The 56,517-nt window shown below is 42.5% G+C and carries 62 protein-coding genes, 5 pseudogenes and 1 riboswitch (1 of these 68 only partly in view); of the genes and pseudogenes, 52 read left to right on the top strand and 15 right to left on the bottom strand.

The window, feature by feature from the left end:
• From PGRAN_RS04320 to tuf, 9 genes and pseudogenes are all read left to right on the top strand, one after another.
• Positions 1-1,246 (top strand): annotated as a pseudogene (locus PGRAN_RS04320) (DNA-directed RNA polymerase subunit beta'); the annotation flags it as partial.
• Between the two features lie 348 nt (positions 1,247-1,594).
• Positions 1,595-2,580, top strand: a pseudogene (locus PGRAN_RS04330) (aromatic acid exporter family protein).
• Between the two features lie 63 nt (positions 2,581-2,643).
• Positions 2,644-4,674, top strand: a complete 2,031-nt coding sequence (gene pbp4, locus PGRAN_RS04335; protein WP_036065475.1) for a penicillin-binding protein PBP4(5) — start codon at positions 2,644-2,646, stop codon at positions 4,672-4,674.
• Between the two features lie 138 nt (positions 4,675-4,812).
• Positions 4,813-5,595 carry a gamma-glutamyl-gamma-aminobutyrate hydrolase family protein gene (locus PGRAN_RS04340; RefSeq protein WP_051998415.1) on the top strand — a complete coding sequence of 261 codons (783 nt, stop codon included), beginning with the start codon at positions 4,813-4,815 and terminating at the stop codon, positions 5,593-5,595.
• 41 nt (positions 5,596-5,636) lie between these two features.
• Complete coding sequence (locus tag PGRAN_RS16725; RefSeq protein ID WP_159101109.1) at positions 5,637-5,774, top strand: hypothetical protein; 138 nt, start codon at positions 5,637-5,639, stop codon at positions 5,772-5,774.
• Positions 5,775-6,037: 263 nt separating this feature from the next.
• The gene (gene rpsL / locus PGRAN_RS04345) at positions 6,038-6,451 is read left to right on the top strand and encodes a 30S ribosomal protein S12 (RefSeq protein WP_036060238.1); all 414 of its coding nucleotides are present in this window, start codon (positions 6,038-6,040) and stop codon (positions 6,449-6,451) included.
• Between the two features lie 208 nt (positions 6,452-6,659).
• Positions 6,660-7,130: a 30S ribosomal protein S7 gene (gene rpsG, locus PGRAN_RS04350; RefSeq protein ID WP_036065477.1), complete on the top strand. Its 471-nt coding sequence runs from the start codon at positions 6,660-6,662 to the stop codon at positions 7,128-7,130.
• Between the two features lie 74 nt (positions 7,131-7,204).
• Complete coding sequence (gene fusA / locus PGRAN_RS04355; RefSeq protein ID WP_036065480.1) at positions 7,205-9,295, top strand: elongation factor G; 2,091 nt, start codon at positions 7,205-7,207, stop codon at positions 9,293-9,295.
• Between the two features lie 110 nt (positions 9,296-9,405).
• Positions 9,406-10,594 (top strand): annotated as a pseudogene (gene tuf, locus PGRAN_RS04360) (elongation factor Tu).
• Positions 10,595-10,684: 90 nt separating this feature from the next.
• Here tuf and PGRAN_RS04365 read toward each other — a convergent pair.
• From PGRAN_RS04365 to PGRAN_RS04380, 4 genes are all read right to left on the bottom strand, one after another.
• Positions 10,685-11,665 (bottom strand): polyprenyl synthetase family protein, encoded by a 981-nt coding sequence (locus PGRAN_RS04365; RefSeq protein WP_036065482.1) that lies wholly within the window; start codon positions 11,663-11,665, stop codon positions 10,685-10,687.
• An 18-nt stretch (positions 11,666-11,683) separates the two neighbouring features.
• Positions 11,684-12,220: a flavinylation system FAD exporter subunit EetB gene (gene eetB / locus PGRAN_RS04370; RefSeq protein ID WP_036065484.1), complete on the bottom strand. Its 537-nt coding sequence runs from the start codon at positions 12,218-12,220 to the stop codon at positions 11,684-11,686.
• Between the two features lie 30 nt (positions 12,221-12,250).
• Positions 12,251-12,688 carry a NusG domain II-containing protein gene (locus tag PGRAN_RS04375; protein ID WP_036065487.1) on the bottom strand — a complete coding sequence of 146 codons (438 nt, stop codon included), beginning with the start codon at positions 12,686-12,688 and terminating at the stop codon, positions 12,251-12,253.
• Between the two features lie 114 nt (positions 12,689-12,802).
• Positions 12,803-14,686 (bottom strand): FAD-dependent oxidoreductase, encoded by a 1,884-nt coding sequence (locus tag PGRAN_RS04380; RefSeq protein ID WP_036065489.1) that lies wholly within the window; start codon positions 14,684-14,686, stop codon positions 12,803-12,805.
• Between the two features lie 395 nt (positions 14,687-15,081).
• Here PGRAN_RS04380 and pplA point away from each other — a divergent pair, with 395 nt between their 5' ends.
• The 36 genes and pseudogenes from pplA to PGRAN_RS04560 all read left to right on the top strand — a co-directional run bounded on the left by pplA (position 15,082) and on the right by PGRAN_RS04560 (position 37,285).
• Positions 15,082-15,978 carry an extracellular electron transfer flavoprotein PplA gene (gene pplA / locus PGRAN_RS04385; RefSeq protein WP_036065491.1) on the top strand — a complete coding sequence of 299 codons (897 nt, stop codon included), beginning with the start codon at positions 15,082-15,084 and terminating at the stop codon, positions 15,976-15,978.
• A 182-nt stretch (positions 15,979-16,160) separates the two neighbouring features.
• A pseudogene (locus tag PGRAN_RS04390) lies at positions 16,161-17,238 on the top strand (FAD:protein FMN transferase).
• Positions 17,239-17,253: 15 nt separating this feature from the next.
• On the top strand, positions 17,254-18,210 hold the full coding sequence (menA, locus tag PGRAN_RS04395; protein ID WP_036065493.1) for a 1,4-dihydroxy-2-naphthoate polyprenyltransferase: 957 nt from the start codon (positions 17,254-17,256) through the stop codon (positions 18,208-18,210).
• 21 nt (positions 18,211-18,231) lie between these two features.
• Positions 18,232-19,032: an FAD export ECF transporter transmembrane subunit FmnA gene (fmnA, locus tag PGRAN_RS04400; protein ID WP_036065495.1), complete on the top strand. Its 801-nt coding sequence runs from the start codon at positions 18,232-18,234 to the stop codon at positions 19,030-19,032.
• Between the two features lie 316 nt (positions 19,033-19,348).
• Positions 19,349-19,657 (top strand): 30S ribosomal protein S10, encoded by a 309-nt coding sequence (gene rpsJ, locus PGRAN_RS04405; RefSeq protein ID WP_036065498.1) that lies wholly within the window; start codon positions 19,349-19,351, stop codon positions 19,655-19,657.
• 32 nt (positions 19,658-19,689) lie between these two features.
• A complete protein-coding gene (gene rplC / locus PGRAN_RS04410; RefSeq protein ID WP_036065499.1) occupies positions 19,690-20,319 on the top strand; it encodes a 50S ribosomal protein L3 in 630 nt (209 codons plus the stop codon).
• 24 nt (positions 20,320-20,343) lie between these two features.
• Positions 20,344-20,967 carry a 50S ribosomal protein L4 gene (gene rplD, locus PGRAN_RS04415; protein ID WP_036065500.1) on the top strand — a complete coding sequence of 208 codons (624 nt, stop codon included), beginning with the start codon at positions 20,344-20,346 and terminating at the stop codon, positions 20,965-20,967.
• Complete coding sequence (gene rplW / locus PGRAN_RS04420; RefSeq protein WP_036065501.1) at positions 20,967-21,251, top strand: 50S ribosomal protein L23; 285 nt, start codon at positions 20,967-20,969, stop codon at positions 21,249-21,251. The genes rplD and rplW overlap by 1 nt, the downstream gene beginning before the upstream one ends.
• A gap of 38 nt (positions 21,252-21,289) precedes the next feature.
• Positions 21,290-22,123, top strand: a complete 834-nt coding sequence (gene rplB / locus PGRAN_RS04425; protein ID WP_036060259.1) for a 50S ribosomal protein L2 — start codon at positions 21,290-21,292, stop codon at positions 22,121-22,123.
• Positions 22,124-22,213: 90 nt separating this feature from the next.
• A complete protein-coding gene (rpsS, locus tag PGRAN_RS04430; RefSeq protein ID WP_036065502.1) occupies positions 22,214-22,492 on the top strand; it encodes a 30S ribosomal protein S19 in 279 nt (92 codons plus the stop codon).
• Between the two features lie 19 nt (positions 22,493-22,511).
• Positions 22,512-22,856 carry a 50S ribosomal protein L22 gene (rplV, locus tag PGRAN_RS04435; protein ID WP_036065504.1) on the top strand — a complete coding sequence of 115 codons (345 nt, stop codon included), beginning with the start codon at positions 22,512-22,514 and terminating at the stop codon, positions 22,854-22,856.
• Positions 22,837-23,517, top strand: a complete 681-nt coding sequence (gene rpsC / locus PGRAN_RS04440) for a 30S ribosomal protein S3 (protein WP_277619706.1) — start codon at positions 22,837-22,839, stop codon at positions 23,515-23,517. The genes rplV and rpsC overlap by 20 nt, the downstream gene beginning before the upstream one ends.
• A gap of 2 nt (positions 23,518-23,519) precedes the next feature.
• Positions 23,520-23,957 (top strand): 50S ribosomal protein L16, encoded by a 438-nt coding sequence (gene rplP / locus PGRAN_RS04445; protein WP_036065506.1) that lies wholly within the window; start codon positions 23,520-23,522, stop codon positions 23,955-23,957.
• A complete protein-coding gene (gene rpmC / locus PGRAN_RS04450) occupies positions 23,944-24,135 on the top strand; it encodes a 50S ribosomal protein L29 (RefSeq protein ID WP_036060270.1) in 192 nt (63 codons plus the stop codon). The genes rplP and rpmC overlap by 14 nt, the downstream gene beginning before the upstream one ends.
• Positions 24,136-24,162: 27 nt before the next feature.
• Entirely contained in the window at positions 24,163-24,426 is a 264-nt protein-coding gene (gene rpsQ, locus PGRAN_RS04455) for a 30S ribosomal protein S17 (protein WP_036060273.1), read from the top strand.
• Positions 24,427-24,503: 77 nt separating this feature from the next.
• Positions 24,504-24,872 carry a 50S ribosomal protein L14 gene (rplN, locus tag PGRAN_RS04460; RefSeq protein ID WP_036060275.1) on the top strand — a complete coding sequence of 123 codons (369 nt, stop codon included), beginning with the start codon at positions 24,504-24,506 and terminating at the stop codon, positions 24,870-24,872.
• A 38-nt stretch (positions 24,873-24,910) separates the two neighbouring features.
• Positions 24,911-25,231 (top strand): 50S ribosomal protein L24, encoded by a 321-nt coding sequence (gene rplX / locus PGRAN_RS04465; RefSeq protein WP_036065507.1) that lies wholly within the window; start codon positions 24,911-24,913, stop codon positions 25,229-25,231.
• Positions 25,232-25,260: 29 nt separating this feature from the next.
• The gene (gene rplE, locus PGRAN_RS04470; RefSeq protein ID WP_036065509.1) at positions 25,261-25,800 is read left to right on the top strand and encodes a 50S ribosomal protein L5; all 540 of its coding nucleotides are present in this window, start codon (positions 25,261-25,263) and stop codon (positions 25,798-25,800) included.
• 39 nt (positions 25,801-25,839) lie between these two features.
• Complete coding sequence (locus PGRAN_RS04475) at positions 25,840-26,025, top strand: type Z 30S ribosomal protein S14 (protein WP_036065511.1); 186 nt, start codon at positions 25,840-25,842, stop codon at positions 26,023-26,025.
• A 32-nt stretch (positions 26,026-26,057) separates the two neighbouring features.
• Positions 26,058-26,456, top strand: a complete 399-nt coding sequence (gene rpsH, locus PGRAN_RS04480; RefSeq protein ID WP_036065514.1) for a 30S ribosomal protein S8 — start codon at positions 26,058-26,060, stop codon at positions 26,454-26,456.
• Positions 26,457-26,485: 29 nt separating this feature from the next.
• Positions 26,486-27,022: a 50S ribosomal protein L6 gene (gene rplF, locus PGRAN_RS04485; RefSeq protein ID WP_036065515.1), complete on the top strand. Its 537-nt coding sequence runs from the start codon at positions 26,486-26,488 to the stop codon at positions 27,020-27,022.
• A gap of 34 nt (positions 27,023-27,056) precedes the next feature.
• Positions 27,057-27,416, top strand: a complete 360-nt coding sequence (gene rplR, locus PGRAN_RS04490; protein ID WP_036065516.1) for a 50S ribosomal protein L18 — start codon at positions 27,057-27,059, stop codon at positions 27,414-27,416.
• Positions 27,417-27,437: 21 nt separating this feature from the next.
• Entirely contained in the window at positions 27,438-27,941 is a 504-nt protein-coding gene (gene rpsE, locus PGRAN_RS04495; protein ID WP_036060286.1) for a 30S ribosomal protein S5, read from the top strand.
• A gap of 16 nt (positions 27,942-27,957) precedes the next feature.
• Complete coding sequence (gene rpmD / locus PGRAN_RS04500) at positions 27,958-28,137, top strand: 50S ribosomal protein L30 (protein ID WP_003720933.1); 180 nt, start codon at positions 27,958-27,960, stop codon at positions 28,135-28,137.
• Between the two features lie 55 nt (positions 28,138-28,192).
• Entirely contained in the window at positions 28,193-28,633 is a 441-nt protein-coding gene (rplO, locus tag PGRAN_RS04505; protein ID WP_036065517.1) for a 50S ribosomal protein L15, read from the top strand.
• Positions 28,633-29,935 (top strand): annotated as a pseudogene (gene secY, locus PGRAN_RS04510) (preprotein translocase subunit SecY). Before rplO ends, secY begins: the two are co-directional and overlap by 1 nt.
• A 68-nt stretch (positions 29,936-30,003) precedes the next feature.
• Positions 30,004-30,651 carry an adenylate kinase gene (locus tag PGRAN_RS04515; protein WP_036065519.1) on the top strand — a complete coding sequence of 216 codons (648 nt, stop codon included), beginning with the start codon at positions 30,004-30,006 and terminating at the stop codon, positions 30,649-30,651.
• 381 nt (positions 30,652-31,032) lie between these two features.
• Positions 31,033-31,251 (top strand): translation initiation factor IF-1, encoded by a 219-nt coding sequence (infA, locus tag PGRAN_RS04520; RefSeq protein ID WP_036060296.1) that lies wholly within the window; start codon positions 31,033-31,035, stop codon positions 31,249-31,251.
• Between the two features lie 102 nt (positions 31,252-31,353).
• The gene (gene rpmJ, locus PGRAN_RS04525) at positions 31,354-31,467 is read left to right on the top strand and encodes a 50S ribosomal protein L36 (protein ID WP_003156543.1); all 114 of its coding nucleotides are present in this window, start codon (positions 31,354-31,356) and stop codon (positions 31,465-31,467) included.
• Between the two features lie 18 nt (positions 31,468-31,485).
• Positions 31,486-31,851, top strand: coding sequence for a 30S ribosomal protein S13 (gene rpsM / locus PGRAN_RS04530; protein ID WP_036060303.1), 366 nt, complete (start codon positions 31,486-31,488; stop codon positions 31,849-31,851).
• A gap of 30 nt (positions 31,852-31,881) precedes the next feature.
• Positions 31,882-32,271 carry a 30S ribosomal protein S11 gene (rpsK, locus tag PGRAN_RS04535; RefSeq protein WP_036065522.1) on the top strand — a complete coding sequence of 130 codons (390 nt, stop codon included), beginning with the start codon at positions 31,882-31,884 and terminating at the stop codon, positions 32,269-32,271.
• A 94-nt stretch (positions 32,272-32,365) separates the two neighbouring features.
• The gene (locus PGRAN_RS04540; RefSeq protein WP_036060308.1) at positions 32,366-33,310 is read left to right on the top strand and encodes a DNA-directed RNA polymerase subunit alpha; all 945 of its coding nucleotides are present in this window, start codon (positions 32,366-32,368) and stop codon (positions 33,308-33,310) included.
• A 27-nt stretch (positions 33,311-33,337) separates the two neighbouring features.
• Entirely contained in the window at positions 33,338-33,745 is a 408-nt protein-coding gene (rplQ, locus tag PGRAN_RS04545) for a 50S ribosomal protein L17 (protein ID WP_036065525.1), read from the top strand.
• Positions 33,746-34,188: 443 nt separating this feature from the next.
• Positions 34,189-35,058, top strand: a complete 870-nt coding sequence (locus PGRAN_RS04550) for a shikimate dehydrogenase (protein ID WP_036065527.1) — start codon at positions 34,189-34,191, stop codon at positions 35,056-35,058.
• A 36-nt stretch (positions 35,059-35,094) separates the two neighbouring features.
• Positions 35,095-35,862: a type I 3-dehydroquinate dehydratase gene (aroD, locus tag PGRAN_RS04555; RefSeq protein WP_036065529.1), complete on the top strand. Its 768-nt coding sequence runs from the start codon at positions 35,095-35,097 to the stop codon at positions 35,860-35,862.
• 106 nt (positions 35,863-35,968) lie between these two features.
• Positions 35,969-37,285, top strand: coding sequence for an MFS transporter (locus PGRAN_RS04560; RefSeq protein ID WP_241433275.1), 1,317 nt, complete (start codon positions 35,969-35,971; stop codon positions 37,283-37,285).
• A gap of 3 nt (positions 37,286-37,288) precedes the next feature.
• Here the strand turns inward: PGRAN_RS04560 and PGRAN_RS04565 are convergent, their stop codons facing one another.
• Genes PGRAN_RS04565 through mgtA form a run of 4 tightly spaced genes read right to left on the bottom strand, consistent with a single transcriptional unit; the run spans position 37,289 to position 42,140 of the window.
• Positions 37,289-38,401, bottom strand: a complete 1,113-nt coding sequence (locus PGRAN_RS04565) for an FtsW/RodA/SpoVE family cell cycle protein (RefSeq protein ID WP_036065531.1) — start codon at positions 38,399-38,401, stop codon at positions 37,289-37,291.
• Positions 38,385-38,933 (bottom strand): FtsW/RodA/SpoVE family cell cycle protein, encoded by a 549-nt coding sequence (locus PGRAN_RS17705; protein ID WP_420911966.1) that lies wholly within the window; start codon positions 38,931-38,933, stop codon positions 38,385-38,387. Before PGRAN_RS17705 ends, PGRAN_RS04565 begins: the two co-directional genes overlap by 17 nt.
• Before the next feature lie 14 nt (positions 38,934-38,947).
• On the bottom strand, positions 38,948-39,538 hold the full coding sequence (locus PGRAN_RS17710; protein WP_241433277.1) for an FtsW/RodA/SpoVE family cell cycle protein: 591 nt from the start codon (positions 39,536-39,538) through the stop codon (positions 38,948-38,950).
• A 4-nt stretch (positions 39,539-39,542) separates the two neighbouring features.
• Positions 39,543-42,140: a magnesium-translocating P-type ATPase gene (mgtA, locus tag PGRAN_RS04575; RefSeq protein WP_036065533.1), complete on the bottom strand. Its 2,598-nt coding sequence runs from the start codon at positions 42,138-42,140 to the stop codon at positions 39,543-39,545.
• A 275-nt stretch (positions 42,141-42,415) separates the two neighbouring features.
• Positions 42,416-42,587: riboswitch (M-box (ykoK) riboswitch) on the bottom strand.
• Between the two features lie 581 nt (positions 42,588-43,168).
• Here mgtA and PGRAN_RS04585 point away from each other — a divergent pair.
• Positions 43,169-43,573: a DUF3139 domain-containing protein gene (locus PGRAN_RS04585; RefSeq protein ID WP_036065537.1), complete on the top strand. Its 405-nt coding sequence runs from the start codon at positions 43,169-43,171 to the stop codon at positions 43,571-43,573.
• Positions 43,574-43,798: 225 nt separating this feature from the next.
• Positions 43,799-44,851, top strand: a complete 1,053-nt coding sequence (locus PGRAN_RS04590) for a hypothetical protein (RefSeq protein WP_036065539.1) — start codon at positions 43,799-43,801, stop codon at positions 44,849-44,851.
• Between the two features lie 235 nt (positions 44,852-45,086).
• Here PGRAN_RS04590 and PGRAN_RS04595 read toward each other — a convergent pair whose 3' ends face one another.
• Both PGRAN_RS04595 and PGRAN_RS04600 read right to left on the bottom strand, forming a co-directional pair.
• Positions 45,087-46,457 (bottom strand): M56 family metallopeptidase, encoded by a 1,371-nt coding sequence (locus PGRAN_RS04595; protein WP_051998416.1) that lies wholly within the window; start codon positions 46,455-46,457, stop codon positions 45,087-45,089.
• 2 nt (positions 46,458-46,459) lie between these two features.
• Positions 46,460-46,858 carry a BlaI/MecI/CopY family transcriptional regulator gene (locus PGRAN_RS04600; protein ID WP_036065543.1) on the bottom strand — a complete coding sequence of 133 codons (399 nt, stop codon included), beginning with the start codon at positions 46,856-46,858 and terminating at the stop codon, positions 46,460-46,462.
• Between the two features lie 178 nt (positions 46,859-47,036).
• Between PGRAN_RS04600 and PGRAN_RS04605 the strand changes: the two genes are divergently transcribed.
• From PGRAN_RS04605 to fdhD, 4 genes are all read left to right on the top strand, one after another.
• Positions 47,037-47,606 carry an NAD(P)H-dependent oxidoreductase gene (locus tag PGRAN_RS04605; protein WP_036065545.1) on the top strand — a complete coding sequence of 190 codons (570 nt, stop codon included), beginning with the start codon at positions 47,037-47,039 and terminating at the stop codon, positions 47,604-47,606.
• Between the two features lie 273 nt (positions 47,607-47,879).
• Positions 47,880-50,867: a formate dehydrogenase subunit alpha gene (gene fdhF / locus PGRAN_RS04610; RefSeq protein WP_036065547.1), complete on the top strand. Its 2,988-nt coding sequence runs from the start codon at positions 47,880-47,882 to the stop codon at positions 50,865-50,867.
• Positions 50,867-51,343 (top strand): helical membrane plugin domain-containing protein, encoded by a 477-nt coding sequence (locus PGRAN_RS04615; protein WP_036065549.1) that lies wholly within the window; start codon positions 50,867-50,869, stop codon positions 51,341-51,343. The genes fdhF and PGRAN_RS04615 overlap by 1 nt, the downstream gene beginning before the upstream one ends.
• A 63-nt stretch (positions 51,344-51,406) precedes the next feature.
• On the top strand, positions 51,407-52,198 hold the full coding sequence (gene fdhD, locus PGRAN_RS04620; RefSeq protein ID WP_036065550.1) for a formate dehydrogenase accessory sulfurtransferase FdhD: 792 nt from the start codon (positions 51,407-51,409) through the stop codon (positions 52,196-52,198).
• A gap of 40 nt (positions 52,199-52,238) precedes the next feature.
• Here fdhD and PGRAN_RS17185 read toward each other — a convergent pair whose 3' ends face one another.
• The 3 genes from PGRAN_RS17185 to PGRAN_RS04630 all read right to left on the bottom strand — a co-directional run bounded on the left by PGRAN_RS17185 (position 52,239) and on the right by PGRAN_RS04630 (position 53,520).
• Positions 52,239-52,475, bottom strand: a complete 237-nt coding sequence (locus PGRAN_RS17185; RefSeq protein WP_241433278.1) for a Rossmann-fold NAD(P)-binding domain-containing protein — start codon at positions 52,473-52,475, stop codon at positions 52,239-52,241.
• Between the two features lie 270 nt (positions 52,476-52,745).
• Complete coding sequence (locus tag PGRAN_RS17190) at positions 52,746-53,102, bottom strand: SDR family oxidoreductase (protein WP_241433279.1); 357 nt, start codon at positions 53,100-53,102, stop codon at positions 52,746-52,748.
• 1 nt (position 53,103) lies between these two features.
• Positions 53,104-53,520 (bottom strand): MarR family winged helix-turn-helix transcriptional regulator, encoded by a 417-nt coding sequence (locus tag PGRAN_RS04630; protein WP_036065551.1) that lies wholly within the window; start codon positions 53,518-53,520, stop codon positions 53,104-53,106.
• 121 nt (positions 53,521-53,641) lie between these two features.
• Between PGRAN_RS04630 and PGRAN_RS04635 the strand changes: the two genes are divergently transcribed.
• On the top strand, positions 53,642-54,145 hold the full coding sequence (locus tag PGRAN_RS04635) for a hypothetical protein (RefSeq protein ID WP_036065553.1): 504 nt from the start codon (positions 53,642-53,644) through the stop codon (positions 54,143-54,145).
• A 160-nt stretch (positions 54,146-54,305) separates the two neighbouring features.
• Here PGRAN_RS04635 and PGRAN_RS04640 read toward each other — a convergent pair whose 3' ends face one another.
• Both PGRAN_RS04640 and PGRAN_RS04645 read right to left on the bottom strand, forming a co-directional pair.
• Complete coding sequence (locus PGRAN_RS04640; RefSeq protein ID WP_036065555.1) at positions 54,306-55,799, bottom strand: IS1182 family transposase; 1,494 nt, start codon at positions 55,797-55,799, stop codon at positions 54,306-54,308.
• Positions 55,800-55,940: 141 nt separating this feature from the next.
• On the bottom strand, positions 55,941-56,517 hold the end of the coding sequence (locus PGRAN_RS04645; RefSeq protein ID WP_036065556.1) for an LPXTG cell wall anchor domain-containing protein. The gene runs 971 nt beyond the window's last position; the window shows 577 of its 1,548 coding nt (coding positions 972-1,548); its start codon lies off the right edge, out of view; it ends in the stop codon at positions 55,941-55,943.

Raw genomic sequence — 56,517 nt, forward strand, 5'->3', positions numbered from 1 at the left:
GCCCTTAAAAACTGCCGATTCAGGTTACCTTACTCGTCGTTTGGTTGACGTGGCGCAAGATGTTATCATTCGTGAATACGATTGTGGCACCGACCGTGGACTTGAAATCCAAGCTATCCGTGAAGGTACTGAAATCATCGAAGCACTGGAAGAACGTTTGGAAGGTCGCTATGCTCGTAAATCGATCAGACACCCAGAAACAGGCGAAGTTATCGTTGCTGAAAATGACCTGATTACGGAAGAGAAATCCCGTCGTGTCGTTGAAGCAGGTATCGAACAAGTAACGATCCGTTCTGCGTTTACATGTAACACGAAACATGGTGTATGTAAGAAATGTTACGGTAAAAACTTGGCAACAGGAACAGAAGTCGAAGTCGGAGAAGCCGTTGGCATTATCGCCGCGCAATCTATCGGGGAACCAGGTACACAGCTTACAATGCGTACGTTCCATACAGGTGGGGTAGCCGGAGACGATATCACGCAAGGTCTTCCACGTATTCAAGAGATTTTTGAAGCCCGTAATCCTAAGGGTCAAGCGATTATTACCGAAGTTGAAGGGGAAGTTGTTTCTATTGAAGAAGCGCGTGACCGTCAACAAGAAATCGTGATACAAGGTAAAGATGAAGACCGTCGTAGCTACAGTATTCCATATACTGCTCGCCTTCGCGTCAAAATCGGAGACATTGTTGATCGTGGAGAGGCACTGACAGAAGGTTCGATCGATCCGAAAGCATTGATCCGCGTTCGTGACGTCCTTTCCGTACAAGAATATCTACTTGCTGAGGTACAAAAAGTTTACCGGATGCAAGGGGTTGAAATCGGCGATAAACACGTTGAGGTTATGGTTCGTCAAATGTTGCGTAAAATCCGCGTAATGGACACTGGTGATACAAACATCTTGCCAGGAACATTAATGGACGTGCATACATTTACCGAGTCAAACCGTGACGCATTACTTGCCGGCAAACAACCAGCGACTGGACGCCCAGTATTGCTAGGTATTACAAAAGCATCCCTTGAAACAGATTCCTTCCTGTCCGCCGCATCATTCCAAGAAACAACACGTGTTCTTACAGATGCAGCAATCAAAGGTAAAACCGACGAATTGCTCGGCTTGAAAGAAAATGTTATCTTAGGTAAGCTGATTCCGGCCGGTACTGGTATTCACCATTATCGCAAGCTGAAATCTTCTGTGCTAGGCAAAGAACAAGAAGTAGCCGATGTGGAAGAAACGACGCATATCTAATTAGATGCTAAGCGCGCCCGTTCAGACCTGAAAGAATTTGTAGCACCCTCCGTAAAAGTCCGCTTTTGACTTTTGCGGAGGGTGTGAAAATTCCGAAGGTTTGGCGCGCGAAGCTCGATAGAAAGTAGATGCTGAACGCGCCCGTCAGGACTGAAAGAACTTGGAGCCGCCGCAGTAAAAATCCGCTTTTGATTTTTGCGAAGGGGGTGAAAACTTCGAAGGCCTGGCACGCGAAGCTCGATTAAAAACATGAAGAGTCACCTCCGAATCAATTTTTCGCAGGTGGCTTTTTTAATTGTAATGAATGGTGTAAAATAAAGAAGGATACGAAAAAAGAGGTGAAAGGCTTTGAAAATTGGATTGCGTACAGTGAAAACAGCTGTGGGCGCGACGCTCGCAATATTAATTGCCGAATGGTGGGGCTTAGAATACGCCGTTTCAGCAGGTTTGATAACTGTCTTAAGCATTCAAAATACGAAAAAAGGCTCGATACAACTCGCGATACAACGAGTATATTCGACGGTTATTGCGCTTACGATATCCGCGATTTTCTTCATGTTACTCGGATTTAACGCGATTGCATTCGGGTTTTATTTACTCGTCTTTATCCCGATTGCGGCTAGATTGAAAGTAACGGACGGGATTGTGGTTAGCTCGGTGCTTGTGACGCACATTTTGGTGGAGCAGTCGCTCACTTTATTTTGGTTTACGAACGAGATGCTACTCATGGCAGTTGGTGCCGGAATTGGCATTTTACTAAACCTATATATGCCAAAAATGGATACAGAACTAAAACAGCAGCGCCAAAAAATTGAATCCGTAATGCGTCAGATTTTCTTTTGTTTTGCGCAGGATTTGAAGCGGGAGCCGGTTTACTTAGATGAGAAGAAGTTGATTAAGCAGTTAGTGAGTATTTGACGGAGGCTAATGCGCAGTCGAAGCGCCATTTTGATAATCAGTTGTTTGCGGATTCGCGTTATTACATAAAGTATATCGATATGCGTACGGTGCAGTTACGGGTCATCAGGCAAATGAACTTGTCGGTGCGCCAAATTAGTATCTTGACGGAGCATGCAGGTAAAATGGCGGGCTTGGTGGAGAAGACCGCGTTATCGCTTTCGGAGCGAAATCCGGCCGAAGATTTGATTGCGGATGTGAACGAGATGCTTGCAGACTTTCGCCAAAGCGAGTTGCCAAAAACACGGGAAGAATTTGAGGGTCGTGCGTTACTTTTTCAATTTTTGGGTGATTTACGTTATTTATTGGAGCTAAAACGCGATTTTACGAAGCAGTTTGCAGATGATAAAGAATTGGTAAAGATTAATGCTAGTTAAGCATTCCTTTGCTATAATAAAGAAGCAATCAAAACGTGATTTTTAGAAAATGGAGGGAACAAAGTGCGCAGACAAAAGAAGAGTAACAAGAAATGGATTTGGATCAGCCTCATTGTTGTTTTAGTCCTTGCAGTTGGCGGAGGTGCAACCTATTATTTCATGAACAGTAGCGCTAAAAATGAAAAAATGGCCAACGAGGTTGCAGAGAATTTCACAACGAATGTTAAAAAGCAGAATTTCACGAAGCTATCGGACGATGTGACGAAAAAATCACTGAAGGATAGTGGTTTTACGGCTAAGGAAATGGAAGCGAAATATAAAACGGTTTATACAGGAATCGATGCGCGTGACATCAAGGTTTCTGACTTGAAAGTGACATATGACGATGCCAAGAAGAATTATAAATTGGCGTATAGCCTAGAAATGACGACGACGCTTGGTAAGATGGATAAGCAGAAATATAAGGCGACTATCTCAAGTGAAGATGATGATTGGAAAGTGGACTGGAAACCGAACTTAATTTTTCCAGGGATGGTGAAATCGGATAAGGTTCGCTTGACGACAGATGAAGCGAAACGTGGTCAGATTCAGGATCTGAACGGCAAAGGTCTCGCGATTAATAAGAACGTGAGTGAGGCGGGGATCGTTCCGAATGATCTTGGTGAAGGCGAAGCGAAGAAGAAGAATCTGGAGGCAATCAGCAAGCAGTTCGATATTCCTGTCGCTGATCTCGAGAAGAAGCTTTCGCAAAACTGGGTGCATCCGGATACGTTTGTGCCAATTAAGGTATTGACGACAGGCTCGCCGGTTCAGATGGCTGGTGTTACCTATGCGACGATTGAAACGCGCTATTATCCGCTCAGCCAAGCGGCAGCACATTTGATCGGCTACGTTGGCGAAGTTAGTGCAGAAGACATCGGGAAGAATAAATTGCTAAACTCCGGTGATTTGATCGGAAAAGCAGGTTTGGAACGCTATTATGACAAGGCGTTGCGCGGCGTGAACGGCGGTCGTATCTTGATTGTGAACGACGATACGAAAGAGGAAACCGTTCTACAACAAAACAAGAAAAAAGATGGCGATACAATCAAGCTCACTATTGATAGCAAGATCCAGCAGGACACGTTCAATGCGCTAAAAGGTGAGGTTGGTTCTGCGACGATTATCAACCCTACAAACGGTAATTTAGCGGCGCTAGTCAGCTCACCGTCCTACGATACAAACCAGATGGTAGCAGGCATTTCAAGCGAAGATTATAAGAAGTACACCGATGATAAAAAACTTCCTTTCTTAGCTCGCTATGCGACACGCTATGCACCAGGTTCTACTTTTAAAACAATCACGGCGGCAGTTGGCCTTGAAAATGGTACGACAAAACCAGATAAAGTCCGTGAAATCTCTGGTTTACAGTGGCAAAAAGATAAATCATGGGGCAAGTATTTTGTGACGCGCGTCCATGATATTCCGAAAGTAAATATGGTCGATGCACTTGTGAACTCGGATAATATTTACTTTGCACAAGAAGGACTAGCGATGGGGACGACCAAATTCCAAGATGGCCTGAAGAAATTTGATTTTGGTGAAGAATTTGATTTACCGTTCAACATGGAATCAGCGCAAATTTCCAACGACGGTATTAAATCAGATATTCTGCTTGCGGACACGGCCTATGGACAAGGTGAACTATTGATGTCACCAATCCAACAAGCCGTTGCCTATACACCGTTCGCGAACAACGGTAAGATGGTCTATCCGAAATTGACGGAAACGCAGGAGACGAAGGCAGCAAAAGATTCGATGAGTGCAGGGACAGCGAATACTGTCAAATCAGCGCTCGTTCAAGCGGTTTCCAAATCAGAAGGAACCGCGCATAAACTCCAAATCGCAGGGCACAACATCGCTGCGAAAACAGGGACTGCGGAACTGAAACAAAAACAAGGCGAAAGCGGTCTTGAAAATGGTTTCTTGTTAGCGTTTGACAGCGATAAACCAGATTACCTCGTTTTGGCCATGATTGAAGGCGTGAATGGCCGCGGTGGTAGTGGACTTGTGATTGATAAGATGAAACCAGTGATGGAGTCGTTCTATAAATAAGCAGAGAAGCTTGAGAGGTCTATGTGACTTTTCAGGCTTTTTTTGTGTAATTACTTTACTTTCCTTTTTAAGCGGGGTATAATGAGTAAAATATTAATTCCGAGTAAATAGATGCGAATTAAAAAGGAGGCGAAGCGGATGACTGCAATTATTGGTATTTCGGCAGCGGAACTGGCAGAACAAGTCCCAAATACGATTTCCCGCAATGGAACTTATGTTGGTGGAGATTACGTATCGGTTATTGCGAAAAGCGGAGCAGCACCATTTGTTATTCCGGTTACAGATACGGGACTTGCGGCGACTTTTGTGAATCAGATGGATGGGCTTATTTTATCCGGCGGTCAGGATGTTTCGCCAGCTCTTTACGGCGCGTTACCTCAAGCGAAACTCGGCGTCACCTCGATTGCTCGTGATATATTCGAACTGGCCCTTTTAAAAGAAACACTGGCGCAAAAGAAGCCAGTACTGGCAATTTGCCGCGGGGCTCAGCTACTGAACATCGCATTTGGAGGAACGCTTCATCAAGACACTAGTTACGTCAGAAATGCGAATTTAGAGCATATGCAACAAGACCAAGCGACAAGAGCGACGCATAGAATCCAGATTGAAAAAAATTCCCAACTTTACAGCATTCTTGGAAGCACAGCGCAAGTCAATTCATTCCATCATCAAGCTGTCGATATATTGGGTGCTGGCTTAAAAATCACTGCAACTGCCCCAGACGGCGTTGTGGAAGCCATTGAAAAGCCTGGCGTCCCATTCGTTATTGGCGTCCAGTGGCACCCAGAACTAATCGCTGAAAATGATATCGGGATGCAACGTATGTTCCAAGAATTCGTGAAAAGCGCCGAACGCGGTAGCATCAAGCAAATCTACAATGCACCACCCATACATTTGAAAAAGAGAGCTACATTACGTTAGCAAAAGAGAGGAAATGACATGAAAAAAGGATGCTTATTTCGATGATTGTGCTGCTAGGAGCTGTTATCGCACCATTCTATCAAGGCGCAACAGCCTACTTGTTAGCTCCTAGCGTGAAGGGCGTTCCAATCTATCCGTTTGGCAGAAATATCTCTTACCGGCTAGCCTTACGTCGATAAGTAAGAAAGATTGAAGAATAGTTACAATGGCCGTATCCAAACGACTGTTTTAGCTATTCTTTTCTATAATAACAAACCCAACCAAAACGCTTGACAATCCACTAATAAGAATGGTACTATATCCAAGGTGCCTCTTCCGTCGTGGCGAGGTATAGAAAATAGAAGCTGTTGTTAGGATTATCCTATCAGCAATTTTATTTTAAAGAAAAAATGAACCACCTGGATGTGTGGCTCTAGAAAAATCGGAAGGAGGAAACCAAAAAATGCCTACAATTAATCAATTAGTTCGCAAACCGCGTCAATCTAAAACTAAGAAATCAGATTCTCCAGCACTTAACAAAGGCCTAAATACTTTCAGAAGATCATTAACTGACGTATCATCTCCACAGAAACGTGGTGTATGTACTCGTGTTGGTACAATGACTCCGAAGAAACCTAACTCGGCGCTTCGTAAGTACGCTCGTGTACGTTTGACTAACGGACTTGAAGTAACTGCTTATATCCCAGGTATCGGACATAACCTACAAGAACATAGTGTTGTACTTATTCGTGGTGGACGTGTTAAAGATTTACCGGGGGTACGTTATCATATCGTACGTGGTGCTCTAGATACAGCTGGTGTTGAAAATAGAGGACAAAGCCGTTCTAAATACGGAACGAAAAAACCTAAAAAATAAACTAAACGAAATGCTGAAAAATATTCATTATCGTGACTTATCGCCAAACTTAGTGTGTTGACAAATGCTTAGTTTCTAGGCAAAGTCGAGCACGGAAGCGGAGCGTACTGGTGTACGTGAGCATCGGAGCGGAGATTTTAACGACGAAAATGAGTGTTTGTCAGCGCACCGAACAAAAAAATCTTACTCTTTGAAAGGAGGATATCCAATGCCTCGTAAAGGTCCTGTTGCTAAACGTGACGTATTACCAGATCCGATGTACAATTCGAAATTGGTAACTCGTCTAATCAATAAACTTATGATTGATGGTAAACGCGGAAAAGCGCAAACTATCATTTATTCTGCTTTTGATATCATCGCGCAAGAAAGTGGAAAAGACCCTATGGAAGTATTTGACGAAGCAATCAAAAACATCATGCCAGTTCTTGAAGTAAAAGCTCGCCGTGTTGGTGGTGCTAACTATCAAGTTCCGATTGAAGTTCGTGCTGATCGTCGTACAACGCTAGGTCTACGTTGGTTAGTTAACTATTCACGTCTACGTGGAGAGAAAACTATGGTAGAACGTCTTGCACACGAAATTCTTGATGCATCTAACAATGCCGGAGCTTCCGTTAAGAAACGTGAAGATACGCATAAAATGGCAGATGCAAACAGAGCATTCGCTCACTATCGCTGGTAAGATCTATCTTATCCGCACGACTAGGTCGACAATTGTCGCCTAACTAAATCGTAATAATGGAAGGAGAAATACCCATGGCTAGAGAGTTCTCCTTAGAAAAGACGCGTAATATTGGTATTATGGCTCATATTGATGCTGGTAAAACCACTACTACAGAGCGTATCCTTTTCTATACAGGGCGTATTCATAAAATTGGTGAAACACATGAAGGTGCATCCCAAATGGACTGGATGGAACAAGAACAAGAACGTGGTATCACGATCACATCTGCTGCGACAACTGCGCAATGGAAAGGTCACCGCGTAAACATTATCGATACACCAGGACACGTAGATTTCACTGTTGAAGTTGAACGTTCCCTTCGTGTATTAGATGGTGCTGTTGCCGTTCTAGATGCACAATCAGGTGTTGAGCCACAAACCGAAACAGTTTGGCGCCAAGCAACTACTTACGGGGTTCCTCGTGTAGTATTTGTTAACAAAATGGATAAAATCGGTGCTGACTTCTTGTATTCAGTAGGTACATTACATGACCGTCTGGATGCAAACGCACACCCAATCCAATTACCAATCGGTGCGGAAGATACTTTTGAAGGCATTATTGACTTAGTTGAGATGAACGCTTTGTATTATCTTGATGATGTAGGAAATGACCCTGAAATTCGTGAAATCCCAGCTGATTTAAAAGAGCTTGCTGACGAATATCGCGGCAAACTTGTTGAGGCTGTTGCTGATTTAGATGAAGATCTAATGATGAAATACCTTGAAGGTGAAGAGCCTACAAAAGAAGAATTGAAAGCGGCAATCCGTAAAGGAACGCTAGCTGTTGAATTCTACCCTGTTGTATGTGGTACAGCATTCAAAAACAAAGGTGTTCAACCGATGCTTGATGCCGTACTAGATTACCTTCCAGCGCCAACTGATGTTGCTGCTATTAAAGGTATTTTACCAGATACAGAAGAAGAAGCGGAACGTCATCCTGATGATAACGAACCATTCTCTTCTCTTGCGTTTAAAGTTATGACTGACCCTTACGTTGGTCGTCTTACTTTCTTCCGCGTTTACTCAGGTACTCTGAACTCAGGTTCTTACGTTCAAAACTCCTCTAAAGGTAAACGTGAACGTGTTGGACGTATCCTTCAAATGCACGCGAATCACCGTGAAGAGATTTCGATCGTTTACTGTGGCGATATCGCTGCTGCTGTTGGTTTGAAAGACACAACTACTGGGGACACGCTATGTGATGAAAAGCAACAAATCATCTTGGAGTCCATGGAATTCCCAGAACCAGTTATCTCGGTTGCTATTGAGCCTAAATCAAAAGCCGATCAAGATAAAATGGGTCAAGCTCTTGCAAAACTTGCAGAAGAAGATCCAACATTCCGTACAGAGACGGACCAAGAAACTGGTCAAACAATCATCTCTGGTATGGGTGAGCTTCACTTAGACATCCTTGTAGACCGTATGCGTCGTGAGTTCAAGGTAGAAGCTAACGTGGGTGATCCACAGGTTTCTTACCGTGAAACATTCCGCCAATCTGCCCAAGTCGAAGGTAAATTCGTTCGTCAATCCGGTGGTCGTGGACAATATGGTCACGTTTGGATCGAATTTGGTCCTAACGAAGAAGGAAAAGGCTTTGAGTTCGAGAACGCTATCGTTGGTGGTGTTGTTCCACGTGAATACATCCCAGCAGTTCAAGCAGGTCTTGAAGGCGCACTAGGAAATGGTGTACTTGCAGGATACCCGCTAATCGATATTAAAGCGAAATTATATGACGGATCTTACCATGATGTCGATTCCAATGAAATGGCCTTTAAAGTGGCTGCTTCTATGGCTCTTCGTAACGCGGCTAAGAAATGTAGTCCTGTCATCTTGGAACCAATGATGAATGTTGAAGTAATTGTACCTGAGGATTACCTTGGAGACATTATGGGTAACATCACATCTCGTCGTGGTCGCGTAGATGGTATGGAAGCACGCGGTAACGCTCAAGTTGTTCGTGCCTTCGTTCCACTTGCAAACATGTTTGGTTACGCTACGTACCTGCGTTCAAGTACGCAAGGTCGCGGAGTTTACACTATGCAGTTTGACCACTATGAAGAAGTTCCAAAATCCGTTGGTGAAGAGATTATCAAAGCCAATGGCGGCAATAATAAAGAGGATTAATTGCAATTCTGCTCTAAATCCTGTATAACTACAAGTAACGAGATTCGCGCAGATTCATATTCCGCGTGTTATCAATAATTTTTTTAAAACATTAAGGAGGAAATATTAAAATGGCTAAAGAAAAATTTGACCGCTCAAAACCCCATGTTAACGTTGGTACTATCGGACACGTCGATCATGGTAAAACTACTTTAACAGCTGCAATCACTACTGTACTATCTAAAAAAAGGTTTTGCAGAAGCTTCTGCATACGACCAAATCGATGGTGCTCCAGAAGAAAGAGAACGTGGTATCACAATCTCTACTGCTCACGTTGAGTATGAAACTGAAAACCGTCACTACGCACATGTAGATTGCCCAGGACATGCCGATTATGTTAAAAACATGATCACTGGTGCTGCGCAAATGGATGGTGGTATCTTAGTAGTATCTGCTGCTGATGGTCCAATGCCACAAACTCGTGAGCACATCTTGCTTTCACGTCAAGTTGGTGTTCCTTACCTTGTTGTCTTCATGAACAAATGTGACATGGTAGATGACGAAGAATTACTAGAATTAGTTGAAATGGAAATCCGTGATCTATTAACGGAATACGAATTCCCTGGCGATGACATTCCAGTAATTAAAGGTTCTGCTCTTAAAGCTCTTCAAGGTGAGCCAGAATGGGAAGAAAAAGTTAACGAACTTATGGACGCTGTGGATAGCTATATCCCAACTCCAACTCGTGACACTGACAAACCATTCATGATGCCAGTTGAGGATGTATTCTCAATCACTGGTCGTGGAACTGTTGCTACAGGACGTGTTGAACGTGGACAAGTTAAAGTCGGTGACGAAGTTGAAGTTATCGGTCTTGTTGAAGACACTAAGAAAATCGTTGTAACTGGAGTAGAAATGTTCCGTAAGTTACTTGATTACGCTGAAGCAGGCGACAACATTGGCGCACTTTTACGTGGTGTAGCTCGTGAAGATATCCAACGTGGCCAAGTATTAGCTAAGCCAGGTTCGATCACTCCACATACTTCTTTTAAAGCTGAAACTTATGTTTTATCAAAAGAAGAAGGTGGACGTCACACGCCATTCTTCAACAACTACCGTCCACAATTCTATTTCCGTACTACTGATGTAACAGGTATTGTTACACTTCCAGAAGGTACTGAAATGGTTATGCCTGGCGATAACGTTGAGGTTTCTGTTGAGCTAATCGCACCAGTTGCGATTGAAGAAGGTACTAAATTCTCTATCCGTGAGGGTGGACGTACTGTAGGCGCTGGAGTAGTAGCGACTATCTCTAAATAATTTCAATTTAAAAATCCGAACTCCTTTTTTAGGGGCTCGGATTTTTTTGGGTATTTAATCTAGAAAAAGAGACACGTAACCCAGTTAGGATTAGATGTCTCTTTTTAAAATAGAGGAAGTCAGTTCGTACATTTGATCGCGATAAGTACCAGCGGGGAGCTTCTTGATTTCGCGTAGAGCTTTTTTGGTGTACTTATCAGCGAGCGTGAATGCTTGTTCTACACCTTTATATTTTGTTATTAAGTCAAGCAGGTTTTCGAGATCGGCATCTGACATGTCGAGTTCTTTTTCGAGTAGTGGTCGGAATTCAGATTGGCGTTTTTGCATCGCATAGATGAGCGGGAGAGTGTAGACGCCTTGTTTGACGTCATTTAAAACTGGTTTTCCAAGACCATCATTGGAGCTCGTGTAATCCAGTACATCATCGATAATTTGGAAAGCCATCCCCAGATAATGTCCGATATTCCAAGCGTTGCGGACTTGAGAACGGTTTGCTTTACTTTGGGATACGCCTGAAAAGGTACTTAATGCAAAGAGTTGCGCAGTTTTACCAGAGATTCGTGATAAATATTGGCGCACCGTTACGTTGATGTCATACCGCATCCGCATCTGATCCAGTTCTCCCATCAAGATCTTCTCGATATTTTTGCTGTTAAACTCGATATTCTCAATAGAGTTAGCATGACTTGATAGGATTTTGAAACAAATGCAAAAAAGATAGTCACCAGTGTAGACGGCATAATTGCGACCATATTTGGAATGAATGGTTGGAATACCACGTCTTGTTGGGGCATCATCGACGACGTCATCGTGAATAAGCGTCGCCATATGTAGAACTTCCAAGGCACCTGCAACAGCGATAGCTCGGTCGCGATCGTAATCTGGCCCGACTTGTGCTGCGAGTAAAGCGTATGCTGGACGCAACAGTTTTCCGCCAGCGTGAATCAACGCCTTTACGTTTTGCTCGACTTGCTTATCCCTAATTTGGATACTTTTTTCGATAGTTGTGAGTACATCTTTCAAATCGGTTTGCAGATTTGGATAGGCGTCCCACATCGGGTGAAGTTGCATAATTCATCCTCATTTCGCTTAGTTTTGAATAGGTTCGTTTGTTTTATTAAAAGCACGTAGCGTCTGTACATTTTTAATTAAATAATTGGCCGCGATTCCGACCGCAATCCCTGATAGTATACCGATAAACGAGAGGATAGGCAAGTATAGCATGACATTCCAACTACCAGCGATCCAACTTGCAATCACGAGTTGGCCGACATTATGTAGAATTCCGCCAGTTGTGCTGACGCCGATTATGCTGACACGCTTAGGCCCCAGTTTTTTCACGAGCCACATACCACCAAAACTCAAAATCGCTCCGGCCGCACTGTACATAAACGTTGAAATCGTTCCGCCGAGTAATGTTGCCAAGACAAGCCGGATGCAAACAATCATAAAAGCGTCTTTCGTGGATAGTGTGTACAAGGAAATACACGTAATAATATTCGCCAAACCGAGCTTAGCACCAGGCGCGAAGGCAAATGGAAAGGGAATCGCGCGCTCCAACAAACTAATGACAACTGCCTGAGCCGCTAGTAAAGCAATATAAACTAAACGCTTATTCTTCGTCATATACACACCTCCTATTTTCCAAAAATCATGCTATGACGGAATAACAATCCCATCATCAGGCTCTGTTTCGCCAGTTGTAGACTGAACTTCAATCACGACCTTGTGTGGTAAACAAACAATCGTCTCACCGAGTTTCCCGATCGCGCCAACACGGACGCAGACTTGGTCATTACAATCAGCTGCGCTAATCCGAATCCGTTCGCCTTTCACTTCGATTTCGTTATAATCGCCATCATCCGTCGTCACTTTAAACGTATCGGTGCCTGTATGCCCCGTCAAATCAACACGCTTATACTCGTTGCCATCGACTTTAATCACCGCGACCAATTTCGACTCTGAACCGGGCGCGGGTTTGGGTTCTTGTGCTTTTGCGTATGTAAAAATAGCTAGAGGCAAAAAAGAAAGCACGGTCAGGAGCACAACAATAATGACGTCCCAACGCTTCACCATATGTAAGTATTCCTTCACGTTTCTTTTCCCCCTCTAACTAACTTTATCTTCATTGTAATACACTAGCTCAAAAATTTATAGCGAAAGGCAGTTTTGGGCTGCCTTTCGCTAATGAGTCTCAATTGTATAAAATTACTTGTCGCGGTAGATGGAACTTTCTTTACCGTACCACCAGCGGCCAAGGTGTTTTTGTAACCAAGGCATAGCCCAATAATCTAAACCAAATGTACGTCCAGCACCATTTAGTAAAGCAATCGAAGCAGGTAGCGCCCAGAATTTGTCCCAACCAAGCATAGCGCACAGTGTGAACATAACTAGGAATCCAGCGCTTCCGATACTAGCTAACCAAGTGAATAGACCAACAACAAGCGCAAGGCCGATTGCAAGCTCTACAAACGGAACTACTTTTTGCATGAAAAGGGCTACATCAAGATTTGGCATAATTAATTTCATAATCCATTCAAACCAACCAGGCATATGGCTGAGAATTGGTGTTGTTACGTTTGTTGCCGCGTCACCAGCAGCATCGCCGGCCGCTTGTGATGCACCAGATGTCGCCGCAGTTTGCAACCAATCAAATGGCATTTTTGAAGTTGTCGCAGTTAACCATGAATCAGGTCCGAGTCCTTGGAATAACGGTTTTAAGTTCGTTAGGCTAACTTTATTCCACGTCGTTTCACCGTAAATCTTAGAAAGAGCCTCGTCAACCCAGAACCAACCGACATAAATACGAAGCGGCAATGTCCAAAGGACGTTACCGTAACGAGAAGTCCAGCCGCGGAAGATATTCCGGTTATCTCTAATATGGAAAAATTCATGGGAAACGTATTGTGCCATGTAATAACCACTACGGATTCCGAAGAAGTAGTAAAGGTTAACCATATGTTTCATGAAAATCGCGAACCAACCGTGCAAGCGTAATCCACCTAGGTTAGCGACACCGTATTTCGAACCGATGGAAACCATGACACCGTGATACTTACCGTTGTATGCTTCTTTTTGGGTACCGCTGATTTCAGAAATGATGCTTTTCGCAGCAGTCATACCAGTTTGCTCAGCAGCTTCGACGATTTGAGGAGTTGGTTTGCCTTCTTCCTCTTCGTAATAAGCCAAGTCACCGATAACGTATGTGTTTTCGAATTTCTCAGCTTCCATATATTCATTGACTTTCAAACGACCAGCACGCGCAGTTTCCATACCGTAATCTTTCGTATCAGAATTCGCACGGACACCAGCAGTCCAAATCAATGTATGTGTCGGAATTTCGTCGCCGGATTTCAAGACAATGCTCTCCGCTTTAACTTCAACGATAGCAGCATCTTTCATAATCTTGATCCCTTTTTTCAACATGAAGTCTTCCGCTTTTTGAGCATCTTTACGATCTAGCATGTTCAGAATCGTTGGTGCGGCTTCGACAACAATTAATTCGATTTCAGAAACGTCGACTTTGTTATCTTTCGCAAGACGCGTTTTCCAGTCAAGCAATTCCCCAACCATTTCGATTCCAGTAAAACCAGAACCACAAACAGCAAAAGTAAGCATGGCTTTGCGCTTCGCTACATCTTGTTCCTCGGAAGCATCATGAACCACCGTTTCGATATGTTCGCGCAACTTAACCGCGTTTTCCCAAGACCAAAGCGTGAATCCATGTTCACCAACACCAGGTGTTCCGAAGTCATTAGGCTCACCACCCATACCGAGAACGAGGTAATCAAATGGATAGCTACCATTCTCCGTCGTTACCGTCTTGGTTTCGTGATCAACGTGCGTTACGTTGTCCGTCACTAATTTCACTTTCGTGCGATTAAACAAATGACGCAAATCGTACTGTATTGCCGTTGGTTCAACACGTCCCCCAGCTACTTCGTGCAACTCAGTCATCATTGTATGATAGGAATGTCTATCAATCAACGTGATGGTTACTGATTCGTCTCTCTTGTACTTTTTCGCTAATTTCTTAGCCGCATGTACACCTGCATATCCCGCCCCTATTAAAACAATATTCTTTTCAGGCATATGCTTTCTCAACTCCTTGTAAGTATATTCACAAAAATTATAAGTCCTGCGTTCTAAAACATTATAGTAATAACCTAACTCAGTTTAACAGATAGAACAAAGGCTGTCTAGGGTCTTTACCCTCAAAAAATAAGAAACAAACGTATACTTGTCATGTAAAGTGCTTGCATGACAATAAACGTCATTTGAGTGGTGAGATTTCAATAAAAGGATTGCTAGCCAAGAAAGAAATCGCTTTCTGAAAATTTCCGGTTTTTTATTCCCACACGCTGAGTGTAGACAAATTGAGACAATAATGTTATATTTAAGTGGAATTAAGGTGAGCTTGTTGGTTTCGTGTCAATTCCATTGTTCATGTCATCACAAGTAATATTTTAAAAGGTGGGAGCAATTTTATGAAGAAGAAAAAGTTGGTAATGGCCCTGACGGCTGTAATGGCCTCAAGTATGTTGTTAGTAGCATGTGGGAATGACAATAGTAGCGACAGCAAGTCTAGTGATAGCAAGCAGTCGGATACGAAGACAGCGGATGCCAAAACAGATGGCACAATGACAGATGGCACTTACAAATTACAAGAAAAGAACTACGACGATAAAGGTTGGAAAGGTTTCATGACAATCACCGTTGATGGCAACAAAATCACGAAATCTGATTACAACTACAAAAATAAAGATGGCAAACTAAAAACAGATGACGCAGACTATGAGAAAAACATGAAAGCAAAAACTGGTACGGGTCCACAAGAATACATCCCAGCTTTGAATGATTCTCTAGTTGCTAAACAAGCAGCAGCAGACGTACAGGTTGTAACTGGTGCAACACATTCATCGGACACGTTTGTCAACTACTCTAACCAATTGATCCAAGCGGCGCAACGTGCAGACACAGCGACAATTGAAATCAACAATGGTGCGAAATTAGAAGACGGTAAATATTCATTAGAAGAACAAAATTACGCGCACAACTACCGTGCAGTATTCAATATGGAAGTAAAAGATGGCAAGATCACAACATCTGATTACAACTACGTAGACAAAGATGGCAAGAAGAAAACAGACGACGCTGACTACGAGAAAAATATGAAATCAAAAACTGGCACAGGCCCACAAGAATACATTCCTGCGCTTAACTCAGCTCTAGTAAGCAAACAAAATCCTGCAGACGTTGCAGTAGTTACAGGCGCAACAGAATCATCTAACGCATTCAAAATCTATGCAGCGCAACTTTATAATGCGGCTCAATCTGGTAACACAGATATGATCAAAGTGTATAACCAAGTAGATGCTGAATAAGTAGCGAAATAAGTAGTAAATCAGGGCTTCAGAGCGAAAACTCTGGAGTCTTTTTGTTTGGAGTGTTCGAATGAAAGGCGTGACACTTTCTTGACAATGCACCCAATCACCGATACATTAAAATAGCGACAAAAAGTCCGCTGTATTATATTCTAATTCCAAATCCGAAAGGTGCCATCGAAATGAAGAAATTTTATATGTTAATCACGCTTGTACTTTTAGCGGTTCTCGTAACGGCTTGTGGCAGCGATGATTCGAAAAAAAAGTACTGCATCAGAAGGAAATAACCCTGAAATATTATCCCAACCTTATACAAAAACGGATTTTCTAATGGGCACAATTAATGTCGTGAAAATTTATGATGAAGGTAAAGAGGACGTGCTTCTAAAAGCCTTTGACCGAATTAAAGAATTAGATAAACAAATTACAACGAGTGATAGCGGTAAAACATCAGAAGTGGACAAGGTGAATCTTGCAGCGGGCAAAAACCCTGTCAAAGTAAACGATGACGTGTTTTACCTTATTAAAGAAGGTCTGAAATATAGTGAGAGTTCGGGTGGGAGTTTTGATATTACAATCGGTCCGCTTACTTCCTTATGGCATATCGGTTTTGATGATGCTAGAAAACCAAGCCAAGCAGAGATCGATGCGGCTTTACCCCTGATTGACTACAAAAAAGTGAAGTTAGACGACGAGAAAAAAACAGTCTACCTAGAAGAAAAGGGAATGGAGCTTGATTTAGGCGCGATTGCAAAAGGTTATATTGCAGACGAAGTGGCTAAAGTTCTCGATGACAACAAAGTGACCACGGCCATCATTGACCTTGGTGGAAATATCATCGTGAAAGGTGACAGTCCAAAAGGCGGGGATTGGGTAGTAGGAATTCAAGATCCATTCCAATCACGCGGTACAGTCATTGGAACGATCCCGGAAGCTAACAAATCGATTGTAACATCAGGTATCTATGAACGTTTCCTTGAAGTGGATGGCGTTAAATACCACCACTTACTAGATCCGAAAACTGGCTATCCATTTGATAACGATATTGCAGGCGTATCTATTGTTTCCGAAAAATCAATTGACGGTGATGGGCTGTCCACTGCGACATTCTCGAAAGGTGTCCAAGGCGGCATGGATTTCATCGAAACGTATAAAGGCGTCGAAGCCATTTTTGTAAGTAAAGAGAAGAAAGTATACATCACATCAGGACTAAAAGGGAAGTTCAAAATCACGGACAAGAATTTCGAATTAGCGAATTAAAAAGGAGTGTCCCACGTGTCGATACCAGCATTTTTGAAATTGGTAGAAATCCAGACGAAGATCGCTAGTGTTTTTCCTTTTATTATTGGAACCTTGTTCGCGGTTTATCAATACGATCTATTTAATTGGAAAAATACGCTGATTTTCTTTGGATCGATGTTGATATTTGATTTAACGACAACGGCAATTAATAACTATATGGATTACCGGAAGGCGACGAATAACCATGATTATGATTACCGAACGACGAGCAATGTCATTGGACAAGAACAAATCTCGGAGAAAACGGTTATCATTACTATTTTTCTGATGTTCTTCATCGCGACTGGCCTCGGCGTTTGGCTGGTTGTCGAAACCGATTTGCTAGTACTGCTCGCTGGCTTTATCTGTGTTTGTATCGGGATTTTATATACGTTTGGCCCAGTGCCGTTATCGAGGATGCCTCTCGGGGAGATTTTCTCAGGTGTGACGATGGGATTTGGTATTGTCTTTCTAGCGATCTATGTGAATGCTTACGACGCTGGAATCGCAAATTTGGTTTGGTCGGGCGAGTGGGTTACCGTGAAGGTGAATTTGCTCGAACTAATCCGCATCGCCGTTGTGTCCTTGCCATGTATTTTCACCATCGCCAATATCATGCTAGCCAACAACATATGCGATTTGGACGAGGATATCCGCAATCACCGCTATACACTGCCATACTACATCAGTAAAAAATACGCAGTCATCCTGTTTAATGCGCTTTACTACGCCTCGTTTGCCGCGATCGTCGCGTCGGTCATTGTTGGCTTCCTAAGTCCGGTCATGCTGCTAACGCTCATTGCGATCATCCCGGTATTTAAAAATTTACAGAAATTCAACGCCGAACAAGTGAAGGCAAAAACGTTCGTTATCTCGATCAAAAACTTCGTGGTAACAAATAGCGCGCTAGTCATTTTTCTGGTGGCTAGTTTAATCTTAAAATATATATAATGAGAAAAGAGGGATTTTCCGATGATTGATAAATTAATATTTGGCCGTTTCATGCCTGGGGAATCCCTCATTCATCGCTTAGACGCAAGAACGAAATTGATTGCTGGTTTTTATTTTATTGGGATTCTGTTCCTAGCCAACAACTGGCAAAGCTATGTGTTACTGACACTATTCACATTTTTAGTCATTGCCCTTACCGGAATCTCCTATCGTTTTTTCATTAAAGGTGTGAAGCCATTGATTTGGCTCATTCTGTTCACTGTGTTACTGCAAGCCCTGTTTACGAGCGGCGGGACTATTTTTTTTAGTTGGGGACCATTCGCGATCTCCTCATTTGGCTTAATTAATGGTGTATACGTCTTTGTCCGGTTTGTCTTGATTATCTTCATGTCGACGGTCATCACGCTCACAACGACGCCCATGGATCTAACAGACGCCATTGCTTACATACTACGACCATTCAAAATTCTCAAGATGCCAGTCCAAGATATCGCGCTTATGATTTCGGTAGCGTTGCGCTTTATCCCAACTTTAATGGAAGAAACTGATAAAATCATGAAAGCCCAACGAGCAAGAGGTGTCGATTTTGGCGAAGGGAACTTATTTGAACAAATGAAAGTAGTCGTTCCGATTTTCATTCCGCTATTCGTTAGTTCTTTCAACCGAGCAGAAGATTTGGCGGATGCAATGGAAGCGAGAGGCTATCAAGGTGACAAAAAAAGAACGAGATTCCGAATCCTGCATTGGCATTGGTGCGATTTAGTGGCGGCGTGCGTACTTGTCGCGTTGACTACAGCGCTCGTGACGCTCCGAATATCATGATCCGAAGGCGCAAAATCAATAAGCCGATTTTGCGCCTTTTTTGATTCCTCAAAAACCTTATTCTAGCGCATTATAAGCCTCGCAAAACTTTTTTCACAAAATCGTTGAAATTACTAGGTCGGACGTGTATAATAGATAAAGTGCAAATGAACAGGCATTGGTCTGTCTATTTCGTGCAACACCCCCATTAGTTGGGGCTGTAGATGTGATGAAGTGAGAGGTTGCTGACACACCCGGCCGCTTTGCCATGGCGAGTGTCCAGGAGATTTTCACGGAGAATGTCTATTTTAAAAGTAGGCGAGAAGGAGGGAAAATAATGGCAAAACAAAAAATTCGTATTCGTTTAAAAGCGTATGATCACCGTATCTTGGATCAATCGGCTGAGAAAATTGTAGAAACTGCGAAACGTTCTGGTGCTTCTGTATCTGGTCCGATTCCACTTCCAACAGAGAAGTCAATCTACACAATCTTGCGTGCGGTTCATAAATACAAAGATTCACGTGAGCAATTCGAAATGCGTACACACAAACGTTTAATCGATATCGTTAATCCAACACCACAAACTGTTGATAGCCTTATGCGTTTAGACTTACCAAGCGGTGTGGACATCGAAATCAAACTATAAATAAAAAATTAATTAAACAGGAGGTGTGACTCATGACCAAAGGAATCTTAGGTAGAAAAGTAGGGATGACACAAGTTTTCACTGAAAACGGCGAACTTATTCCAGTAACAGTAATCGAAGCAGGTGCTAACGTAGTACTTCAAAAGAAAACGGTTGATACGGACGGATATGAAGCAATTCAAATCGGTTTCGAGGATAAACGCGAAAAATTGTCAAACAAACCCGAAAAAGGTCATGTAGAAAAAGCCAATACTACTCCTAAGCGCTTCATTCGCGAATTACGCGATGTAAACTTAGACGAGTATGAAATTGGTGGAGAAATTAAAGTAGACGTATTCGCTGAAGGTGACATCGTCGACGCGACAGGCGTATCGAAAGGTAAAGGATTCCAAGGTGTTATCAAACGCCACGGACAATCTCGTGGACCAATGGCCCACGGATCGCGTTACCATCGTCGCCCGGGTTCAATGGGTCCTGTAGCGCCTAACCGTGTATTCAAAAATAAATTACTTCCAGGTCGTATGGGTGGAGATCAGATCACTATCCAAAACCTAGAAATCGTCAAAGTAGACGTAGAAAAAAATGTTCTTTTAGTTAAAGGTAACGTACCAGGAGCTAAAAAAGCATTGATCCAAATCAAAACAGCAAACAAATCAAGATAATTTATTGGAAAGGAGGACTAACAAATGCCCAACGTAGCTTTATTGAAACAAGATGGAACAAATGCTGGCGAAATTACACTTAACGATACTATTTTCGGTATTGAACCAAATGAAAAAGTGGTTGTTGATGTAATTTTGAGTCAACGAGCTTCCTTACGTCAAGGAACTCATAAAGTAAAAGGCCGCTCAGAAGTACGCGGCGGTGGACGTAAACCATGGCGTCAAAAAGGTACAGGTCGTGCCCGTCAAGGTTCGATTCGTTCCCCACAATGGCGTGGAGGTGGAGTCGTATTCGGCCCAACACCACGTAGCTATGCTTACAAATTACCTAAGAAAGTTCGTCGTTTAGCGATCAAATCGATCCTTTCTTCTAAAGTAAAAGAAGAGAGCCTAGTAGTATTAGAAGGTTTAACTTTCTCTGCTCCTAAGACTAAAGAATTCACGGCTTTCCTTAAGAATATCTCTGTAGATACAAAAGCATTGGTAGTAGTAGCCGATGAAAGTGAAAATGTAGAATTATCTGCACGTAACTTACAAGGCATTAAAGTTATTCCAGCTCAAAGTATCTCAGTACTAGATGTTGCTAAACATGATAAGTTAATTATCACGAAAGCAGCTCTTGAACAAGTAGAGGAGGTGCTTGCATAATGGATGCACGCGACATCATTAAGCGCCCGGTTATCACGGAACAATCAACAAGTGTTTTAGATGATAAGAAATATACGTTTGAAGTTGATACACGCGCTACTAAAACGCACGTTAAGAAAGCTATCGAAGAAATTTTCGAAGTGAAAGTTGCGAAAGTAAACGTAATGAACTACAAAGGTAAATTGAAACGTATGGGCCGTTACGCTGGCTATACAAACAAGCGTCGTAAAGCTATCGTGACACTTACTGCCGATAGCAAAGAAATCCAATTTTTCGAAGTTTAATACTTCTAGGGAATTGAACAAATAGAGGAGGGAATACAATGGCGATTAAAAAGTATAAACCTACCACAAACGGCCGTCGTCACATGACGAGTTCAGATTTTGCTGAGATTACTACAAGTACTCCAGAAAAAGCTTTACTACGTCCTCTGAAAAAGAAGGCTGGTCGTAATAACCAAGGTAAGTTAACTGTTCGTCATCACGGTGGAGGACACAAACGTCAATACCGCGTGATCGATTTCAAACGTAATAAAGATGGTATTCCAGGACGCGTTGCTACGATCGAATATGATCCTAACCGTTCTGCTAACATCGCATTAATTCACTACGTTGATGGAGAAAAACGCTACATCATCGCAGCAAAAGGCTTAGAAGTAGGCCAAACAATTTATTCAGGTTCAGAGGCGGATATCAAAGTTGGTAACGCACTAGAACTTAAAGATATTCCAGTGGGTACTGTTATTCACAATATCGAAATGAAACCTGGTAAAGGTGGACAATTAGTACGTTCAGCTGGAACAAGTGCTCAAGTACTTGGTAAAGAAGGTAAATATGTACTTATCCGTCTTAACTCTGGTGAGGTTCGCATGATTCTTTCTACTTGCCGTGCTACTATTGGCCAAGTTGGTAACGAACAACACGAACTTATCAACATTGGTAAAGCAGGTCGTTCACGTTGGATGGGTAAACGCCCAACAGTTCGTGGATCTGTAATGAACCCGAATGATCACCCACACGGTGGTGGTGAAGGTAAAGCGCCAATCGGACGTAAATCACCAATGTCTCCTTGGGGTAAACCAACACTTGGTTACAAAACTCGTAAGAAAAACAATAACTCCGATAAATTTATCGTACGTCGTCGTAAGAAAAAATAATTGGATTTGTAATTTTGACGAATTTATAGGTAGCAGGGACGGACAAGCACAAGCTTTCCGATTCCTGACTATGCGAAGGGAGGTTCCGACATGGGTCGTAGCTTGAAAAAAGGACCTTTTGTAGATGATCATTTGATGAAAAAAGTTGAGGCAGCTGATGCAAGCGAAAAGAAACAAGTTATTAAAACTTGGTCTCGTCGCTCAACGATTTTCCCAGTATTCGTTGGACAAACGATTGCTGTATATGACGGTCGCAAACACGTTCCAGTCTATATCCAAGAAGATATGGTAGGACATAAATTAGGTGAATTCGCACCAACTCGTACGTACCGCGGTCATGCGGGCGACGATAAAAAAACAAGACGTTAATTGAGAGGAGGATATCCTGATGACAACTGCAAAAGCCGTTGCAAAAACTGTTCGTATTGCTCCTCGTAAAGTTAGACTCGTAATGGATCTAGTACGTGGTAAGCAAGTCGGTGAAGCCGTTGCTATTTTAAAACTTACTCCAAAAGCAGCTTCTCCGGTTATCGAGAAAGTTTTAAAATCAGCAATCGCAAACGCTGAGCATAATTATGATTTAGATGTAAATAACTTAGTAATTTCTGAGGCATTCGTTGACGAAGGTCCAACATTGAAACGCTTCCGTCCACGTGCTATGGGACGCGCAAGTGCAATTAATAAACGTACAAGCCACATCACAGTCGTGGTATCTGAAATCGAGGAGGGATAATTCGTGGGCCAAAAAAATACATCCAATAGGTATGCGTGTCGGTATCATCCGTGATTGGGATTCAAAATGGTATGCTGGTAAAGAATACGCGAACTTCTTACATGAAGATTTACGTATCCGTGAATATATCGCGAAAAACTTATCAGATGCTTCTGTATCACGCATTGAAATCGAACGTGCGGCAAGCCGTGTAAACATCACTATCCACACTGCTAAACCAGGTATGGTTATCGGTAAAGGTGGATCTGAGGTTGAATCATTACGTAAGAACCTAAATGAACTTACAGGTAAACGAGTTCATATCAATATTGTAGAAATTAAAAGAGCTGACCTTGACGCTAAATTGGTTGCTGAAGGCATTGCTCGTCAATTGGAAAACCGTGTGTCTTTCCGACGTGCACAAAAACAAGCAATCCAACGTACAATGCGTGCAGGCGCTAAAGGTATCAAAACACAAGTTTCCGGCCGTCTAGGTGGAGCAGATATCGCTCGTGCGGAACATTACAGCGAAGGAACAGTACCTCTTCATACATTGCGTGCCGATATCGATTACGCATGGGAAGAAGCTGACACAACATATGGTAAACTAGGCGTTAAAGTCTGGATCTACCGTGGTGAAGTCCTTCCTACGAAGAAAACAAATGTGGAAGGAGGAAAATAATAATGTTAGTTCCAAAACGTGTAAAATACCGTCGTGAGTTCCGTGGTAACATGCGTGGACGTGCAAAAGGCGGAACAGAAGTAGCATTTGGTGAGTATGGTCTTCAAGCAGTTGATGCTTCATGGATCACTAACCGTCAAATCGAAGCTGCCCGTATTGCAATGACTCGTTACATGAAACGTGGCGGTAAAGTTTGGATTAAAATTTTCCCTCATAAATCTTACACTTCTAAGCCAATCGGCGTTCGGATGGGTAAAGGTAAAGGTGCTCCGGAAGGTTGGGTAAGCCCAGTTAAACGTGGCAAAATTATGTTTGAAATCGCAGGTGTTCCTGAAGAAGTAGCGCGTGAAGCATTACGTCTTGCAGCACATAAATTACCTGTTAAAACAAAAATCGTGAAACGCGAAGAAATTGGTGGTGAAGCAAATGAAAGCAACTGATATCCGTGAATTGTCCACTACTGAAATTCAAGATAAAGAAAAATCTCTAAAAGAAGAGCTTTTCAACTTGCGCTTTCAATTAGCTACTGGCCAATTGGAAAACACTGCACGTATTCGTGAAGTACGTAAAGCGATCGCACGTATGAAAACAATCGTTCGTGAAAGAGAACTTGCCTAAAATTAATTCAGGAGGAGGTTTTAATACATGTCTGAACGTAACCAACGTAAAGTCTATACAGGACGTGTTGTATCCGACAAAATGGATAAAACAATCACTGTCGTTGTTGAAACGTATAAGAAACACTCGCTTTATGGCAAGCGCGTGAAGTATTCTAAGAAATTCAAAGCTCATGATGAAAATAATGTAGCTAAAGCAGGCGACTTAGTACGTATTGCTGAAACTCGTCCATTATCGGCGACTAAACGTTTCCGCTTACTAGAAGTTGTTGAAGAAGCTGTAGTAGTTTAAATCGTGAACCGTAATAATATAAGTTTTAATAGGAAAAATAAATTTCCCGATTGTTTATCTGGAAGGAGGGTGTCCTAATGATTCAACAAGAAAGTCGTTTGAAAGTGGCTGATAACTCTGGTGCTCGTGAAGTATTGACAATTAAAGTACTAGGCGGATCAGGACGCAAAACTGCGAACATTGGCGACGTAATCGTGTGTACTGTTAAACAAGCAACACCAGGTGGCGTTGTCAAAAAAGGTGAAGTAGTTAGAGCGGTTATCGTTCGTACTAAGAGTGGAGCACGTCGTCAAGATGGTTCTTACATCAAATTTGATGAAAATGCATGTGTAATAATCCGTGACGATAAAAGTCCTCGTGGAACACGTATTTTTGGACCTGTTGCACGCGAACTTCGTGAAAGCAACTTTATGAAGATCGTTTCTTTAGCTCCAGAAGTTCTTTAAAATACAGTAGTTTCAAAATCAAGGAGGTGCTAGACCCAATGCATGTCAAAAAAGGTGATAAAGTTCAAGTTATTACTGGTAAAGATAAAGGTAAATCCGGCAAAATCATCGCTGCTTTCCCTAAAAAGGACCGCGTGATCGTTGAAGGACTTAACATGGTTAAAAAACATACAAAACCATCAAACGTTAACCCGCAAGGTGGAATTTTAAATGTTGAAGCACCGATTCACGTATCTAACGTAATGCTTATCGATCCTAAAACTGGTGAACCAACTCGTGTGAACTATGAAATCAAGGACGGTAAAAAAGTACGCGTAGCTAAAAAATCCGGTGAAGTTATTAAAGACGCAACTAAATAAAAAGTATTTGAGGAAGGAGGGAATATTACATGAATCGCCTTAAAGATAGATATCTTAAGGAAATTGTTCCTGCTTTAATGAGCAAATTCAATTATGACTCCGTAATGGAGGTACCAAAAATCGATAAAATCGTAATCAACACTGGTGTTGGTGACGCAACAGCAAATGCGAAAGTTTTGGATAGTGCAGTGGAAGAGTTAGCTCTAATCACTGGTCAAAAACCTGTAATCACAAAAGCGAAAAATTCAATCGCTGGTTTCCGTCTTCGTGAAGGAATGCCAATCGGTGCGAAAGTAACGCTACGTGGAGATCGCATGTATGATTTCTTAGACAAATTAATTACTGTTTCCCTACCACGTGTTCGTGATTTCCGTGGGGTTTCTAAAAAAGCCTTCGACGGTCGCGGTAACTACACGCTAGGTGTTAGAGAGCAATTAATTTTCCCTGAAATTGATTACGATAAAGTAAGTAAAGTTCGCGGAATGGACGTAGTAATCGTTACTACAGCTAAATCCGATGAAGAGTCAAAAGAATTACTGACACATGTTGGAATGCCTTTTCAAAAGTAATCCAAATGGTAATCAATAAATAAGTAGGGAGGCGCAAACGTGGCTAAAAAATCAATGATCGCGAAGCAAAAACGCACACCGAAACATCCTGTTCAAGCTTACACTCGTTGTGAACGTTGTGGTCGTCCACATTCCGTTATTCGCAAATTTAAACTATGCCGTATCTGCTTCCGTGAACTTGCCTATAAAGGACAAATTCCCGGCGTCAGAAAAGCAAGCTGGTAAAAACCCAATAATGGGAAGGAGGTAAATTTTTCATGGTGATGACAGATCCTATCGCAGATTTTCTAACTCGTATTCGTAACGCCAATATGGTACGTCACGATAAGTTAGAAGTTCCTGCTTCAAAAATCAAAAAAGAAGTCGCTGAAATCCTTAAAAGAGAAGGTTTCGTACGTGATGTTGAATATATTCAAGATGATAAACAAGGTACAATCCGTGTTTTCCTTAAATATGGTGCAGCTAACGAGCGTGTAATTACTGGACTTAAGCGTATCAGTAAGCCAGGTCTTCGTGTTTACGCTAAAGCTGATGAGGTACCAAAAGTACTTAACGGTTTAGGTATTGCAATTGTATCTACTTCTCAAGGTTTGTTAACTGACAAAGAAGCTCGCGCGAAACAAGTGGGCGGAGAAGTTCTAGCATACGTTTGGTAAGAACAGAAAATCACAAGGAGGTGCAATAAATGTCCCGTATAGGTAAAAAAACAATTGTTATCCCAGCTGGTGTTACTGTAACATTAGATGGTTCAACAGCAACTGTTAAGGGCCCTAAAGGTGAATTAGTAAAAACTTTTAACCCAGATATCTCAATCAATATCGAAGGAAGCGAGATCAATGTGACTCGTCCTTCTGACAATAAAACACACCGTGCGCTTCATGGTACGACACGTGCTATTTTAAATAACATGATTATCGGCGTATCTGAAGGCTACGAAAAAACTCTTGAGCTTATTGGTGTCGGTTACCGTGCTGCAAAACAAGGCACTACTCTTGTTTTAAACGTAGGTTACTCGCATCCAGTAGAATTCGAAGCTCGTCCAGGTGTTGAAGTGGAAGTACCAGCAAACACGAAAGTTATCGTGCGCGGTATTAACAAAGAACACGTTGGCGAATTGGCTGCAAATATCCGTTCCGTACGTCCACCAGAGCCTTACAAAGGTAAAGGTATCCGTTACGAAGGCGAATTTGTACGTCGTAAAGAAGGTAAAACCGGTAAATAATGCCGCATAAAAGCTAAGAGAAGAGGTGAGTCGTGTGATTACCAAAATCGACAAAAATAAAGTGCGTAAAAAAAGACATGGTCGTGTTCGTTCTAAGATTTCTGGAACAGCAGCCCGTCCACGCTTGAACGTATTCCGTTCAAACAAGAACATTTATGCTCAACTTATTGATGATGTTAACGGTGTAACAATCGCTAGCGCATCTAACGTAGATAAAGATTTCCCTAAAGCTGAGTCCAAAGTTGACGCAGCTACAAAAGTAGGCGAAATCGTTGCAAAACGCGCTACAGAAAAAGGCGTTAAAGCTGTTGTATTTGACCGCGGTGGTTATTTGTATCATGGTCGTGTAAAAGCTTTAGCTGAATCTGCTCGTGAAAATGGATTGGAATTTTAATAAGAAGGAGGGACAACTTACATGCCTCAACAAATCGATGGAAACAAATTAGAATTAGAAGAACGCGTAGTTACTATCAACCGTGTTGCGAAAGTAGTTAAGGGTGGTCGTCGTTTCCGTTTTTCAGCGCTCGTAGTCGTTGGAGATAAAAACGGTCATGTTGGATTCGGTACTGGTAAAGCGCAAGAAGTTCCAGATGCGATCCGTAAAGCAATTGACGATGCTAAGAAGAATATGATCTTCGTACCAACTGTTGACACTACAATCCCACACACAGCAATCGGTCATTTTGGTGGTGGAGAAATTCTCCTAAAACCTGCAAGCGCCGGTTCTGGTGTAACTGCTGGTGGTCCAGTTCGTGCTGTCCTTGAGCTTGCTGGTGTTGCTGATGTGTCTAGTAAATCACTAGGTTCTAACACACCAATCAACATGGTTCGCGCTACATTCGACGGTATCAAACAACTTAAAAAAGCTGAAGATGTTGCGAAATTACGCGGCAAAACAGTTGAAGAATTACTAGGATAAGGAGGGAATAAACGTTATGGCGAAATTAGAAATTACTCTAAAACGTAGCTTAATCGGACGCCCTCAACCACAACGCAAAACAGTTCAAGCTCTTGGCTTGGGAAAAACTAATTCTGTTGTTGTAAAAGAAGATAATCCTGCAATTCGTGGGATGATCACTAAAGTTAGTCATTTAGTGGACGTTAAAGAAGTTTAAGCTATTAATGAATTTTAAAATGAATAAAATCGTAAATTAGGAGGAGGTGCTTGACATGAAACTTCACGAACTTAAACCTGCAGAAGGTTCTCGTAAAGAGCGTAATCGTGTTGGTCGTGGTATGAGTTCTGGTAACGGTAAAACATCAGGACGCGGTCACAAAGGTCAAAAAGCACGTTCAGGTGGCGGTGTACGCCTAGGCTTCGAAGGTGGACAATTACCATTGTTCCGTCGTATTCCAAAACGTGGTTTCACAAACATCAACCGCAAAGAGTATGCTGTTGTGAACATTGATGTTTTAAATCGCTTTGAAGAAGGTACAGAAGTAACACCTGAATTATTAATTGAAACAGGTATCGTTCGTAACGCAAAATCCGGAATTAAGATTTTGTCTAACGGTGCAATCGAGAAAAAACTTACAGTGAAAGCTAACAAATTCTCATCGGCTGCTAAAGAGGCTATAGAGGCTGCTGGTGGAAAAACTGAGGTGATCTAATGTTTTCGACGTTGATCAATTTTTTCAAAGTTGCTGATATTCGTAAGAAAATCATGTTTACGCTAGCTATGCTTGTCATTTTCCGTATCGGAACATTTATTCCTGTACCGGGAGTGGACGCAGCAGCTATCCAAAAATCGATGGAATCAGGAATTCTTGGATTCTTGAACACTTTCAACGGTGGTGCACTGAAGAATTTCTCGATCTTTGCGATGGGCGTAATGCCATACATCACTGCATCGATTATTGTGCAATTGTTACAAATGGATGTTGTGCCAAAACTTACTGAGTGGTCCAAGCAAGGTGAGATGGGACGTAAGAAATCAAATCAATTGACGCGTTACTTAACGATTGGACTAGGGCTTGTCGAAGCATTCGGTATGGCATTTGGGTTCAATAGATTGAGTGGTTCAGGTTTCATTGTGAATCCTTCCATCGCTCAATATCTGGCAATTGCGGTTGTTCTTACTACTGGTACAATGTTCTTAATGTGGCTAGGTGAACAAATTACTGTGAGTGGCGTTGGTAATGGGATTTCTATTATTATCTTTGCTGGAATTGTAGCACAGATTCCAGATGGGTTGCGTTCTCTATACGCATCACAAATTGAAGACGCTGGTGATCAGTTGTTCATGCGCGTCCTGATTCTTATCGCCATTGCCGTGGCAGTTTTAGCGATCATTGTGCTCGTTATTTACTTCCAACAAGCATTGCGTAAGATTCCAATTCAATACTCAAAACGTGTCGCTGGTGCAAAAACTGGTGGGGCACAAGCAACACATTTACCGCTGAAACTTAACTCTGCTGGGGTTATACCGGTAATCTTTGCAAGTGCATTCATCATTACACCGCAAACTATTTTGAGCTTTGCCTTCGTTGATTCATCCAGTCAAGTTGTAAAAGTCTTAAAACAAATTTTTTGACTATACGCAACCGATTGGTATGTGTCTATATGTTGCCTTGATTATCGCATTTACTTACTTCTATGCGTTTATCCAAGTGAACCCTGAGAAAGTTGCAGATAACTTGAAGAAACAAGGTGGGTATATTCCAAGTAAACGTCCTGGTCGTGAAACACAAGCGTATCTTACGAGTGTGCTTTATCGTCTAACTTTTGTTGGTGCGATCTTCCTTTCTGTAGTTGCAATCATGCCTACAATCGGAGCATCTGTATTCGATCTTCCGCAATCTGTTGCCATCGGTGGTACGAGCTTGCTGATTGTTATCGGGGTTGCCCTTGATACAACAAAACAATTAGAAGGACAACTTGTGAAACGAAATTATCGAGGATTTATCAAATAAACACGTGGGTCGGCTGAGGATCAACCCTCGGAAGTCCCAACGTGCTACCTAATAAAGGGGCGATACAGTTGAAACTAGTGTTAATGGGACTGCCCGGTGCCGGTAAGGGTACGCAAGCTGAAAAAATTGTTGCGAAATACAATATTCCTCACATTTCAACTGGGGATATGTTCCGCGCAGCAATAAAAAATGGCACGGAATTAGGACTAAAAGCCAAATCCTTCATGGATAGCGGTAATTTGGTACCTGATGATGTGACAAACGGTATCGTTCGTGAACGCTTAGCCGAAGATGATGCTAAGAATGGTTTCTTGCTTGATGGATTTCCACGTACCGTTGAGCAGGCTGGGGAACTTGAGAAAATTCTTTCGGACCTCGGAACAAAGCTTGATGCTGTTGTTAACATTCAAGTAGATAAAAGCAGTCTGATGAAACGTCTAACCGGTCGCTTCATTTGTCCGACATGTGGTAAAACGTATCACGAAGTTTTCAATCCTCCGAAACAAGCGGGGATTTGTGACGTCGATGGTGCTACACTTTACCAACGCGAAGACGATAAAGCAGAAACTGTGGAAAATCGACTAAATGTTAATATCAAACAAACCCAACCATTATTAGATTTTTATGGTGAAAAAGGAACATTATTTGCGGTAAACGGAGAGCAAGATATTGATATCGTGTTCGAAGACGTAGATAAGATTCTCGCTTCATTTTAATGAGGTCATCGCTTATTCACAGTCGGTACCTATGTAGTGCAAAATGTTTTGTTTTGTAGTATAATGGGTAATTGGCAGTGCGAATGAGTAACAACTATGCGAAACATGATGAACGAGAGATTGTCTGAAGATCATCTGGATAAATAGGAATGCTACTGGAAATAGTGATATGAAGGCGTTCGTAAGGGCCAGATGCACTTGTACTTCCATTTTTGCGGGACCGTACTTTTACCGATTGTCTGAAGATGTATAAAATTAATTCCTTGTCGTGGGGAACGATTTTGGTATGTCTAGCGTTTTTTCATGTAATAAAATTTTACGCGAAAAGAAATGGCAGACCTGTAAATGGTCCAGTTAGAAGAAGTAAGGAGGTAGCAACTTATGGCAAAAGAAGATGTAATCGAAGTGGAAGGTACAGTGGAAGACACATTGCCTAACGCGATGTTCAAAGTTGTACTAGAAAATGGTCATACTGTTTTAGCTACAGTTTCTGGCAAAATCCGTATGCACTATATTCGTATTTTACCAGGTGATAAAGTAACGGTGGAACTTTCCCCGTATGACTTAACACGTGGCAGAATCACTTACCGTTTTAAATAATAATTGACTCGGAAATGAAATTATATACCGGTCTGGTTCGCCAGCTGTTTTTCAATCGGTTTATAGAGACATTTTCTCTAGTAAACAAGGAGGTATATCTACATGAAAGTAAGACCATCAGTAAAACCAATCTGTGAGAAATGTAAAGTTATTCGCAGAAAAGGTAAAGTAATGGTAATTTGTGAAAATCCGAAACATAAACAAAAACAAGGATAAGAGGAGGTGCTTTTATAAATGGCACGTATTGCAGGTGTTGATGTTCCGCGCGAAAAGCGTATCGTAATATCTTTGACTTACATCTATGGTATCGGTAACCAAACGGCTAAAGATGTATTAAAAGAAGCAGGAGTTTCTGAAAATACTCGTACTCGTGATTTAACTGAAGAAGAACTTGGTAAAATCCGTGAACTAGTTGATAAAATTAAGGTTGAGGGTGATCTTCGTCGTGAAGTGAACTTGAATATCAAACGTTTGATCGAAATCGGTTCTTATCGTGGCATGCGTCATCGTCGTGGTCTACCAGTTCGTGGACAAAACACGAAGAACAACGCACGTACTCGTAAAGGCCCATTAAAAACGGTCGCAGGTAAGAAGAAATAATTATTAGTAAGTAAAGGAGGTAGTTAGTGAATGGCTCGTAAAACAAATACTCGTAAACGTCGTGTGAAAAAGAATATCGAAGCTGGTATTGCACACATTCGTTCTACATTCAATAATACAATTGTAACGATTACTGACACTCACGGTAATGCGGTAGCATGGTCAAGTGCAGGCTCTCTTGGTTTCAAAGGATCTCGTAAATCGACTCCTTTCGCGGCGCAATTAGCTGCTGAAACATGTGCAAAAGCTGCGCAAGAACATGGCTTGAAAACTTTGGAAGTAACAGTTAAAGGACCTGGTGCAGGACGTGAAGCTGCGATTCGTGCTCTTCAAGCTGCTGGTCTAGATGTAACTGCTATTAAAGATGTGACTCCAGTTCCTCATAACGGATGTCGTCCTCCAAAACGTCGTCGTGTCTAAGTAGTCGTATTTTGTTCGCAACTTTGAACTATTGTCACGAGATTCTTCATAAGGATCTTAGCCAAAGAGACGTTTTGAAGGAGGGTAAATTTGAATGATCGAAATTGAAAAACCGAAAATCGAGACGATTGAGATCAGCGATGATGCCAAGTATGGAAAATTTGTTGTAGAGCCACTAGAGCGTGGATATGGTACAACTTTGGGTAACTCCTTACGTCGTATTCTGTTATCTTCTCTTCCTGGTGCTGCAGTGACATCTATCCAAATCGATGGAGCGTTACATGAGTTTTCTGTAATAGAAGGTGTAGTAGAAGATGTAACAAGCATGATTTTAAATATCAAGAAACTTGCACTTAAAGTGTATGCCGAAGATGATAAAACTTTGGAAATTGATATGCAAGGTCCTGGCGTTGTAACTGCTGGCGATATTAACTATGATAGTGATGTTGAAATTCTAAATCCAGATCTTCACATTGCCACTCTTAGCGATAACGCAAAATTCCATGTTCGCTTAAACGCGGCTCGTGGTCGTGGTTATACACCTGCGGATCAAAATAAACGTGAGAATATGCCAATCGGTGTGTTACCAGTTGACTCGATTTTTAGCCCGGTTATCCGTGTTAACTATCAAGTGGAAACAACACGTGTTGGACAATCCACAAATTATGATAAGCTTACTTTTGATGTTTTGACAGACGGAAGTATTAGCCCTGAAGAAGCTGTTTCCTTGGGAGCAAAAATTCTTACAGAGCATTTGAATATTTTTGTTGACTTAACAGATGAAGCCCAAAAAGCAGAAATCATGATCGAAAAAGAAGAAAGCCATAAAGAGAAAGTGCTTGAAATGACAATTGAAGAATTGGACTTATCTGTTCGTTCTTACAACTGCTTGAAACGCGCTGGAATCAATACAGTACAGGAATTAGCTGACAAATCTGAGGATGATATGATGAAAGTTCGTAACTTGGGTCGTAAATCTCTAGAAGAAGTTAAAGTGAAACTGTCTGACCTTGGCTTAGGTTTAAGAAACGAAAATTAATTTTTACTTTGTGAAGGAGGGAAATCCATGGGTTACAGAAAATTAGGTCGTACTAAATCGCAACGTAAAGCATTGCTACGTGATCTAGCGACTGATTTAATCGTTTTCGAACGTATCGAAACAACTGAAGCGAAAGCTAAAGAGATCCGTTCAATCGTTGAAAAACTGATCACTTCTGGTAAAAAAGGAGATTTGCATTCTCGTCGTCAAGCAGCTGCCTTTGTACGTCACGAAGTTGTTAACGTGGTACAAAAAGAAGTGAAAGATAAAGATGGTAATACTGTGACAAAAAATCGTCCAGTTTACGCTTTACAAAAATTATTTGATGATGTTGCTCCACGTTACGCGGAACGTCAAGGCGGATATACTCGTATCTTGAAAAAAGGTCCTCGTCGCGGCGACGGTGCACCAATGGTTATCATTGAATTAGTATAATTCATGTGTCTAAAGCAAGTGGAGTGTTATGATAGAGCGGTTCGCCGCCTCTGTCTAGCTCTGTGTGTTTCCTCTTCGCGGTGGCGAGGAGGAACGCAGGCTTTTTTTTATTGTGAATCAAGGGGTAACCCTTATTCACGATCTTACATATGCAAAAAAGACTTATCGTTGTTATTCGATAGGTCTTTTTTGTGTTTATGCGAGGTGAGAGAATAGTTGGGAAGCTTTCTTGTTTAAATAGCTACAGTCGGATATAATGAGATGGAAGAATGGATAGTTGGTGTTTGAGTGAGCTATGAGAATATTTTTCTGGATGTGAATAAATAAATTGACTGGAAAAAGGGAGTCTATTTCTGGTATGATTGTGAGGTTGGATGAATTTACTGATTTTGCTGATAAAAGAATAGTATGGATACATAAATTAGGAAGGGTGTTTTTTAAGTATGACAGAGCGGATTTCAGGGAAGACGAAGTTAATTGGGTTATTAGGTACGCCGATTTCTCACAGTTTATCACCAAAAATGCATAATGAAGCATTTTCCAAGTTAGGATTGGACTATGTTTATTTGGCGTTTGATGTTGGAACCGAGCAACTAGCCGATGTTGTGAAGGGGTATCGGGCAATGGGGATTCGGGGTTGTAATGTGACGATGCCGAATAAGGTGTTGGTGAAGGAATATTTGGATAAGCTATCTCCTGCTGCCGAACTTGCGGGTGCGGTGAATACCGTTGTGAATGATAATGGTGTTTTGACAGGGCATATTACGGATGGAACGGGATATATGCGGGCGCTTGAGGAAGCAAAGGTTGATATTATCGGTAAGAAAATGACGATTGCAGGTGCTGGTGGTGCTGCTACAGCGATTTGTATTCAGGCGGCACTTGATGGTGTAGAGGAAATCTCGATTTTTAATAGGAAAGACGAATTTTACAAGCGAGGAGAACAGATGGTGCGTGACATTAATGCCAAAACAGATTGTAAGGCACAACTTTTTGATTTAGCTGATTTGGAAGCGCTTCGGAATGAGATGATGGCTAGTGTTATTTTTGTCAATGCGACTTCGGTTGGCATGGAACCACTTGTTGGCCAAAGTGTTGTACCGGATGTGTCTTATCTACGTCCAGAACTGATTGTGTCGGATGTTGTGTATGTTCCTGCGAAGACGCGCTTGTTAGAAATGGCAGACGAGGCAGGGTGTACAACGGTTAATGGCCTGGGAATGATGTTGTGGCAAGGTGCGAAAGCTTTTGAAATTTGGACTGGAGAAGAAATGCCAGTTGGGGATATCAAGGAATTACTGTTTAAAAAATAGGGCGATTGAGAATGGATAGTAGAGAGGAAAGCGGATATGAAAAGTGTTTTAGTAAGAGATGTCGTGATTGGTGAGGGTGCGCCTAGTATTTGTGTTCCTATGGTTGGTAAGACGGCTGTGCAATTAGTCGAGGAAGCGCGTATGCTGATGGGGGTTGATTTGGATATTGTGGAATGGCGAGTCGATTTCTATGAAGACGTGGCGGATACTGAGAAAGTAAAGGAAACGCTGCATGAGATTCGAGGCATTTTGAACAATATACCGCTGATTTTTACATTTCGAAGTGCGAAAGAGGGCGGTGAGCTTGAATTTCCTGTGGCGAGTTATGTGGAGCTGAATAGGGCAATTGCGGCGACTGGCATGGTGGATATCGTGGATGTGGAGCTGTTTACAGGAGATGAGGAAGTGGCACAACTTGTGGAGGCTGTGCATCAGGCGGGTGCGAAGGTCATTATGTCGAATCATGATTTCGATAAGACGCCGAGTGAGGATGAGATCGTGGCGCGACTTGTGAAGATGCAAGATTATGATGCAGATCTACCTAAAATGGCGGTGATGCCACAATCGGCGGCGGATGTGTTGACATTACTTAGTGCAACGAATACGATGCGTGAAAAGTATGCGGATCGCCCGATTATCACGATGTCGATGGCAGGGACTGGCGTTATTTCACGCTTGGCTGGAGAAATTTTTGGCTCGGCATTGACGTTCGGGGCAGCGAAAAAGGTTTCCGCGCCTGGACAGGTTCCGGTGGGTGAGTTACGCCAAGTGTTGACGTTGTTGCATAAAAGCTTGAATGGATGAAAATAGAGCCTCTTGGGAAATCATTTATTTTCTGAGAGGTTTGGGCATTTTTATTATGTAATGGAGCCCTATTAGTAATACTTGAATGCACCTGGGAGGGAAAAGGATGGAACAGCAGATGAAACCAAAGAGAGTTGTCGCAACAAAGAAAAAATTTAGATATTGGATCGGCCTGTTGCTTGGGTTTGGTTGTTTAGTGAACTATTTTGATCGAATTAATTTGACGGTAGCGGGGCAAGTTTTAATGGATGAACTCAGTATTACGCCAGCGATGTTCGGCATTTTATTATCTTCTTTTTCTTGGACGTATGCGTTAATGCAGATTCCTATGGGCTTGGTGTTGGATCGGATCGGTGTGAAGTGGTTGAATCGGGTTTGCTCGATTGTATGGGTTTTCGCGACGGGATTGACGGCTTTTATTAGTGGATTACTACCATTATTTATTTTGAGATTATCGCTGGGTGTGGCGGAAGCGCCGGCGTTTAGTGCGGCTTCGAAGGCGACGGGATATTGGTTTCCGCTGAAAGAACGGGGATTTGCGACGGCGATGTTTGATATGTCGTCAAAACTATCGAATGTGATTGGAGTGCCAATGGTTGCTTTTATTATTGCCAAATGGGGCTGGCGTGAGGCTTTCATTGTGACGGCGATTATTAGTATTGTGTACTGTGTTTGGTTTTGGGTGCTTTATCGGGACCCTGAGGAACATCCGCGGCTTTCGAAAGAGGAGTTGGATTATATTCAGTCGGGCGATGCACAAAAACAGGTCGCGCCTGGTGAGGGAAGTAGTTTGCTTTATTTGGTGAAGCAGCGCAAGTTGTGGGCGCTTGCCATTGGTGCGGCGGCGTATAATTATTCGTTCTTCTTGTTTTTGACGTGGTTGCCAAACTATTTGATGCAGGAGCTTCATTTAGATATTATGAAATCGGGATTATATACGGCGATTCCGTGGGCTTGTGGGGCGCTATCTAGTGTTTTAATTGGTGGCTTGCTCGTTGATTTTCTGATTAAGCGTGGATTTGATCCATCGAAGGTTCGGAAGTTGTTTCTAACGATTGGAATGTTGCTAGGGCTTGCGGTTATTGGTGCGGCAACGACGAAGGATACGCAGACGGCGATTATATTCTTTAGTATTGCGGTGTCGGGAATTTGTATCGCGTCTACGATTAATTGGTCAATGCCGTCGATTTTAGCGCCGAATGGCTCGGTTGGGACTGTGGGCGGATTTATGAACTTTATTGGGAATCTGACGGCGATTGCTGCTCCGATTGTGACGGGTTTTATCGTCGGTGCGACGGGAAGTTTCTCGATTGCTTTTGTTGTGGCAGGTGTCGTGATGCTGATCGGGATTTTATCGATTACGATCTTCTTAGGCCGCATTGAAAAAATTCCAGATGAGGAGAAAAAGGCGATTTTAGATTGATTGCTAAGTTCGACTCAGGCTGGTATCGTCATTTTTGATAACGGCGAGAATGGTGCCGAGTGCGATCATGTTTCCGAGTGTCGAGCTACCGCCGTAACTGATAAATGGTAGTGGGATACCGGTGAGTGGCATCAGACCAATAGTCATCGCGATATTTTCGAAAATATTGAAGGCGAACATCATCGCAAAACCAGCGATGACATAGGTAGAAAAACTATTTTTCATGTGTAGTGCAGCGATGATGAGTTGGTGGATGAAGAGCATGAACAGGATAAGTAGTAGACTGGCGCCGATGAAGCCGAATTGGTTGGCGATAGTGCTGAAAATCATGTCGGTATGGCTTTCGGGAATGTAGACGGAAGACGAGTTGTTGCCAGACATCGTTCCTGAGCCGATCGCCTTTAGGGAGCGGTCCACTTGATAGAAGGAATTTGGATCGCTTGCTGGATCAAGCCATGTATGGATGCGTCGGAATTGGTAGCTCTTGAAGCCAATTTTTTCGAGTAAGGTGACGTGATAGACGACTAGGTAGAGCCCACCACTGACAGCTACAACGAGTGATGCTAAGATCGTGATGATGAGTTTGGTGGATTTCAGGGCTAGGATGCTAATCGTGAAGGCGCTGACGAAATAGACGATCGTTGTGCCAAGATCGGGTTGCCTCATAATTAAAAGCAGGATGACTGCTACGAGCGACCAGGTAATGAGTAGCTGTTTCCAAATGACGCGTTCGTATTTTGCCGCAAAATGGGCGATAACGATGATGAACATCGATTTGGCGACCTCTGATGGTTGTAGGGAGATTCCTGGGAACTGATACCAACGTGTCGCGCCATTAATTGTTGATACGAGTGGGTTTGGAATTAGGATGCCGACAAGCAGGATAACCATGGCGAGGTACACCCAGAGAATGTTGGCGCGAACGAAGGTCATATTGAGTTTCGATAGGAGAAATACAGTACCGAAGCCGATGATAATGTAGACGACTTGCATACGGAAGAAGTTGGTGTTGTATTGATTGGTTTGTTGAGCCATGAAAATCGCGAGGCAGCTAATTATGGATAGTATGCAGATGATGACGACCAGGCTTTCGCGGAGTCTATTGTTGGTTTGCATGAGTATTCCTTCTTTCTGTGAGGGTTATTTGGCGTTCGGCACTAATGAGAAATCCGACGCCGCATGATAGGGTGATAATGGAGGTACCGCCAAAACTTATAAATGGTAGCGGGACACCGGTAAGGGGAATCATACCGCTGACGCCGCCGAGGTTTAGGAAGGTTTGGACGGCAATCCAGGTCGCGAAGCCGATGCAGATGGAAGTGTCGAAGGCTGATTGACTGCGAAGCGCGATGTGAAAAGCTTTCCAGATGAAAAACAGGATGAGGCTCAAGGTCACGAGAATACCCATGATGCCGAGTTCTTCCGAGATGACAGCACTGATAAAATCGGTATGGGATTCAGGCAGAAATCCGAGTTTTTGGACGCTGTTTCCGAACCCTTTGCCAAAAATACCGCCGTCTGCAATCGCGTAATAGCCGTTTCTTAGTTGATAAGATGCGTCGAGATTAGCTTCGTTAAACGGATCAAGAAAGGCGAATCGCCCGAGTCTTGTCTGGCTGAAAAAATCGGGATGAACCAGATAAATCACGCCGAGACTAAGCGCTATGAAGAGCATGACGGTAAGCGCGAGTTGGCTGATTCGGCGTGCTGAGAGCCTGATGTGAGCAATTGTGCGGCAAAAATACATAGAACGATAAAACTAGTTCCTAAATCTGGTTGTAAAATAATGAGGCCTACGCAAAATAAAATATAGGCGATGAGTAAGTAAGTGACGCGATTTGAGCGCATCATTTTTGGAAAGTAATGCACGATGAAGTTGCCGGTAACAATGATGAGTAGGCTTTTGACGAGCTCAGTTGGTTGGAGTGTGGCGCTGCCTAGTTGAATCCAACGCTGGGCATTGTTTGTTGCAGTACCAGTAAGTAGGATGAGGACTAGCAGGAGGACAGCGATTCCGCCTGCTAATTTCATCGTTTTTTTAGAACAGAATGGTGCCGTTTTTAGTTTTGCAAAGAAGAGTAGGCAAGCGATGCCGATCGCGTAAAAAAGGGCTTGCCGGATGACGAAATACTGGCTTGTGACCTCATAGCGATTGCCAGCGGATGCATAACTGGCGCTGTAAACGAGGAGACAACTCCAAATCCCGATGGCGATGTAGGCGAGAATAATGATGCTGTTCTGCTTTGTAAACATAGCTTTAAATCCAATCGTGGAATTTCTTGATGTAGAGATTTTTGGCGATTTGGACGGTTACCATGTAGCCCGCAAGAATCGCGATAAGCCATGGGAAGTAGCTGAGCGGTAGGCTAACAAGTCCGATATTATGACCAAGCGTCGTGAATGGAATGATAATACCGATGCCCATCACGATAAGAGTGGAAATCATCACTGGTGCAGCCGCACGACTTTGGATAAATGGAATTTTTTCAGTACGGATCATGTGAACGACGAGCGTCTGTGTGAGTAGGCCAACGATGAACCAGCCACTTTGGAACAGCGCTTGCTCAGCAATGGTATTAGCGCTAAAGACGAACCACATGATGGCAAACGTGAGGATATCGAAAATCGAGCTGACTGGGCCAATTAGAAGAATGAAGCGCAACATGTTTTTACGATCCCATTTACGCGGTTTTTTCAAGAAGGATTTATCCATTTTATCCCACGGTAGCGTCATTTGGGAGACATCATACATGAGATTTTGTAAGAGTAGGTGAATCGATAGCATCGGTAAAAATGGCAAGAAGGCGCTGGCAACAAGGACACTAAACACGTTCCCAAAATTGGAGCTGGCTGTCATTTTCATGTATTTCAAGATGTTTCCGAAGACGTTTCTGCCTTCCGTTACGGCGTCGTTTAGGATGGTTAAACTCTTTTCGAGTAGAATTATCGAACTCGCATCCTTGGTTATATCGGCGGCAGTATCAACGGAAATACCAACATCTGCTTTGCGCAAGGCTGGGGCATCATTGATTCCATCGCCCATAAAACCAACTGTGTGACCGTCATTTCGAATGAGGTGAATAATGCGAGATTTCTGTGTTGGCGTGAGCTTAGCAAAGATGTGATGGGTTCTCGTTGCTTCGGTGAGTTCGTCATCGTATAGGAAATCAATATCGGAGCCGAGTAGGAATTTCTCGGATGGAATGCCGACTTGGTTGCAAATTGTTTGGGCAACGATTTCATTGTCTCCGGTAAGGACTTTGACGGTAACGCCGTGGTCGTGTAGAGATGCAATCGCGGGTTTGGCGGATGGCTTGGCGGGATCTAAGAAGCCGAGGAAGCCGATCAGTGTCATATTTTGCTCATCGATGACGGAAAAGGATTCTTTTTCTGTCTTGGTTTTCGTGGCGATGGCGATAACGCGCATGCCGTTACGGTTCATAATTTCACATTGTGTGTGAAGGCGTTTCTTGATGGCATCGTTTAGTTCAATGATAGTGCCATTTTCTTCAAGTTGAGAACAAACGCCGAACATTTCGGCAATGGCGCCTTTCGTAATCATTTGAATGCTGTCTTTTTTGCGTAAAATCACACTGAGGCGGCGGCGGGCAAAATCGAACGGGATTTCATCGATTTTTTCTGGTGTTGTGAAACGCTTGCTGTCATCGATTTTTTCCATGTGTGAAATAATTGCGTGATCCATGATATTTTTCCAGCCAGTTTGAAAATGACTATTTTGGAAGGCGAGGGCTAACACTTTATTGGATGTTGCACCAGTCGTATCAATGTGTTCGATAAGTTCCACTTTATCTTTGGTTAGCGTGCCGGTTTTGTCTGTACAGAGAACATCCATCGCGCCAATGTTTTGAATTGCGGATAGTTCTTTGATGATGACTTTCTTTTTTGCCATGCGAACGGCGCCTTTTGCGAGGTTGGTGTTGACGATCATTGGCAGCATTTCAGGTGTAAGCCCTACAGCCACAGCCACAGCGAATAGAAGTGCTTCGGTCCAATTACCTTTCATAATACCATTGATCAAAAAGACGATCGGAACCATCACGAGCATGAGGTACATCAGTAGTTTGGAAATGGATTTGACGCCTTTATCAAAACTGGTTTCATCGCGTTTGGTGAGGGCTTCTTGGGATAGTGAACCGAAAATCGTGTTATCGCCAGTCTTTAGAATCAACGCTTTTCCTTGACCGCTAATGACATCAGTCCCCATAAATGCCAAATTGTCTCGTTCAAAAATGCTGAGACTTTTTTCGGTAGCTTCGACAAATTTTTCAACGGGAATGGATTCACCGGTGAGTGGTGATTGGTTGATAAATAGGTCTTTGGCTTCGATGATTCGCGCGTCTGCAGGGATGATGTCGCCGGTTGAAAGGAAAACGATATCGCCTGGAACGACATCGACAATCGGGATTTCTCTTTGCATACCGTCACGAATAATCGCGGTCGTATTTTCAATCATGCTTTTCAGGGAGAGACTGGCTTTTTGGGCGCGCATCGATTGAACGAAGCTGAGAATGACGCTAAATAGGATCATCAGAGCCATAATGATGGTCGCCTCAATGTCGGAAGTCACATAAGAAATAATCATAAGGAAGGCAAGAATATAAATAAATGGATTGTGGAAAGCCTTGGCTAGATTGATGTACCAAGGTGTTGGTTTTTGTTCAGCGGTGATGTTATCGCCGAATTTAGTGCGTCGTCTTGTTACTTCTGCTTCGTTTAGGCCTTTGGTCGTTGTTTTGTATTTTGCGATAGTCGCGTCTTTCTGGGATGTGGAATCTTGGAGTAGTGTCCGGTTCACTTCTTGTTCATTGCGTAACTTGTTTAGTGCTTTTTTCATTGTATTATCCTCCGATTCAGTTCTAAACTGTCACGGCTTTTTTTAGGTTTCTGGTGGAGTAAAAGCCATTCCAGTCCGTTATTAAGTTCGATGATTCAGGTTCTGCAGGGTCGTCCTCTAGAAATTGTGGCATGCTACTCCACCTCCGTTCTATATAATTTGACAATAATAAACATAATAGCAGAATTTTCATTTCATACTTAATTACGCACAAAAAATCCCTACCTGTCTAGTGACTTTGGCAGAGATCCAGAATTTTATGCGCATAAAAAACATAGTATTCCCCTCGCTAAAGATTTGGCACTATACAACGTAAAGAAAACGGGTTTCTTAGCCACATTATGGAAAGCCTTAATCCGACAATCCCTGTTCAACCCATTGGCGTCTTTGGACATTTTTGGGCAGTGGCATATGTTCATATAGGAGCCTCACTATACAGGTCGTTCAGCGTGCCGACAAATACTCATCTTCGTCGTTAAAGTCTGCGTTCCGGTGCTCATGTACAGTCGTACACTCCGCTTTGTTGAGGCACTTTGAGCATAAGCGATTTAGAGCCTCAATATGCAGATGAACAAAGTGAATCTGTAGTCCATCAGAGCATGCCGTGCCTAGAATCTAAGCATTTGTCGGCACGCTGAGGTTTGGAGGTGCGGTCTGAATTGGCGTTTGGAAGAGACTGTTTGGCATGCTGATTTTTTAGTTATTATTGTTCTTACACTCCCTAGGTTAGCATCGATGTTTTTTTGTGTCAAGGGGGTTTCCCTAAAAATGTTGCGTGAGGGCAATATGTTTGTTGGGGGAGGAGGGGCGTGGGAAGGGTTCGGGGGATTGGACGGGACTTTAAAAAATTTTTATTTTTTGCTTTGTGGATGTATGGGATTGTATCGGGTTCTTTAAGGTTTGTTAAGGAATGTGTGGGGGATTAAATATTTCCTAAAGATATGCGGATTGTCATTGTCTGGAATTGGGATATGTGATACGTTTAGGGTGGGTTTTGGAAAATTCATGAAGTGCGAGGGGCTGATGAAATGAGGAATAAGTATAGTTGGATGTTGCTTGGGCTCGCTGTGATTGTGACTGGATTTTTAGTTGGGAAACATTATTATACGAAGGCTTACGCGAAGAGGGAAATCGATGCGTTTGTTACGGAACAGGGTGTGCCAAGCAAGGCTATTTATGATGAAAAAATGGTGTGGGATTGGCAGAAGAGCGGGGACTACATAAAGCGTTTTAAGGTGCGCGGTGATTCGGCGGATATTGTTTATGGGTATCTTTTTATTGTGGGAGGCGGGGATGTTTTGTTTATGCCGTATTCGTCTACGAGTGATGAGCCGGATGTGAAGTATCCACCTGAGAAGACGGAGGATGATTTTAATTTGTATTACGGAGAGGCTATGAGGATGGGGGTTCGTCGCTGTATGTGCATCATTTGAAGTTGTTTACTGGTGTGGAGTCTGGGCTTTACGATGGGAAGTATGTGTTACATAAGAGTAGTGATATTTTTGATTCGGATGGGAAAAGATTGACGTGGATGAGATTAAAAAGGGTGATAAGTTGAAAATATATTTTTCGGATGAAGTAGCGATTAAAGAGACATATCCTGCGCAAATTGATGGAGAGTATATTTTTAAAGTTGTGAGGGAATGAGGAGGACGGCTATGAAGAAGATAGTTGTGGCTGCGATAGTTGTTTTATTAGTTATGGGAGCAGGCGTTACGATAGATAAAATAGTGAAGAATAGCAAAATTATGCGTGTGCAGGTGAAGATGGAGAAGGATAGGACGCGGTATATTGGAGAGGATGGAATCTCTTTTTATTCAATGGTGGATACGCGGGATAAGATTTATACGTTAGTGGATACCGAGGGGGATACGGATGCATATAGAATCGCAAAGGAGGTTTATGCGATTGATAAGAAGACTGGGGAAATGGAGAAGGTGCCTGGTTCTAGCAAGCTGAAGTTTGGCATGGACGGGATTGAGTCTACTTTTGGAAACGAGGATTATCTTGGTTGGGTGGAAGCGGACGCGGATTCTGCAACGCGGACGGTTATTTATGATATCGAGCAGGAGAAAATTATGAAGAAATGGGAGGGGAGTGATACGCTCTCATTGTCAAGTCCGACTGTGGTTGGGCACCAATTTTATTGGTTGGAGTCTAGAGATAAGGAGCCGGGTCTCATTAAGTTTTATGATTTGAAAACTGGTGAGGAGGGGCAGATTGATGAAGTTGGAGCTGAGGGGACGATTTTAGCTTTCTCGGAGCATAAAATGTGGTATCAGGATATTCGGCGAGGAAGCGGGCATTTGAAGAGTTATGATTTGAGGAACGGGAATTATGAAATACATGATCTGGGTGTGGATTATAATGATTTGAAGCCAGTCGGTGATGACTTGGTTGGTTATTTTAAGGACGGCGGGCTTTATTTATACGATACTAAACTTCAAAAATCGGTGCTGTTGCGTGAGAATGATAATGGGATTAAGGCGAATTATGATGGGAAGGGCATTATTATTTCGGATCAGCTTTCCTATAAAATAGAGAGTCTGAATGAGGTTCAATATGATAACACGATTGAATCAGAGTACCCAGATAATTATCGATTTTCATCAGATGAACGGGTTCAGTCATTGCTGTTTGTCACGAGAGTTGGGGAGCATGAGGAGATTATATGGATGAATTGGGATGCTTTGCGATGGTTAGGAAAATAGTGAGTTTAGTAGCGTGTATGCTCAAATATGGCTTGGCAGTGATCGCGAAAAATGAAACTGTATCTATCCTTTATTTAAAACGGAAGGGAGCTAAATAATATCCTATTTTGTATAGCAAAAACCATGGAATTTAGAATTTTTAGTCTAAATTCCATGGTGAGTATCAGTTAGAAGAAAATCGCTTGTTTTTGTCTACTTGAGAGACAAGCGGGAGAGCATTTCCTCATTTCTAATGTTATTTACTCGCTGCGTTTTCTTTCGCCATTTCTTGTTTCTTTTGTTCAGTAGCAGCCGCTTCTTGTTTGTTGATTTCTTCATTTGTTGCCTTAATCGCTGCATTGTGTTTTGCCATTTCTTGTTTCTTTTGTTCGTAAGCCGCGGCTTCTCGTTTGTCCATTTCTTCGTTTGTTAGGTTTTCTGTTGCCTTTTCTTCAGTAGCAGCATTTTCCCCAGCCATTTTTAATTTATAATCAGCAGCCATTTTTTCGTCGTACTCTCCGCTTGCCACTTTATCCGCTGCTTCTTGTTTTACAGCCTCTTCTTTTTTCATTTTATCAGCCATTTCTTGTTTTTGAGATTCAGTTGTCTCCGCCTTTACGTCTACTAGAGAGAATGCGGATACTCCCAAAATAGCGATGAAACCTACTGCAGTCAAAAGTTGTGATTTTTTATTAAATTTTTTAATCATTATAATTCTCCTCTTTAATCTTATTTTATTTTTACTGAAATGTGCTAGTGTAGATGGCTGATAATACGTAGAATATTGCTCTACTAATGCAATAATGGTATATCCGTAGGCGCTTCTTTCTGTCGGATTAATGAAAGTCATAGCCATATTATCGCAGGCCATTTCTTGATCTTCACGCATCGCACGACAGGCGTACCAAAGAATAGGATTGAACCAATGGACAATGAGCAGGCAATTCATTAGTAAATTAATGCTGATATCTTTTCTTTTATAATGGGATAATTCATGATAAAAAATGTACCTTAGTTGATTGTCTTCTAGATGCTTCACATGTTTTTCATCAAGTAAAATCCTAGGTTTACTAATTCCGAATAAGGTAGGGCTTGAAATTTTGCCGGAATAGCATAGCGGGATGTCTTTTTTTATCGCCATTTCTTTCTTGCAATTCCGATAAATGTCCAACACTCTTTTTTCAGTTATAACGGGTTGCTTACTTATATAGTTATATAAACGTCTGTTTGTTAGTATCATGAACAATCCAGCAATCAAGACTCCTACTATCCAAATAATTAAAAAGATAGTATATGCGTTGTTTTCAACAGGGATTTCTTCTATTTGTATTGGTGTTAGAGCTATGCTTTCTGGTGCGGTGGTGCTTTCTTGGCTAGTAACGGAGGAAGGTTCTTGGTTTATTGGAAGTAGGGCATAGATGCTAAAGGAACTTTCGGGAAACCATGGGAGTATAAGCCTTGCTACAAGAATAAGCCATAATGCATATTTCCATTGAGGAGTTAGCCATTTTCTTAATACGAATCTTATGCACAGAATAACAAGCACTAACACACTTGCCAAAATAGAAGTTTCGATGACCCAATCAAAGATAGAAGCGAGGTACGTATGCCATATCATATGGAACATAACTATCTATCCTTTCTGGGATTGGACTCAGCTTTATCATCTAAGAGTTGTCTTAATTCATCGATGTCTTCTGATGATAGTTTTTCCTCTTTTATAAAATTAACAAGTAGTGGTTTGAAGGCTGCACCATAAAAGCGTCCCAATAGGGATTTTGTTTCGCTTTGCATGTAATCTTCTTGGGATATTAAAGCGGTGTATGTGTGCAGTTTTCCTTTTTCTTGATGAGAGGAAATAGCTTCTTTTTGGACTAAACGGTTGATCAAAGTTCGTATTGTTTTAGGACTCCAATCATGCACCCCATCAAGCGCTTGAATAATCTCGCTAGCTGTGAGTGGAGATTCTTTCCAAATAACTTTGATAACTTCTAATTCAGCTTCGGATATCTTAGATGAGTGTCCCATATTATTCCTCCTTTCTGCAGACTACATATGTAATCTGTATATGAATGTTAACATGTATTGTTATTGGAAGTCAACCCCCGTTTTAGTATCTATGTTGCATCTAAACGCTTTATGGAGTAGAGTAGCATGTATAAAGGGCTATCACTCACAAAATACCAAGTAAGGGGAGCGATCAAAGGTGAATGTACTACTAATTTATACGTATCCAAATCATGAGGGGCTAAATTATGCTATAAAAAAGACCGTGGAGAAGGAGTTAGGTAAGAAGAATATCGTCAAGGAAATTGATCTTTACAAAGAGGAATTCGATCCAGTTTTGCGTTTTGATAGTGTGAATAAGCGTCGGGATTTATTTAAAGATGCGTACACGAAGGAATATAGAGATCAGATTCTTTGGGCGGATTTTTTGATTTTTATATATCCGATTTGGTGGAGCAGTACGCCGGCGATTCTAAAGGGATTTATTGATAAGGTGTTTGCGAAGGATTTTGCGTATAAATATAAAGGTATCCGACCGATTGGACTTTTGAAAGGAAAGCGGGCTTGGATTATTAATACGCACGATACGCCTGCTATTTATGCTAATTTTATTCAGAAGGATTACGGTCGAATTTTAAGTAAACAAATTTTGAAAATGTGTGGTATTTCGACATATAAGCACACTTCTTTATCTTATGTAAAAGGTTCTAATGAAGTCAAAATAAATAAATTTCTTCAAAAAATTGCTAAGATTAGCAGTGATATTTGATATGAGAATGTGTTCATGAGGTTTGTTTAAGGTAAAATTAAATACAAATTTGGAGTTGATCTATAGTAGGCTAATTAGGTCTTATTTAGAACGGATTTCACAATCTATGGGACAGCTATAAAAGGGCGCCAACGCATGATTGAGAACGATTATCAGTGGGCTTTTTGCTATTCAATTTTCACAATAACTGATATAATGTAAAAGAGTGGAAACGCTTCCTAATGGTTTTCCTAGAATGGCATGAGTTCTTAGTTTTCAAGGAGGGATTTTTGGATGGGTGCGAAGGTGAAAGTCACGGTGAAGATTAACGGCAAGGCGCATGATGTGGAAGAAGGAACGCGAATTTTAGATTATTTGAATGATGAGGGCGTGCATCATCCGCATATTTGTTATAGTAAGCAGATGGGCGCGATTCAGTCGTGTGATACGTGTATGTGTGAAGTTGACGGCGAGTTGATGCGGGCTTGTAGTACGGATTTCAAGGATGCAATGGATATTAAGCTGGATTCGGAAAAGGCGAAAGAGGCGCAGCTTGAGGCAATGGATCGGATTTTGGAAAATCATATGTTGTATTGTACGGTGTGTGATAATAATAATGGGAACTGTCGGGTACATAATACGGCGGAACTGCTTGAGGTGGATTCGCAGGAGCGGCCATTCCGTGAGAAGGGCTATATCAATGACTTCTCGCATCCGTTTTATCGTTATGATCCGGATCAGTGTATTCTTTGTGGGCGCTGTGTCGAGGCGTGTCAGAGTGTGCAGGTGAATGAGACGCTTTCGATCGATTGGGATCGGCCGCAGCCTCGGGTTATTTGGGATGATGATCGTCCGGCGAATATGTCGTCGTGCGTGTCGTGCGGACTGTGTGCTACCGTGTGCCCTTGTAATGCGTTGATGGAGAAATCGATGCTCGGTCAAGCTGGGTTTATGACGGGAATTGGCGAGGAAGTGCTAGAGCCAATGATCGATATGGTTAAAAAAGTGGAGCCGCCGTATCAAACGGTTTTCGCGTTGTCGGAAATGGAAAAATCGATGCGGGATACGCGGACGAAGAAGACAAAAACGGTTTGTACGTTCTGCGGAGTCGGGTGTACGTTTGAGGTTTGGACGAAAGGTCGTCAAATCTTGAAAGTGGAGCCGACTGGTGAAGGTCCTGTGAACAAGTTTGCGACGTGTGTGAAGGGTAAATTTGGTTGGGACTTTGTGAATAGTGACCAACGTTTGACGTCGCCGCTGATTCGTCAAGGGGATGAGTTTGTTGAGGCATCGTGGCAGGAAGCGATTGCGTTTATTGCGGAGCGTTTGGGTAGTTTGCGTTCGGAGTTCGGCAATGATTCGCTCGGATTTATTTCTTCTTCTAAGACGACGAATGAGGAGAATTATTTGATGCAAAAATTGTCTCGCCAAGTGTTTGAGACGAATAATGTGGACAATTGTTCGCGTTATTGCCAAGCGCCGGCGTCGGATGGTTTGACGAATACGGTCGGGATTGGTGCGGATTCGGGAACGGCGGAGGATATTGAGACGGCTGGACTTGTCATTTTGGTCGGTTGTTCGCCTGCGGATGGGCATCCGGTTCTTGCTAGTCGTATGAAGCGTGCGCAGAAATTGAACGGCCAGAAATTGATGGTTTCGGATCTTCGGAAACATGAGATGGCGGAGCGCGCGGACTTGTTTATTCGTCCGAAACAGGGCACGGATTTTGTGTGGTTGACGGCGGTTGCGAAGTACATGATTGATATGGGCTGGCATGATGCTCCGTTTATGGAGGCGCGGATTTCGAATGTGGAGGATTATATGACGTTCCTTGCGCCGTTTACGCTAGAATATGCGGAAAAAGAAACAGGGCTTTCGATTGAGACGCTTGAAAATGTGGCACAAATGGTGCATGAGGCTGACGGGACGGCGATTTGTTGGGGTATGGGTGTGACGCAAAACATTGCGGGCTCGCATACGTCGGCGGCGATTTCGAACTTGCTGCTTGTGACGGGAAACTTTGGTCGTCATGGCGCGGGCGCGTATCCGCTTCGTGGGCACAATAACGTGCAGGGGGCTTGTGATATGGGATCCTTGCCAAACGTATTGCCAGGCGTGCAGTCGCTTCTAAATCCAGAAGTTCGCGCGCGTTTTTCGGAAGCGTATGGCGTGGAAATTTCGGAAGTACCAGGTCTTAAAAATAATGAAATGTTGGACGCTATCGAGGCTGGGACGCTTAAAGCAATGTACTTGATTGGGGAAGAGATGGCTTGGGTGGACTCGAATACGAACCATGTTCAAGATACACTTGCAAAACTCGATTTCTTCGTGGTTCAGGATGTCTTTTTATCGAAGACGGCGCAATTTGCTGATGTTGTTTTACCGGCATCGCCTTCGCTTGAAAAAGAGGGGACATTTACGAATACGGAGCGTCGTGTGCAGCGCCTGTATGAAGTGTTGGAGCCGCTTGGTGATTCGAAACCGGATTGGTGGATCATTCAAGAAGTGGCGAACGCGTGTGGTGGAAATTGGAACTTTACGCATCCGAGCGAGATTATGGATGAGGTTGCTAGTCTTGCGCCATTCTTTGCGGGTGTGAGCTATGACCGGATGGAAGGTTTTGATAGTCTTGTTTGGCCGGTTTCGGCGGATGGTGTCGATATGCCGTTGCTTTATGAGGATCGTTTTAATTTCCCAGATGGCAAGGCAAAACTTTCTGTATTGCCATACATTGCGCCGATTGAGTTCCCGAAAGAGTTTGATTTAACGCTGAACAATGGCCGTTTGTTGGAGCATTTCCATGAAGGGAATTTGACGCATAAAACGAAGGGTCTAGACTACAAATTACCAGAAGTTTTTGTAGAGGTATCGAAGGAATTGGCGCAGAAACGTGGCATTGAGGACGGTTCGCTTGTGCGGTTGACGTCGCCATACGGTCACATTAAGGTGCATGCGGTCGTGACGGATCGGGTTCGCGCGAATGAGGTTTACTTGCCAATGCACTCGGTCAGCCACGAAACGGCGGTCAACTTATTGACGTCTAGCGCGGGCGATGTGCGGACGAAGACACCGGCCTACAAACAAACGAAGGTAAACTTGGAAGTATTGCAAAAATGTGGCGAAAATCCGCTACCGAAACATAATCCGCGAAATGCGGCAAGATTCCCGCAAAATGGTGTGGAAATCGAGCGCAAGTGGGCTCGTGCGGACTACAAACCGATTTCGAAACATAATTGTGCTTGTGGTGGAAACTGTGCGTGTAAGAAAGGGAGTGAGGCGTGATGGCAGAACCTATTTCTAAAATACGCCGTGTGGAAAAGACGGATGATCAGATAAAACAGGATAAAATGACGGCAATAAAAGACCAGATTGCGACGGATGACGTGGCTTTCATGGAAGTTTTGGAGTTAGTGAAGGCGTTGCATGATTCTGGGGCGCTAGACATGTTGAACAGTGCTTTGAAGGCGAAAGAGGACATCGCGACGACATTTTTGAATGAAGCTCGGAAGGAACCGGCGACGAATGCGATTAATAATTTGATGATGACTAGTAAATTATTGACGGAGACGAAGCCGGAGCAGACGGAGAAAATGTTGGAGGGGCTTGCAAACGCGCAGGCGAAGGCAAATGAGAGCTTGAAAGAGGACACGACGCTGGGACTATTCGGACTGGCGAAAGCGATGAAGGACCCTGATGTGAATCGGGCGTTGCGTTATGGTTTAGCATTTCTGAAAGGTGTCGGACAGGAATTGAAATAAAAATGAGACTCCAGATGCTGCTTACAAACGCGCATCTGGGGTTTTCGTTAGGTGGGGACGAGGATGGAAACGACTGCTGGGATTGGGATTCGGCGTTTTAAAGAGGGGCATATGTTTGATGATGTGGCAACGGTTGCCGTGGAATATCCACTGACGATTTATGTGAACGAGGAGGAGCTGGTGACGATTGTCTGTACGCCGGAATATGCCGAGGATTTGGTGATTGGCTTCCTGACTTCGGAGGGAATTGTGCGCGGTGTGGCGGATATTGATCGTGTGGAAATCGTTGAGGCGACGGGGCATGCGAAGGTGACGGCTAATTTTGTGAATAAATTTAATGCCAAATACCGTGCGAAACGCTACATTACGTCTTGTTGTGGGAAATCGCGGGAGAACTTCTATTTTCAGTCGGATGCATCGCTTGTGGAGACGCGAAATGAGACGGATTTGGTGCTGCGTCCAGTGGAGATTTTTGATTTGATGTCGCGATTTGAAGCGGATTCGGATACGTTTCGTAAGACTGGCGGTGTGCATAACGCTGCGCTTTGTAGTCGTGATCAGGTGATTTGTGTGCGGATGGACATTGGTCGGCACAACGCGCTTGATAAAATTTACGGGCATTGCTTGAAGTCCGAAATTTCGATGAGCGACAAGGCGATTATTTTTAGCGGTCGGATTTCCTCGGAGATTTTAGTAAAGACTGCGAAAATCGGCTGCGGCATTATTTTATCGCGTTCGGCACCCACGGAGCTTGCGATAGAAATGGCGCGGGAGCTTAATATTACGGCTGTCGGGTTTATTCGAGGGGACGGTTTTAGTGTTTATAGCGGGCAACAGCGGATTTTGGAGGGTTAGAAAAAGCGCCGAACCTCGTGTTAGAGATTTGGCGCTTTTATCATAGAAACGATGTGCGGTAATCCTCAATATATTGACTTATTGAAGTAGGTTCTCGCTTTAAAAGTTCTTTCGCAGTGGGGGTGACTTTTTTCGCGTTGCCTAATTGCGTAATCAAATATAGCATCGTCATGACATTCACATAGGCTTTCGGGGTGCCACGCTTCATCATCGTTGATCTGAAATGCCATAGTGACGGCTTGCTATAGGTTATTTTTTTGCCTAAAATAGTTGTCATTTTATTAGCAACTTCATAGTAACTCACCGCTTCTTTCCCAGTAATACTATATTTTTGCTGAAGGTGCTGAGGGGTATTCATGAGACAAATTGCGGCAATTTCGCCAATATCGCGTGTATCAATAAAACTAGTTTTGCTTTGCCGGCCGGGATAAATAAATCCTGGTTTTTCTGAATGTCCATTTGGTGGGTCGTATTCAGGTTCTGCATAAAGAAACTAGGCCGCAAGAAAGTATATGGCAACTCGAGACGCATCATTTCTTTCTCGATTTTATGATGAGGCGTGACTGGATTTTTCTCGACGCCAATTAAAGAGACGAATAGCACATGAGCGATAGATTGCGCTTTTAAAAAAGTGTAAAAATGGAAACATGTCTTCTTTTGGCGTTGATAGCTGCGGGGGACGGACAAAAAAGACTTTTGTTACTCCTTCTAATGTGTCAGGGAAAGTACTGCTATCTAAAAAGTCGAAATGCATAACGTCTACCAACGAATTATCTTCCCACAAAGCTTTACTTTTTTCAGGATTCGACACGCCTGCACGTACAGCTACTCCATGTTCAGTTAGCGTTTGAACAACGGAAAAGCCGATATTTCCTGTGGCGCCAAGCACTAGTATTTTCTCCAAATCAGTCATTCCTTTCTAATTTTTTCTTTAGTAAATCCACAAAAAGGCGCTGTTCTTCTGGTGTATAGGTGGATAAAAAAGAGGACGTTACTTCTTGGCTCGAAGATTCTAGTTTTGGGATAATTTTATAAGCTTGGGGTGTTAGTTTCAAAGAAAAGGAGCGTTTATCCTGAGCGCTGGCATGTTTCACTAGAAATCCTTTTTTCTCAAGCCGAGAAATAATACCAGATGTAGTGGGTTTATCAAAACCGAGTCGCTCTGACAGAAGAGCACTTGTTACTTGATGGTTCTCAAGTAGTTGGAGATGTTTCAAAATGGCCCATTGTGCGCTCGTTACGTCGTGCTTTTCTAACGCTTGATTCAAATCATGACGCAGTTTTTTCGCACTATTCATTAATAAATAACCAAAATCGTCCATGGTATCACCTTTCCAAAAAAGTAATAAAAGCATATAGTTAGTATACTAACTATATGCTTTTATTACAAGCTTTACTGACTATGTACTATAATGAAAAGATAAACTGTTGGGAGGTTGGATTGTGAGTCAGTTAGAAAATTATTTTCCATTCGGGATTGAGAAAAGTCTATTTCACGTCATTTCTTCCGAGCCACATATTTTGAAAAAACTGCAACACCAAGCTTTTCATGAGAGTCGGATATCCATTTTGTTCACAACGAAGATTTGGAAGCTAGCCGATTTTCAGATGGAGTTTCCTGAATTGGAATGTGAAGAAATGCAGCTCAAAAAGAAATACATATTCGTGAAAAATGTGCCGTCTAATTATCCCAAAATGCTACATTTGATGGAGATTTATAAGAATTCGGGATTGGAGATGTATCTTTTTTTAACGGATGATTTGAAATACCGCTGGCTAGAAGAAGAGGTGATGACGCCAGTTTTGATGCGGAAAAAGGTGAGGGCTCAAATGGTTATAGATTTGGCAAATGAGGATTTATTACTATTTTTCAATCAGGACGGAAGTAAGACACATGCAATTGGAGTCGGGGAACAGTGGCGGGAGAAATTGATTAGTTTTCAATAAACGCCAAAAAAGAGTCTGAGACAAAAGGTTCTCTGACCTAGAAAAATACGTATCAAAAATCTAAATTCAGATTTTTGATACGTATTTTTTCCTTTCGGGCACGCGAGGCGTGCCAGTTTCCGCATATTATTAGCCATGAAGTAGGGATTGGCTTCGGTCGCTACCCTCGTAAACGAAAACGAGTGAACCCCAAAAGAGCCTTCACATGCCCAAAAACTGGTTCTACATCTATCTTTCGTTGCCGATAGATGGCAGAAGTTATTTCGGATGTTAGGCTTCGTCTTGCTCGATTTTTTAGTTCTTCCCAAACTGGATTATAGTAAATTTTTCGATTCTTTCCTGATTGAGCGGTTGTGCATGCTGCACGCAAAGGACAATCAGAACAGTCTTCGCATTCATAGACTTTAAAATCACGCACATAGCCATAGCGATCTGTCCGATAAGCATATCGCTGAAAGTGGACCTTTCGCTGATTCGGACAAATGAAAAAATCATCCGCTGCGCGGTATTCCCAGTGATCTCGATGCATCAGGTCTTTCTTATACGAGCGTTTTTGTTCTTTTCGATACATCGTATAGGGCATGATAGGCAGGCTATTGGTTTCCTCTAATAGGTATTTATAATTCTCTTCTCCACCATAACCAGCGTCTGCGACGATGTAATCTGGAAGGCCTCCTAATTGCTTTTCATACGAAGATAAAAAGGGAAGGAAGCAACGCGTATCTGTGGGGCGTTGAAAAATGGAACAATGCAAGGTAAATTGATTCTCCGTGGCAATTTGAACATTATACCCTGCTTTTAATTGTCCATTTCGCATGTGATCTTCTTTCATTCGCATGAAGGTCGCATCTGTATCTGTTTTAGAAAAGCTATTTCGATCACCAAATTGCTGAAAATGTGTCTGATACTTTTGTAGCCTTGGTAAATAATCGAGTTGTAATTGTTTTTGTTGTTTGGTCCACATCCGCTTCTCTTGTTTTAAGGCTTTTTGTTCTACACTATCAGCCTCACAGAGGCTGGTATCAATGGCTTCAATCGTTTCAGAAAGCACTTGATCTAATTGCTCCAATTGCACGATTGAAAAATCTTCTTTCTCATCTTTCTCCATATCTAATGCGACTTGGCGCTTCATATCTTCGTAAAGGGTGCCGATTTTTTCTTGTAGACTTGCATGGAACCGTTCCGATGATTTTCGCCAAACAAAGCTATACTTGTTGGCATTTGCTTCTATCTTTGTGCCATCTACATATATTTTTTCACCTGAAATAAGTTGTTGTTTTAGCGCAAGGGTATGAAAAGAAATAAACATATTTTTTAACAGCGTATCAAAATGTGGAGAAATTCGGGCACGATTAATCGTGCGATAACTTGGTGCTTGTTGTCCTGCTAGCCACATCATCGGAATATTTTCTTGCGTCATAGACGCTATTTTCCGACCGGAGGTCACGCCTTGGGAATACGCATAAAGAATGACTTTTAGCATCATTTTTGGATGGTAGCTTGGACGGCCTTCTGCCGTTTGCCAATTTTGAATAGCTACTTCTGGAATCTCCTCTACTTGTTGATGAATCGTTCGTGACACATGATTTTCAGGAATCATTGTTTCTAAATCCATTGGAAGAATTAATTGGTCCATGTTATAATTGATATACATAAATAGCACTCCTTTGTTGGGTTTTTGTTGGTACTTTAATTTTAACAAAGAGTGCTATTTTTGTGTACTTATTTCTATGTACAAAAAAGGATGGAACATCCGTTGATACTAATCAACTTTTGTCCCATCCTCTTTTTATTCTTAGGAACGTTTTCTCAAATACAATAAAGCTGTTGCAGAAAGCAGTAGACCGAAGACAACAAACCCGTTTGTGCTTGAATCTCCTGTTTTTGGCAATTCTTCTACTCTTGCAGGTACGATTTCATTCCCAGCTGCTTGTGCTTGTCCTGTTTCTGAATTCGCTGGGGCTTTAGAAATAGTAGATGATTTCACTTCTTGAATTTGTTTCGTGCCGTACGTATAATGTGTGACATCACTGACACCACCGTTATCATCGACAGCAATTAGATAAGCTGTTTCGCCTGGTTGTAGCGGGCGATCAAGAACGGCATGGTAGTTACCAGAGTAGTCCACGCGTGTTTCAGCTAGAACTTCTTCAGTGTCTTCTGTAATAACGAACAGTGTTGTATCAGGCTCTGTACCACCATAAATGTCTGTATCTGTACTCATATCGAAGTTAACAGATGGGGCAGAATAAAGCATGATGCCCATAACAGAGATAACTTGATACTGGAAATTAAGTGTAGAAATGTTACCACTAGCGTCTTCAGCTACGATAACGGTACTTCCCGCACCAATATTTGCAGTGTCTAAATAT

It is taken from the genome of Listeria grandensis FSL F6-0971 (genome assembly GCF_000525835.1).
Lineage (GTDB): Bacteria > Bacillota > Bacilli > Lactobacillales > Listeriaceae > Listeria_A > Listeria_A grandensis.

Bases quoted from the DNA above. Each gene is read 5' to 3' on its own strand.
- PGRAN_RS04585 (WP_036065537.1), top strand. From the start codon at position 43,169: ATGAGGAATAAGTATAGTTGGATGTTGCTTGGGCTCGCTGTGATTGTG.
- PGRAN_RS04550 (WP_036065527.1), top strand. From the start codon at position 34,189: ATGACAGAGCGGATTTCAGGGAAGACGAAGTTAATTGGGTTATTAGGT.
- rpsK (WP_036065522.1), top strand. From the start codon at position 31,882: ATGGCTCGTAAAACAAATACTCGTAAACGTCGTGTGAAAAAGAATATC.
- PGRAN_RS04560 (WP_241433275.1), top strand. From the start codon at position 35,969: ATGGAACAGCAGATGAAACCAAAGAGAGTTGTCGCAACAAAGAAAAAA.
- rpsH (WP_036065514.1), top strand. From the start codon at position 26,058: ATGGTGATGACAGATCCTATCGCAGATTTTCTAACTCGTATTCGTAAC.
- fusA (WP_036065480.1), top strand. From the start codon at position 7,205: ATGGCTAGAGAGTTCTCCTTAGAAAAGACGCGTAATATTGGTATTATG.
- rpsE (WP_036060286.1), top strand. From the start codon at position 27,438: ATGCCTCAACAAATCGATGGAAACAAATTAGAATTAGAAGAACGCGTA.
- pplA (WP_036065491.1), top strand. From the start codon at position 15,082: ATGAAGAAGAAAAAGTTGGTAATGGCCCTGACGGCTGTAATGGCCTCA.
- PGRAN_RS04365 (WP_036065482.1), bottom strand. From the start codon at position 11,665: ATGCAACTTCACCCGATGTGGGACGCCTATCCAAATCTGCAAACCGAT.
- rplN (WP_036060275.1), top strand. From the start codon at position 24,504: ATGATTCAACAAGAAAGTCGTTTGAAAGTGGCTGATAACTCTGGTGCT.
- rpsG (WP_036065477.1), top strand. From the start codon at position 6,660: ATGCCTCGTAAAGGTCCTGTTGCTAAACGTGACGTATTACCAGATCCG.
- PGRAN_RS04595 (WP_051998416.1), bottom strand. From the start codon at position 46,457: ATGTTCCATATGATATGGCATACGTACCTCGCTTCTATCTTTGATTGG.
- rplV (WP_036065504.1), top strand. From the start codon at position 22,512: ATGACAACTGCAAAAGCCGTTGCAAAAACTGTTCGTATTGCTCCTCGT.
- rplW (WP_036065501.1), top strand. From the start codon at position 20,967: ATGGATGCACGCGACATCATTAAGCGCCCGGTTATCACGGAACAATCA.
- PGRAN_RS04380 (WP_036065489.1), bottom strand. From the start codon at position 14,686: ATGCCTGAAAAGAATATTGTTTTAATAGGGGCGGGATATGCAGGTGTA.
- PGRAN_RS04640 (WP_036065555.1), bottom strand. From the start codon at position 55,799: ATGTATATCAATTATAACATGGACCAATTAATTCTTCCAATGGATTTA.
- rpsJ (WP_036065498.1), top strand. From the start codon at position 19,349: ATGGCAAAACAAAAAATTCGTATTCGTTTAAAAGCGTATGATCACCGT.
- eetB (WP_036065484.1), bottom strand. From the start codon at position 12,220: ATGACGAAGAATAAGCGTTTAGTTTATATTGCTTTACTAGCGGCTCAG.
- PGRAN_RS04600 (WP_036065543.1), bottom strand. From the start codon at position 46,858: ATGGGACACTCATCTAAGATATCCGAAGCTGAATTAGAAGTTATCAAA.
- rpsS (WP_036065502.1), top strand. From the start codon at position 22,214: ATGGGTCGTAGCTTGAAAAAAGGACCTTTTGTAGATGATCATTTGATG.
- aroD (WP_036065529.1), top strand. From the start codon at position 35,095: ATGAAAAGTGTTTTAGTAAGAGATGTCGTGATTGGTGAGGGTGCGCCT.
- rplF (WP_036065515.1), top strand. From the start codon at position 26,486: ATGTCCCGTATAGGTAAAAAAACAATTGTTATCCCAGCTGGTGTTACT.
- rplC (WP_036065499.1), top strand. From the start codon at position 19,690: ATGACCAAAGGAATCTTAGGTAGAAAAGTAGGGATGACACAAGTTTTC.
- rpsL (WP_036060238.1), top strand. From the start codon at position 6,038: ATGCCTACAATTAATCAATTAGTTCGCAAACCGCGTCAATCTAAAACT.
- PGRAN_RS17710 (WP_241433277.1), bottom strand. From the start codon at position 39,538: ATGTTTACAAAGCAGAACAGCATCATTATTCTCGCCTACATCGCCATC.
- rplE (WP_036065509.1), top strand. From the start codon at position 25,261: ATGAATCGCCTTAAAGATAGATATCTTAAGGAAATTGTTCCTGCTTTA.
- infA (WP_036060296.1), top strand. From the start codon at position 31,033: ATGGCAAAAGAAGATGTAATCGAAGTGGAAGGTACAGTGGAAGACACA.
- PGRAN_RS17185 (WP_241433278.1), bottom strand. From the start codon at position 52,475: ATGACAACTATTTTAGGCAAAAAAATAACCTATAGCAAGCCGTCACTA.
- PGRAN_RS04565 (WP_036065531.1), bottom strand. From the start codon at position 38,401: ATGCAAACCAACAATAGACTCCGCGAAAGCCTGGTCGTCATCATCTGC.
- PGRAN_RS04540 (WP_036060308.1), top strand. From the start codon at position 32,366: ATGATCGAAATTGAAAAACCGAAAATCGAGACGATTGAGATCAGCGAT.
- PGRAN_RS04590 (WP_036065539.1), top strand. From the start codon at position 43,799: ATGAAGAAGATAGTTGTGGCTGCGATAGTTGTTTTATTAGTTATGGGA.
- rpsM (WP_036060303.1), top strand. From the start codon at position 31,486: ATGGCACGTATTGCAGGTGTTGATGTTCCGCGCGAAAAGCGTATCGTA.
- PGRAN_RS16725 (WP_159101109.1), top strand. From the start codon at position 5,637: ATGATTGTGCTGCTAGGAGCTGTTATCGCACCATTCTATCAAGGCGCA.
- fdhD (WP_036065550.1), top strand. From the start codon at position 51,407: ATGGAAACGACTGCTGGGATTGGGATTCGGCGTTTTAAAGAGGGGCAT.
- rplP (WP_036065506.1), top strand. From the start codon at position 23,520: ATGTTAGTTCCAAAACGTGTAAAATACCGTCGTGAGTTCCGTGGTAAC.
- PGRAN_RS04615 (WP_036065549.1), top strand. From the start codon at position 50,867: ATGGCAGAACCTATTTCTAAAATACGCCGTGTGGAAAAGACGGATGAT.
- rpmC (WP_036060270.1), top strand. From the start codon at position 23,944: ATGAAAGCAACTGATATCCGTGAATTGTCCACTACTGAAATTCAAGAT.
- PGRAN_RS04630 (WP_036065551.1), bottom strand. From the start codon at position 53,520: ATGGACGATTTTGGTTATTTATTAATGAATAGTGCGAAAAAACTGCGT.
- rplQ (WP_036065525.1), top strand. From the start codon at position 33,338: ATGGGTTACAGAAAATTAGGTCGTACTAAATCGCAACGTAAAGCATTG.
- rpsQ (WP_036060273.1), top strand. From the start codon at position 24,163: ATGTCTGAACGTAACCAACGTAAAGTCTATACAGGACGTGTTGTATCC.
- PGRAN_RS04340 (WP_051998415.1), top strand. From the start codon at position 4,813: ATGACTGCAATTATTGGTATTTCGGCAGCGGAACTGGCAGAACAAGTC.
- rpmD (WP_003720933.1), top strand. From the start codon at position 27,958: ATGGCGAAATTAGAAATTACTCTAAAACGTAGCTTAATCGGACGCCCT.
- rplB (WP_036060259.1), top strand. From the start codon at position 21,290: ATGGCGATTAAAAAGTATAAACCTACCACAAACGGCCGTCGTCACATG.
- rplO (WP_036065517.1), top strand. From the start codon at position 28,193: ATGAAACTTCACGAACTTAAACCTGCAGAAGGTTCTCGTAAAGAGCGT.
- mgtA (WP_036065533.1), bottom strand. From the start codon at position 42,140: ATGAAAAAAGCACTAAACAAGTTACGCAATGAACAAGAAGTGAACCGG.
- rplD (WP_036065500.1), top strand. From the start codon at position 20,344: ATGCCCAACGTAGCTTTATTGAAACAAGATGGAACAAATGCTGGCGAA.
- fdhF (WP_036065547.1), top strand. From the start codon at position 47,880: ATGGGTGCGAAGGTGAAAGTCACGGTGAAGATTAACGGCAAGGCGCAT.
- rplX (WP_036065507.1), top strand. From the start codon at position 24,911: ATGCATGTCAAAAAAGGTGATAAAGTTCAAGTTATTACTGGTAAAGAT.
- rpmJ (WP_003156543.1), top strand. From the start codon at position 31,354: ATGAAAGTAAGACCATCAGTAAAACCAATCTGTGAGAAATGTAAAGTT.
- fmnA (WP_036065495.1), top strand. From the start codon at position 18,232: ATGATTGATAAATTAATATTTGGCCGTTTCATGCCTGGGGAATCCCTC.